Annotated in this window: 54 protein-coding genes and 2 tRNA genes (2 of these 56 only partly in view); 13 read left to right on the top strand and 43 right to left on the bottom strand. The window is 71.4% G+C overall.

The features are described from left to right. The 4 genes in view from G514_RS0107490 to G514_RS0107475 are tightly spaced (each overlapping or abutting the next) and all read right to left on the bottom strand, a layout consistent with a single transcriptional unit that may run on beyond the window. On the bottom strand, positions 1-241 hold the 5' portion of the coding sequence (locus G514_RS0107490; protein ID WP_028651247.1) for an acetyl-CoA C-acetyltransferase. Its footprint begins 986 nt before the window's first position; 241 of the gene's 1227 nt are visible here — the first part of the coding sequence; the start codon lies at positions 239-241; its stop codon lies off the left edge, out of view. Beyond that, positions 238-978 (bottom strand): 3-oxoacyl-ACP reductase FabG, encoded by a 741-nt coding sequence (gene fabG / locus G514_RS0107485; RefSeq protein ID WP_028651246.1) that lies wholly within the window; start codon positions 976-978, stop codon positions 238-240. Before fabG ends, G514_RS0107490 begins: the two co-directional genes overlap by 4 nt. Then, positions 975-2117, bottom strand: coding sequence for a CaiB/BaiF CoA transferase family protein (locus G514_RS0107480; RefSeq protein ID WP_028651245.1), 1143 nt, complete (start codon positions 2115-2117; stop codon positions 975-977). The genes fabG and G514_RS0107480 overlap by 4 nt, the downstream gene beginning before the upstream one ends. Next, positions 2114-3289: an acyl-CoA dehydrogenase family protein gene (locus G514_RS0107475; protein ID WP_028651244.1), complete on the bottom strand. Its 1176-nt coding sequence runs from the start codon at positions 3287-3289 to the stop codon at positions 2114-2116. The genes G514_RS0107480 and G514_RS0107475 overlap by 4 nt, the downstream gene beginning before the upstream one ends. Positions 3290-3374: 85 nt before the next feature. On the opposite strand from G514_RS0107475, the gene G514_RS0107470 reads away from it, so the two are divergent. Further along, positions 3375-4280 carry a LysR family transcriptional regulator gene (locus tag G514_RS0107470; RefSeq protein WP_028651243.1) on the top strand — a complete coding sequence of 302 codons (906 nt, stop codon included), beginning with the start codon at positions 3375-3377 and terminating at the stop codon, positions 4278-4280. A gap of 25 nt (positions 4281-4305) precedes the next feature. Here the strand turns inward: G514_RS0107470 and G514_RS0107465 are convergent, their stop codons facing one another. The 19 genes from G514_RS0107465 to G514_RS0107375 all read right to left on the bottom strand — a co-directional run bounded on the left by G514_RS0107465 (position 4306) and on the right by G514_RS0107375 (position 24011). Beyond that, positions 4306-5721 (bottom strand): NAD(P)/FAD-dependent oxidoreductase, encoded by a 1416-nt coding sequence (locus G514_RS0107465; RefSeq protein ID WP_028651242.1) that lies wholly within the window; start codon positions 5719-5721, stop codon positions 4306-4308. 10 nt (positions 5722-5731) lie between these two features. After that, positions 5732-6733: an ABC transporter permease gene (locus G514_RS0107460; RefSeq protein WP_028651241.1), complete on the bottom strand. Its 1002-nt coding sequence runs from the start codon at positions 6731-6733 to the stop codon at positions 5732-5734. A 4-nt stretch (positions 6734-6737) separates the two neighbouring features. Beyond that, positions 6738-7490: an ABC transporter permease gene (locus G514_RS25465; protein ID WP_157544646.1), complete on the bottom strand. Its 753-nt coding sequence runs from the start codon at positions 7488-7490 to the stop codon at positions 6738-6740. Positions 7491-7636: 146 nt separating this feature from the next. Beyond that, positions 7637-9247: an ABC transporter substrate-binding protein gene (locus tag G514_RS25460; RefSeq protein WP_051247045.1), complete on the bottom strand. Its 1611-nt coding sequence runs from the start codon at positions 9245-9247 to the stop codon at positions 7637-7639. 53 nt (positions 9248-9300) lie between these two features. Beyond that, on the bottom strand, positions 9301-11124 hold the full coding sequence (locus G514_RS25455) for an oligopeptide/dipeptide ABC transporter ATP-binding protein (protein WP_157544645.1): 1824 nt from the start codon (positions 11122-11124) through the stop codon (positions 9301-9303). A 14-nt stretch (positions 11125-11138) separates the two neighbouring features. Continuing rightward, positions 11139-12596, bottom strand: coding sequence for an aldehyde dehydrogenase family protein (locus G514_RS0107440; protein WP_211222073.1), 1458 nt, complete (start codon positions 12594-12596; stop codon positions 11139-11141). Between the two features lie 288 nt (positions 12597-12884). Next, positions 12885-12958: transfer RNA gene (locus G514_RS0107435), tRNA-Ile, on the bottom strand. A gap of 78 nt (positions 12959-13036) precedes the next feature. Then, a tRNA-Asn gene (locus G514_RS0107430) sits at positions 13037-13109 on the bottom strand. A gap of 56 nt (positions 13110-13165) precedes the next feature. Beyond that, positions 13166-14200 carry a LacI family DNA-binding transcriptional regulator gene (locus G514_RS0107425; RefSeq protein WP_028651239.1) on the bottom strand — a complete coding sequence of 345 codons (1035 nt, stop codon included), beginning with the start codon at positions 14198-14200 and terminating at the stop codon, positions 13166-13168. A 63-nt stretch (positions 14201-14263) separates the two neighbouring features. Beyond that, positions 14264-14464, bottom strand: a complete 201-nt coding sequence (locus G514_RS0107420) for a hypothetical protein (protein ID WP_028651238.1) — start codon at positions 14462-14464, stop codon at positions 14264-14266. 118 nt (positions 14465-14582) lie between these two features. Continuing rightward, positions 14583-15077: a hypothetical protein gene (locus tag G514_RS0107415; RefSeq protein WP_028651237.1), complete on the bottom strand. Its 495-nt coding sequence runs from the start codon at positions 15075-15077 to the stop codon at positions 14583-14585. Then, positions 15074-16972, bottom strand: a complete 1899-nt coding sequence (dnaG, locus tag G514_RS0107410; protein WP_028651236.1) for a DNA primase — start codon at positions 16970-16972, stop codon at positions 15074-15076. The genes G514_RS0107415 and dnaG overlap by 4 nt, the downstream gene beginning before the upstream one ends. A 21-nt stretch (positions 16973-16993) precedes the next feature. Continuing rightward, the gene (locus tag G514_RS0107405) at positions 16994-17914 is read right to left on the bottom strand and encodes a 2-hydroxyacid dehydrogenase (protein WP_028651235.1); all 921 of its coding nucleotides are present in this window, start codon (positions 17912-17914) and stop codon (positions 16994-16996) included. Continuing rightward, on the bottom strand, positions 17911-19173 hold the full coding sequence (locus G514_RS0107400; protein ID WP_028651234.1) for a deoxyguanosinetriphosphate triphosphohydrolase: 1263 nt from the start codon (positions 19171-19173) through the stop codon (positions 17911-17913). The genes G514_RS0107405 and G514_RS0107400 overlap by 4 nt, the downstream gene beginning before the upstream one ends. Before the next feature lie 36 nt (positions 19174-19209). Beyond that, on the bottom strand, positions 19210-20040 hold the full coding sequence (locus G514_RS0107395) for a VldE C-terminal domain-containing protein (protein WP_028651233.1): 831 nt from the start codon (positions 20038-20040) through the stop codon (positions 19210-19212). A gap of 228 nt (positions 20041-20268) precedes the next feature. Continuing rightward, positions 20269-21396: a tRNA dihydrouridine synthase DusB gene (gene dusB, locus G514_RS0107390; protein WP_028651232.1), complete on the bottom strand. Its 1128-nt coding sequence runs from the start codon at positions 21394-21396 to the stop codon at positions 20269-20271. 36 nt (positions 21397-21432) lie between these two features. Then, entirely contained in the window at positions 21433-22185 is a 753-nt protein-coding gene (locus G514_RS29050) for a hypothetical protein (RefSeq protein WP_157544644.1), read from the bottom strand. Between the two features lie 26 nt (positions 22186-22211). Continuing rightward, positions 22212-23624, bottom strand: a complete 1413-nt coding sequence (locus G514_RS0107380) for a glycine--tRNA ligase (RefSeq protein ID WP_028651231.1) — start codon at positions 23622-23624, stop codon at positions 22212-22214. Positions 23625-23690: 66 nt separating this feature from the next. Next, positions 23691-24011: an antibiotic biosynthesis monooxygenase family protein gene (locus tag G514_RS0107375; protein WP_028651230.1), complete on the bottom strand. Its 321-nt coding sequence runs from the start codon at positions 24009-24011 to the stop codon at positions 23691-23693. A 106-nt stretch (positions 24012-24117) separates the two neighbouring features. Here G514_RS0107375 and G514_RS25445 point away from each other — a divergent pair, with 106 nt between their 5' ends. After that, positions 24118-25596: a hypothetical protein gene (locus tag G514_RS25445; protein WP_084151851.1), complete on the top strand. Its 1479-nt coding sequence runs from the start codon at positions 24118-24120 to the stop codon at positions 25594-25596. 51 nt (positions 25597-25647) lie between these two features. Continuing rightward, positions 25648-26052 carry an NUDIX domain-containing protein gene (locus G514_RS0107365; RefSeq protein ID WP_028651229.1) on the top strand — a complete coding sequence of 135 codons (405 nt, stop codon included), beginning with the start codon at positions 25648-25650 and terminating at the stop codon, positions 26050-26052. A 315-nt stretch (positions 26053-26367) separates the two neighbouring features. On the opposite strand, the gene G514_RS30875 is transcribed toward G514_RS0107365, so the two are convergent. Continuing rightward, positions 26368-26847, bottom strand: a complete 480-nt coding sequence (locus tag G514_RS30875) for an HNH endonuclease (RefSeq protein ID WP_211222072.1) — start codon at positions 26845-26847, stop codon at positions 26368-26370. A gap of 19 nt (positions 26848-26866) precedes the next feature. On the opposite strand from G514_RS30875, the gene G514_RS30870 reads away from it, so the two are divergent. Continuing rightward, positions 26867-27178: a hypothetical protein gene (locus G514_RS30870; RefSeq protein ID WP_211222071.1), complete on the top strand. Its 312-nt coding sequence runs from the start codon at positions 26867-26869 to the stop codon at positions 27176-27178. Between the two features lie 76 nt (positions 27179-27254). On the opposite strand, the gene G514_RS0107350 is transcribed toward G514_RS30870, so the two are convergent. Beyond that, complete coding sequence (locus tag G514_RS0107350) at positions 27255-28421, bottom strand: alpha-hydroxy-acid oxidizing protein (protein ID WP_028651228.1); 1167 nt, start codon at positions 28419-28421, stop codon at positions 27255-27257. Positions 28422-28485: 64 nt separating this feature from the next. On the opposite strand from G514_RS0107350, the gene G514_RS0107345 reads away from it, so the two are divergent. The 4 genes from G514_RS0107345 to G514_RS0107330 are packed head-to-tail and all read left to right on the top strand — an operon-like array spanning position 28486 to position 31598. Next, complete coding sequence (locus tag G514_RS0107345) at positions 28486-29412, top strand: metal ABC transporter substrate-binding protein (protein ID WP_036563964.1); 927 nt, start codon at positions 28486-28488, stop codon at positions 29410-29412. Continuing rightward, on the top strand, positions 29403-30209 hold the full coding sequence (locus G514_RS0107340; protein WP_028651226.1) for a metal ABC transporter ATP-binding protein: 807 nt from the start codon (positions 29403-29405) through the stop codon (positions 30207-30209). Before G514_RS0107345 ends, G514_RS0107340 begins: the two co-directional genes overlap by 10 nt. Beyond that, positions 30206-31207 carry a metal ABC transporter permease gene (locus tag G514_RS0107335; RefSeq protein WP_028651225.1) on the top strand — a complete coding sequence of 334 codons (1002 nt, stop codon included), beginning with the start codon at positions 30206-30208 and terminating at the stop codon, positions 31205-31207. The genes G514_RS0107340 and G514_RS0107335 overlap by 4 nt, the downstream gene beginning before the upstream one ends. Further along, a complete protein-coding gene (locus G514_RS0107330; RefSeq protein ID WP_028651224.1) occupies positions 31194-31598 on the top strand; it encodes a Fur family transcriptional regulator in 405 nt (134 codons plus the stop codon). The genes G514_RS0107335 and G514_RS0107330 overlap by 14 nt, the downstream gene beginning before the upstream one ends. A gap of 4 nt (positions 31599-31602) precedes the next feature. On the opposite strand, the gene G514_RS0107325 is transcribed toward G514_RS0107330, so the two are convergent. The 6 genes from G514_RS0107325 to G514_RS25430 are packed head-to-tail and all read right to left on the bottom strand — an operon-like array spanning position 31603 to position 36531. Next, on the bottom strand, positions 31603-32073 hold the full coding sequence (locus tag G514_RS0107325; protein WP_028651223.1) for an SRPBCC family protein: 471 nt from the start codon (positions 32071-32073) through the stop codon (positions 31603-31605). Next, positions 32070-32393, bottom strand: coding sequence for an ArsR/SmtB family transcription factor (locus G514_RS0107320; protein ID WP_028651222.1), 324 nt, complete (start codon positions 32391-32393; stop codon positions 32070-32072). The genes G514_RS0107325 and G514_RS0107320 overlap by 4 nt, the downstream gene beginning before the upstream one ends. Positions 32394-32444: 51 nt before the next feature. Continuing rightward, positions 32445-34076: a sensor histidine kinase gene (locus G514_RS25435; protein WP_036563962.1), complete on the bottom strand. Its 1632-nt coding sequence runs from the start codon at positions 34074-34076 to the stop codon at positions 32445-32447. 40 nt (positions 34077-34116) lie between these two features. Next, a complete protein-coding gene (locus tag G514_RS0107310; RefSeq protein WP_028651221.1) occupies positions 34117-34881 on the bottom strand; it encodes an isoprenyl transferase in 765 nt (254 codons plus the stop codon). A gap of 18 nt (positions 34882-34899) precedes the next feature. Continuing rightward, positions 34900-35640: a DNA repair protein RecO gene (recO, locus tag G514_RS0107305; RefSeq protein WP_028651220.1), complete on the bottom strand. Its 741-nt coding sequence runs from the start codon at positions 35638-35640 to the stop codon at positions 34900-34902. Between the two features lie 18 nt (positions 35641-35658). Next, complete coding sequence (locus tag G514_RS25430) at positions 35659-36531, bottom strand: alpha/beta fold hydrolase (RefSeq protein WP_084151850.1); 873 nt, start codon at positions 36529-36531, stop codon at positions 35659-35661. Positions 36532-36621: 90 nt separating this feature from the next. On the opposite strand from G514_RS25430, the gene G514_RS25425 reads away from it, so the two are divergent. Both G514_RS25425 and G514_RS29040 read left to right on the top strand, forming a co-directional pair. After that, entirely contained in the window at positions 36622-39426 is a 2805-nt protein-coding gene (locus tag G514_RS25425; RefSeq protein ID WP_036563960.1) for a PAS domain S-box protein, read from the top strand. Between the two features lie 747 nt (positions 39427-40173). Continuing rightward, complete coding sequence (locus G514_RS29040; protein ID WP_028651219.1) at positions 40174-41415, top strand: HNH endonuclease signature motif containing protein; 1242 nt, start codon at positions 40174-40176, stop codon at positions 41413-41415. Between the two features lie 4 nt (positions 41416-41419). Here G514_RS29040 and G514_RS25415 read toward each other — a convergent pair whose 3' ends face one another. From G514_RS25415 to leuA, 3 genes are all read right to left on the bottom strand, one after another. Continuing rightward, complete coding sequence (locus G514_RS25415; RefSeq protein ID WP_051247035.1) at positions 41420-44146, bottom strand: penicillin acylase family protein; 2727 nt, start codon at positions 44144-44146, stop codon at positions 41420-41422. A gap of 79 nt (positions 44147-44225) precedes the next feature. After that, entirely contained in the window at positions 44226-45350 is a 1125-nt protein-coding gene (locus G514_RS0107280) for a hypothetical protein (RefSeq protein WP_157544642.1), read from the bottom strand. A 133-nt stretch (positions 45351-45483) separates the two neighbouring features. Then, entirely contained in the window at positions 45484-47208 is a 1725-nt protein-coding gene (gene leuA, locus G514_RS0107275) for a 2-isopropylmalate synthase (protein WP_028651217.1), read from the bottom strand. A gap of 150 nt (positions 47209-47358) precedes the next feature. Between leuA and G514_RS29750 the strand changes: the two genes are divergently transcribed. After that, on the top strand, positions 47359-47505 hold the full coding sequence (locus tag G514_RS29750; RefSeq protein WP_084151848.1) for a DUF1059 domain-containing protein: 147 nt from the start codon (positions 47359-47361) through the stop codon (positions 47503-47505). On the opposite strand, the gene G514_RS0107265 is transcribed toward G514_RS29750, so the two are convergent. Further along, entirely contained in the window at positions 47502-48524 is a 1023-nt protein-coding gene (locus G514_RS0107265; RefSeq protein WP_245582130.1) for a nitronate monooxygenase, read from the bottom strand. The two genes, G514_RS29750 and G514_RS0107265, sit on opposite strands and share 4 nt — an antisense overlap. 81 nt (positions 48525-48605) lie before the next feature. Between G514_RS0107265 and G514_RS25410 the strand changes: the two genes are divergently transcribed. Together G514_RS25410 and G514_RS25405 are read left to right on the top strand one after the other, a co-directional pair. Beyond that, positions 48606-49412: a septum formation family protein gene (locus G514_RS25410; RefSeq protein ID WP_036563958.1), complete on the top strand. Its 807-nt coding sequence runs from the start codon at positions 48606-48608 to the stop codon at positions 49410-49412. After that, the gene (locus tag G514_RS25405; protein ID WP_051247062.1) at positions 49409-50248 is read left to right on the top strand and encodes a septum formation family protein; all 840 of its coding nucleotides are present in this window, start codon (positions 49409-49411) and stop codon (positions 50246-50248) included. Before G514_RS25410 ends, G514_RS25405 begins: the two co-directional genes overlap by 4 nt. Before the next feature lie 64 nt (positions 50249-50312). Here the strand turns inward: G514_RS25405 and era are convergent, their stop codons facing one another. From era to G514_RS0107215, 8 genes are all read right to left on the bottom strand, one after another. After that, positions 50313-51248 (bottom strand): GTPase Era, encoded by a 936-nt coding sequence (gene era / locus G514_RS0107250; RefSeq protein WP_028651215.1) that lies wholly within the window; start codon positions 51246-51248, stop codon positions 50313-50315. Next, positions 51242-52003, bottom strand: coding sequence for a siderophore-interacting protein (locus G514_RS0107245; RefSeq protein WP_028651214.1), 762 nt, complete (start codon positions 52001-52003; stop codon positions 51242-51244). The genes era and G514_RS0107245 overlap by 7 nt, the downstream gene beginning before the upstream one ends. A 31-nt stretch (positions 52004-52034) precedes the next feature. Further along, the gene (locus tag G514_RS0107240) at positions 52035-53333 is read right to left on the bottom strand and encodes an SAM-dependent methyltransferase (RefSeq protein ID WP_028651213.1); all 1299 of its coding nucleotides are present in this window, start codon (positions 53331-53333) and stop codon (positions 52035-52037) included. After that, positions 53330-54757 carry an FAD-binding oxidoreductase gene (locus G514_RS0107235; protein WP_028651212.1) on the bottom strand — a complete coding sequence of 476 codons (1428 nt, stop codon included), beginning with the start codon at positions 54755-54757 and terminating at the stop codon, positions 53330-53332. The genes G514_RS0107240 and G514_RS0107235 overlap by 4 nt, the downstream gene beginning before the upstream one ends. A gap of 94 nt (positions 54758-54851) precedes the next feature. Further along, entirely contained in the window at positions 54852-55193 is a 342-nt protein-coding gene (locus G514_RS0107230; protein ID WP_028651211.1) for a cytidine/deoxycytidylate deaminase family protein, read from the bottom strand. After that, positions 55190-56500, bottom strand: coding sequence for a hemolysin family protein (locus G514_RS25400; protein WP_036563956.1), 1311 nt, complete (start codon positions 56498-56500; stop codon positions 55190-55192). Before G514_RS25400 ends, G514_RS0107230 begins: the two co-directional genes overlap by 4 nt. Positions 56501-56518: 18 nt before the next feature. Next, positions 56519-56968 carry an rRNA maturation RNase YbeY gene (ybeY, locus tag G514_RS0107220; RefSeq protein ID WP_028651210.1) on the bottom strand — a complete coding sequence of 150 codons (450 nt, stop codon included), beginning with the start codon at positions 56966-56968 and terminating at the stop codon, positions 56519-56521. A gap of 10 nt (positions 56969-56978) precedes the next feature. Next, positions 56979-57117, bottom strand: partial view of a PhoH family protein gene (locus G514_RS0107215; protein ID WP_028651209.1) — the end only. It continues 914 nt past the right edge of the window; only the last 139 of its 1053 coding nucleotides appear in the window; its start codon lies beyond the right edge, outside the window; the stop codon is at positions 56979-56981.

Raw genomic sequence — 57117 nt, 5'->3', positions numbered from 1 at the left:
CGTCGAGGGCGACCACCCGGCCGATCGCGGGAGCTTCGCTGTTCCCGTTGCACTGGCCGAGGATCACGTCGTCCACATCACCGGGGCTGACCCCAGTGCTGTCCAGCAGCGCCCGGAGCACAGTGACGCCTAGGTCGACTGCCGTGAGCCTCTTGAAGACGCCCCCGTAACGGCCGATCGGCGTGCGCAGCGGCGCACAGACCACGACGTCCGACCCCTGCGCGAGCGGCTGGCTGGTCACATGAACCTCCCACCGGTGACCTCGGTCACCGTTCCGGTCAAGTACGACGAGAGCTCGGAGGCGTAGAAGACGCACACGGAGGCCACCTCCTCCGGCCGGCCGGGCCGGCCCATCGGGATCTCGGCCATCTTCTGGTCCCACACGCGTTGCGGCATGGCGGCGGTCATCGCCGTCGCGATGAGACCGGGCTGGACACAGTTGACGCGAACTCCGTGGTGGGCCAGTTCCTTGGCCGCCGCCTTGGAGAGTCCGACGATCCCGGCCTTCGCCGCCGAGTAGTTGGTCTGCCCGGCCAGGCCCACTTTCCCGGACAGCGACGAGATGTTCACGATCGAGCCGCGGCGCTGCTCGCGCATGACCGCTGCAGCGAGCCGGGTGCCATGCCACGTTCCCTTGAGGTGGACATCGACCACCTGGTCGAAGTCCTCCTCGGTCATCGTCCGCATGGTCGCGTCGCGCGTGATCCCCGCGTTGTTGACCATGACGTCGACGCTCCCGAAGCGGTCGCCAGCCTGGTCTAGGATGTATTGCACGTCGGATGCCGAGGTCACGTCGCAGCGGAGGCCCGTCGCCCGCTCTGGACCGAGCTCGACAGCTGCCGCTCGGACGGCGTCTTCGTTGAGGTCGACGAGGACGACGCTGGCACCGTGCTCCACGAACGAGTGGGCGATGGCGAGGCCGATGCCCTGGCCGGCTCCGGTCACGACGCCGACGCGCCCTGCGAGGAGCCCGCTCACTCGAGCTCCGACAGGATCTGTTCGTTGTGCTCACCCAGAGCCGGCACTGGATCCATGCGCAGGTCGACGTCCGCGAACGTCATCGGCGGAAGCAGCGCCCGGATCGCGCCGTTCTCCGTATCGACGGTCCGCCACCGCTTCCGCTCGGAGAGCTGTGGATGGTCGACGACCGCGCCCATGTCGTTGATCTGGGCCGCCGGCACGCCGGCCTCCGCCAGCCGCTGATCGAGCTGCTCGGTCGACCACTGCGAGGTCTGGCTGGAAACGAACTCGTCGCACTCCTGGCGGTGAGCGACCCGCGCCATGTTGGTGCTGAAACGCGGGTCGTCGGCGATGTCCGGCCGGCCGAAGACGCCGTCCGCAAGGCTGCGCCAGCCGCTGTCGTTCTGCACCCCGATCAGGATGCTGCCGTCCTTGGTCGGGTAGGCGTCGTAGGGCGCGATCGACGCATGGCCGAGGCCGCGCCGCTCGATCTGCCGGCCGGCGTACAGCTGGACGTAGAGGGCGTAGCCCATCCACTCGACCGCGGCGTCGAACATGGAGACCTCGACCGTCGCGCCGGCCCCGTTCCGGGTCCGGCGGAAGAGGGCCGAGGCGGCCGCGAGCGCCGCGTACATGCCGGCCGCGATGTCGGCACTGGGGATCCCGGTCTTCGTCGCGGTGTCGGGCGTTCCGGTCACCGACACCATGCCGGTCTCGGCCTGGATCAGCATGTCGTAGGCTTTGCGGTCGCGCTTGGGGCCGTCCTCTCCGTAGCCCGAGATGTTCACCACGACCAGTCCTGGCCACAGCTTGCGGAGCGCCTCGCTGCCGAGCCCCAGGCGCTGGGCCACACCCGGGGCGCAGTTCTGCACGAAGACGTCCGCGCGCCCGATGAGCTGAAGGGCGTTGGCCCGCCCCTCATCGGTAGTGAGGTCCACCGCGAAGGACTCTTTGGAGCGGTTCAGCCAGACGAAGTGGGAGGCGAGCCCGTTGACCACCTGGTCGTAGCCGCGTGCGAAGTCGCCGATGCCCGGTCGCTCGAGCTTGATGACGCGGGCACCGAGGTCCGCCAGGTGCCGGGTGGCCATGGGGCCGGCCACGGCCTGCTCCAGAGACACCACGGTGACGCCGGCGAGGGGCAGCTCTAAATCCGTCATGCCGCACCGGCCTTGGCGTCGCGGAGCAGGGCGCCGCCGATGATCAGCCGCTGGATCTCGCTGGTGCCCTCGTAGAGCCGCAGGAGGCGTACGTCGCGGTAGATCCGCTCGACCGGGACGCCACGCATGTAGCCCGATCCGCCGTGCACCTGCACCGCTAGGTCGGCGACGCGTCCGGCCATCTCGGTGCAGAAGAGCTTGGCAGCCGAGGGGCCGATCCGGCGGTCCGCGCCGGCGACGAAGCTGCGGGCCGAGGCTCGCACGAGCGCCTGCCCGGCGGCCACGCCGGTGGCCTGGTCCGCGAGCATCGCCTGGACGAGCTGGTGCTTGCCGATCAGGGTCCCGCCCTGGGTGGCCGTGGCGGCGTAGGACACCGACTCGTCGAGGGCGCGCTGCGCGAGTCCGACCGCGAGCGCGGCGATGTGCACGCGGCCGCGGGTCAGGCACGCCAAGGCTTCGGTGTACGCCGCGCCTTCGGAGTCGCCGACGAGCGCGGCGGCCGGGAGGTGCACGGCGTCGAGGACCAGCTCCGCGGTGGTCGCGCCCTCCTGGCCCATCTTGTGGTCGCGCGGGCCGACGGTCAGCCCGCCGGTGCCGGCCGGCACCAGGAAGGCCGAGATCGCCGGGCGGCCGCCGGCCTCGGGTCCGGTGCGGGCGAAGACCACGAACAGGTCGGCGTCTGGAGCGTTGGTGATGAACCGCTTGCGGCCGTCGAGCACCCATCCATCAGCGGTGGGCCGGGCCGTCGTGTGCAGCGCCGCCGGGCTCGAGCCGGCGCCTTCCTCGGTGAGGGCGAACGAGGCCACGACCTCGCCGGCCGCCATCCCGGGCAGCCATCTGGCCTTCTGCTCCTTTGTGCCGGAGGCGACCAGGAGCTGGCCGGCGATCCCGTTGTTCGTCCCGAACATCGAGCGCAGCGCGAGCGTCGTGTAGCCCAGCTCCATCGCTAGCTCGACGTCCTGGCACAGGTCGAGCCCCAGCCCGCCCCACTCGGCGGGGATCGCGTAGCCGAACAGCCCCATCGCGGCCGCCGTCGACCGGAGGTCGTCGGGCACCCGGTCGGCGGCCATGATCTCGTTCTCACGCGGCACCACACGCTCCCGGACGAACGAGCGAACCTGGTCGTGGACCAGCGCGAAGTCCTCGGCCGACACCTCCGTTGCGAGCTCCATGGCCGTTGAATCTTTCGCGATTGCCTGTTGCATGTCCAATGCCTAATTTCTCGCTATTGATGAGTCAGAGTGAAACAATCTCGGGATGGAACTGTTCGAGCTACGTGCCTTCCTCGCGGTTGCCGAGGAGCTGCACTTCGGACGGGCCGCCGATCGGCTGCTGCTCGCGCAGCCCTACCTGAGCCGGACCATCAAGAAGCTCGAGGCGGACCTCGGCGTCCAGCTCTTCGACCGCACGACCCGCAAGGTCGAGCTGACCTCGGCCGGCAGTGCCCTGATCGAGCCCGCCACCGAGATGCTGGTGCTGAACACCGAGGCCCGCATGGAGGTGCGCCGCGCCGCCCGGGGGGAGACCGGGCGCGTCCGAATCAGCTTCGCCGGCCCCTCCTCGTACGACCTGATCGGTCGGTTGGGACGCGAGATGCGGGAGCTCCACCCGGGGATCGACCTGCTGTTCGACCCGGGCCGCTATGGCCTGCAGGTCTCCGACCGGCTGCTCAACGGGTCGATCGACCTGGCCATCGCACGGTTCCGCACGGTGCCCGCCGGGATCGAGGCGCGGCCGATCGCGGCCGAGCGCTACCTGATGGCGGTGCCCAGCACGCACCCCGCGGCCGACGGTGGACCGGTGTCGCTGTCGAGCTTCCGCGATGACGGCTTTCTGGGCCTGCCCACGGACTCCGCCGTTCAACGAGACTTCCTCGAGCTCTGCCAGATCGCAGGGTTCGTGCCGACCATCGCGCAGACCCTGCCAGACACCGGCACGATCATGGCTCTGGTCTCCGCCGGAGCCGGCGTGGCCTTCACCGTCGACACTGCCATCGAGCACGTGCCACGACAGGGCATCTCTGCGGTGGAGCTGAGCGAGAAGCTGGACCCGGTCTACGCCTACCTGGCCTGGCGTCGGGAGAGCAGCAACGCCGCGCTCCACACGGTGCTGCGTGCCCTCGAGACGCTCTTCCCGACACCACCGCAACCTCCGGACGCCTGACCCGGCGGCCCCTGGCCCGCGCATCTCAACGCCCCGTGATCAGGGCGCCGAGCCGGGTCAGCCGGCTCTCCCGCTGGAGGCCGCCAGCCTCGCGGCGGTCCGCGGCCTTGTAGAGGTGGTACATCGTGCGGACCCCGAGCCATCGAACAGGTTCCGGCTCCCACTTGCGCACGTGGTGGCCGACCAGCGGCAGCCGCGTCAGCGGCGTGTCCACGCCCGTGACCAGATCGCGCAGCACCCGGCCGGCCAGGTTGGTCGTGGAGACACCGCTCCCGACGTACCCGCCGGCCCAGCCCAGGCCGGTGCCCGGGTCGAAGACCATGCTGGGTGTCCAGTCGCGAGGCACACCCAGAACACCGCACCACCCGTGCTCGATCGGCGCGTCGCGCACCATGGGAAAGAGATCGTGCAGGGTCCGGGTCAGGATCGCGACGGCGTCCGAGGTGGTGATGCCGTCGTGGTCCGGACGTGATGCATACCGGTAGCGCGGCAGCATCCCCCGGCCGCCGAGCACGATCCGGCCGTCCTCCGTGCGCTGCGCGCACGCGTAGGCGTTGGCTCCGTCGGCGACAACCTCACGGCCCTCCCACCCGATCTCCGACCAGGTCTCCTCGGGCAGCGGTGCGGTGGCGATGAGGGAGGAGTTCATGGGTAGCCACTCGCGGCGCAGGCCGGGAAGCCCTGCCGTGAAGCCTTCGAGACAGCGCAGCACGACCGGAGCGGTCACCGTCCCGTGGGAGGTCACTGCCCTGCCCGCTTCGATCGACCGCACCTCGGTGCCCTCGTGGATGCGGACGCCGAGACCTCGCACGACGGCCGCCAGACCGCGGACCAGCTTGGCGGGGTGGATGCGGGCGCCGTACTCGTTGAAGGCTGCGCCGACGGCGCCGGACATCCGCAGCCGGGCGTCGACCTCGGCCCCGGAGAGCCACCGGTGGCCGGCGGCGACGTCCCACTCGGCGTCGGTCGCGAGCTCGTGCCGGAGCCGGGCCTCCTCGACCGGATTTCGGGCGATCCGGAGCACACCTCCCCGATGCGCGTCGGCATCGATGCCCTCGCTGGTGCACACCGTGAGGACCTCGTCCACGGTCTCGTTCATCGCCCGGACCATGGCCTGCACCGCGTCGCGGCCGCCTCGCCTGGCGAAGGTGCCGTACTTGCCCGCGAGCTCGGAGGAGAGCCAGCCGGCGTTGCGCCCCGAGGCACCGAAGCCGGCAAACTCCCGCTCGAGGACCACGACGTCCCAGTCCGGTCGGGCCAGCTTGAGGTAGTACGCGGCCCACAAACCGGTCAAGCCGCCCCCGACGATGCAGACGTCCGCGGTGCGGTCCCCCTCGAGCGCGTCACTTGGTTCGGGAACGCCCACTTGCTGCAGCCAGAACGAGACCCCACCGAGCGTTGTCGTCCCGGCGGACGCGGTGTCGTAGGTACGGGAAGCCATGGGTCTCCGTTCAGGCGTTCAAGGCGATGCGGGGGTCGGCGAGGGCCTGCCCTATGTCGACGAGGGTGTTGACGGTGATGAAGAAGGCTCCGAAGACCAGGGCCACGGCGAGGATCGCGGGGAGGTCGGTGGCGCCGATCGAGAGTGCGAGGTACTGGCCGACACCTGGCCACGCGAACATCGACTCGATGATCGTGACGGCGGCGAGCATCACGCCGAGCTGCAGTCCGCCCATCGCCAGAGCGGAGTTCAGGCAGTTCCGCAGCACGTGACGGGTGACGAACTGGCGGTTGCTCAACCCCTTCATCCGAGCCGTCTTCACGAAGTCGGCCCGCATGGTCGTAGTCAGGGCGCTGCTGAAGGCGCGCCCGATGGCGACCGCGGGCGTCGCCGCAAGGGTGAGGCCTGGGAGCACGAGGTGGTGCAGCGCGTCGAGCATCGTGCGCGGCTGCCCGTGCAGCAGCGAGTCCAGCACGAGCAGCCGGGTGGGGCCCGTGGGCGCCGTCGCGATCGAGGTCTGGCCCGTCGCGGGGAACAGGTCCGCGCGGCTGTAGAGCAGGATGATGAGCAGGAGCGCGAGCAGGAAGGGCGGCACGGACGCCGTCGCGATCATCGTCATCCGCACCCCGGAGGCGACGCGGCCGCCCCGCAGCGTCAGCAGTCCCAGCAGGAAGCCTCCGCCGAACGCGAGGAGTGCTGAGAAGGCCAGCAGCTCGACCGTCGGGCCGAGGGTGTTCAGGACATCGATCGACACCGCGTGCTTGGTGCGTAGCGAGGTCTGCAGGTCGAGGTGGGCGAGGTCGCCGAGGTAGGACCAGAACTGCACGAGGAGGGGCCGGTCGTAGCCGAGCTGGTGGCGCGCGTTCTCGATCGCTTCGGGTGAGGCCTTGTTGCCGACCAGCGCACGCACCGGATCTGCCGGACTCAGGTGCTGAAGCACGAACAGGGCCGCGATCAGGAAGAACAGGACGAGCAGCCCCGAGACGGCCCGACGGACGACATATCTCAACATCGACTCACTGGTCCTTCAGGAGGCTGCGCAGGCCGTCGCCGCTGAGGTTCGCCACGAGCGCGAGCAGCATGACGCAGGCTGCCGGAACCACCGGGATCCACCAGTTGGTGAGGAGGTAGGGCAGTCCCTGCGCGGCCATGGCGCCCAGCTCGGGCGCGGGCGCGGCGCGACCGAGCCCTAGGAAGGAGAGCCCCGCCAGTATCACGATGGTCCCGCCGAGGTCCAGGGTCAGCGTCACCAGCAGGACGGGCCAGGCGCCCGGAAGGATGTGCCGGACCATCAGCCGGAGGTGCCCGTTGCCCGAGAGTCGAGCGGCCTCGACGAAGGGCAGGGCCACCAGCGACCGGACCTCCGCCCGCACGAGCCGTGCGTAGTAGGGCCAGCTCAGCACCCCGATCGCGATCAAGGCGTGCTTGAGGGAGGGTCCCAGCACCGCAGCGATGACGATCGCCAGGATGGCGGCGGGCAGAGCCAGGAAGAAGTCGACGATCGCCATCAGGACCCGGTCGAGCAGCCCGCCGACGTAGCCAGCCACCAGGCCGACCGCGGTGCCCACGAGGCCGACCACCGCCACCAGAAGCAGGGTGGCGAGCCAGCTCACCGACATCCCTTCGAGCACGCGGCTCAGGACGTCGCGCCCCACCTGGTCGGTGCCCAACAGCGCTCCGCCGCTCAGCGGCGGCTGGTACGGCGCGCCGACGGGGACGAGCGAGTCGTGCGGCTGCACGTGCGGCGCCAGCACGGCGAGGACCGTCACCACCACCAGGGCGCCGGCGCTGACGAGCGCCGCGCGCCCTGCGCGAGGGCCGCAGGAACCCGGACTTCGCCTGGGCCCGAGAGCGGGACGGATCGCCCACGGGCCCTTGGCGAGGCGGGTGTCGACCGCCGGATCTGGACCGTCCGTCACTGACCGCCAGCGCTCCCGGTCAACGCGTAGGTCGGGCCGAACGGGTTCCCCTGGGTGTAGGAGACAGGCCCCACCTCGTCGCGGGTGTAGATCACGGCGGGCGGGTCAGCGAGAGTGATGAAGTAGCCCGAGTCGGCGTACGCCTGCGCCGCCGTCTCGTAGTCGGCCTCCGCCTGGACCGGGTCCGCCTCGTTGATGGCCTGGGTGAGGGCGGCATCTCCTTCCGGGACCGAAACGCCGTTGAGCGTCAGGCCACCACCGGTCTTGTAGTAGCCCGACATCCACGCCGCGGGTGATGCTGCGTCCGCGTTGGTCCGCAGCACCATGATCTCAGGGGCGTCAGTCGGGTCGGCGCCGAAGCCGAAGAACTCCGAGCCATAGCTGCGCACCGTGGCGTCGAGACCGGCTGCCTGCAGCTGCGTCTGCATCAGCTCGGCGGCGAGTGCGTCCTCGGCCAGCGACTCGTAGTAGCCGATCGTGATCGGCCCGACGTCACCCGCGTCCTCAACGAGACCGGCCAGCACCGACGGGTCGTACTCGGGGTCGTCGTTCGCGACGTCGCCGCCCTGCATCGACGACGGAATCATGTTCGTCGACGCCGTCGCGTCCTCCCCGTAGGCGCCCTTGGCCACCGCCTCCTTGTCGATCGCCTGCGCAAGGGCCTTGCGTGCCTCCGGGTCCGCGAAGAAACCGTCGTCCTTCACCCAGGCCAACGCCTTAAGGATGGTGTTAAACGACGTCACATTGATGCCGTCGGTCTCGCGCAACTGGCTGGCCAGGTTGGCCGGAACCTGGGCGGTGACCATGTCCACGTCACCCTTCTCGAGGCTCAGCACCTGGGTGCTGATATCCGGGATGATCTGGATCTGGATGGTCCCGATGGTCGGCGCTGCGCCCCAGTAGTCGGCGTACGCCTCGAGCGTCAGGCTCTTGTCGGTGACCACCTCGGTCAGCTCGTAGGGCCCGGAGCCGGCGTCGTGCGAGGACAGGAACTCCGCGCCGTCATCCTCGCCGGAGTTGGCCTCCATCAGGGTCGGACTCATCACCTTCGGACCGACGTACGACGCGAGGTAGTCGAGCATCGGGTTCGACGGCGCCTTCAGGTGCATCACGAAGGTCTGCGGATCCGGTGCGTCCATGGACTCCACGTCATCGAGCATGTACGACGGGCTGCCCTCGAGGTCGCTGAACCGCTGGAAGCTGAACTTCACCGCCTCCGCGTCGACCGGGGTGCCGTCATGGAACGTGGCTCCCTCGCGCAGCGTGAACGTGTAGGTCAGGCCGTCGTCCGAGATGGTCCAGTCGGTCGCCAGCTGCGGCTCGATCTCGACGCTCTCGGCTGCGTATCCCACCAAGCCCTCGTAGAGCGCCCCCATCGGGGAGAACCCGGGACCGCCGTAGAACGTGGCGGGGTCCATCGTCTGGTCCTGGTATGCCCACGCCTGACGCAACGTCGTGAGCTTGGTCGAGGGCAGCGCGGAGGTGTCGTTCTCCTTCTTGGGGCTGTCGCTGTCCGAGCTGCCGGAGCAGGCCGTCACGGTGAGCAGCGCCGCGGTGGCCAGAGCGAGGGGCAGGGTGTGTCGGACGCCGGGCTTCTTCTGCTTCATGGAGTGTTCCTGTCTGGTCGGGCCGGTGCGGTGTCGAGCTCCGAGAGGTGGGTTCAGGTGCCGCTCGTCCGGGCAAGGGCGGCGTTTGGGTCCTCGCTCGTCGTGAGGTAGCGCTGGCGCTGCTCCCGACGTCCGGGACCAGGGAGGGCGGCGAGAAGGGAGCGCGTGAGGGTGTGCGCGGGGTGCTGGGTCACCTCGTCGGCGGGTCCGTCCTCGATGATCCGACCAGACTCCATGACGACGATCCGCTCCGACACAAGCCGTGCCGCCGCCAGGTCGTGGGTGACGAAGAGCAGGGCCAGGTCGAGCTCGCGGCGCAGCCGGCCGAGCAGGTTGAGGATCGTGGCGGCCAGCGACACGTCGAGCGCCGACGTCGGCTCGTCGCAGAGCAACAGGCTGGGAGGCACGACGATGGCGCGGGCGATCGCCGCCCGCTGACGCTGTCCGCCCGAGAGCTCGGCCGCTCGCGAGGTTCGTAGCTGGGCAGGGAGCCCGACTTGGCGCATCGCCTCTTCGACGCGGGCGCGCTGGGCGTCGGGAGCGAGCCCGGTGCCCCGCAGCCGCTCCTCGATCAGGTCACCGATGCTGAGCCAGGGGGTGAGCGAGGACCCGGCGTCCTGGAACACGACCTGGGGGGCGCCAGTGTCGTGCAGGGTCAGCTCGCCCTCGTCGAGCTCGACCAGCCCAGCGATCGAGCGGAGCAGCGTCGTCTTGCCGCAGCCGGACAGGCCGACCACCGCCACGGCCTCGCCGCGCGCGACCGTGAGGTCCACCCCGTCGAGCGCCGCGATGTGCACGGCCCGCTGCCCGCGACCCAAGCGGTAGCTCTTGCGCGCGCCGCGCACGGTCAGTGCCGGGCCGGGCGTAGTGATCGGAGTCGCCGGCCACTCGGCCCCGGTGCCGACCGCGGTGAGGTCCGCCGGTAGCTCGGCCTCGCGGACGCAGGCCGTCTCGGTGTTTCCCTGTGCCGCCGCCCGCAGGGCGGGGAGGCCGTTGTCGCAGGGTGTGTCGTGGAAGGCGCAGCGGGGGCCGAAGGGGCAGGCCTCCACTGGGCGGCTCGGGTCGGGGGTCTCGCCTTCGATGCTGCTTATCTGCAGCTGTTTCGGCGTGGTCAGGGTGAGCCGTGACGAGCGCAGGGCGGCGCTGTAGGGGTGCCGCGGCCGGGTGAGCACGTCGGCGGTCGGGCCGAGCTCGGCCTGCCGCCCGCCGTACAGCACCGCGATCCGGTCGGACACCTGGCTGGCGACACCGAGGTCGTGGGTCACGAACAGAATCGCCAGGCCGAGGTCGTCGCACAGGTCGCGGAGCAGGTCCAGGATCTGCGCCTGCACGCTCACGTCCAGCGCAGTGGTGGGTTCATCGGCGACGAGCAGCTTGGGGCCACCGGCCAGGGACATCGCGATCATGGCTCGCTGGCGGAGACCACCGGAGAGCTCGTGGGGGAAGCTGCGCAGCCGGTGCCTGGCCTCCGGGATGCCCACGGACTCCATGAGCCGGACCGCTTCGTCGTCGGAGCCGGTGACCTCGTGGAGCTGCTTGCCGATCCGCTTGGTCGGGTTGAGCGAGGTCATCGGGTCCTGGAAGACCGCGCCGAGGCTGAGCCGGCGCACGGTGCGCCGGGCTCGTTCACCACCGTGGATCATGTCGACGCCGTCGACGAGGACGCGTCCGGTGACGGAGGCGCCGGCCGGCAGCAGGCCGAGGATCGCGGAGCCGAGGACGCTCTTGCCCGAACCGGACTCTCCAACCAGGCCGAGCACCTCGCCCGGTCGGATGGTGAGGTCCACCTCCCGGAGGGCGTGGATCGTCTCGCCGCGGCGCTGGAAGGTGACGGCCAGCTTCTCGACCTCGGCGATCGGTGCCGGCTCAGCGTGCAAGCCAGTCGGCTCGGTCACCTGAGGTTCCCGGTGACGGACTGGTAGCGCAGGTACGGCGTCACAGCTTCGGGTCCGAGCTCGACACCCAGCCCCGACTCCTTCCAGCCACCGAACGGCGCCACTGGGTTGAGCACGAGCGAGTTGATGCCAACGGTGCCGGCCTCGAACCGGCAGGCGACCCGTTCTGCGCGGTCCAGGTCGTCGCCGTACACCATTCCGGCGAGGCCGAACGGCGAGTCGTTGACCATGGCAATGCCCTCGTCCTCGTCGGCGTACGGCATCGCGACCAATACCGGCCCGAAGATCTCCTCACGGGCGATCCGCATCCCCGGGTTGCTGTCAGTGAACAGCGTGGGTTCGACGTAGTAGCCCACCGGGAGGTGCTGGGGGCGCGACCCCCCGGTGGCGACCGTGGCGCCCTCGCTCCTGCCCAGGGCGACGTAGTCCTCGACGCGCTGTCTCTGCCTGTCGCTCACGAGCGGTCCGACCTGGGTCTCCTCGCGCATGGGGTCACCCACCACAGCGCCCTGCACCACGTCGGCCACGGCATCGACCAGCTCGGCGTAGCGTGCACGAGGGAGCAGCAGCCGCGTCGCGGCGTAGCAGGTCTGGCCGTTGTTGCGCAGCGAGGCGCGCATCAGGTTCGCCCTCAACACATCAGCGTCGACATCGTCGAGGACCAGTGCCGCCGACTTGCCGCCGAGCTCGAGCGTGACCGGCTTCAGCTGCCGCGCGCAGGCGACGGCGATCTGGCGGCCGGCCTCCGTGGAGCCGGTGAACGCGATCTTCGCGACGCCCGGATGCTCGACGATGGCCTGCCCGGTGCTGACGCCGCCGGCGACCAGGTTGACCACGCCCGGCGGCACCTCGGCCGCAACCAAGGCCTCTGCCAGGACGGCGAGGTGGAGGGGAGTCTCCGGCGCCGGTTTGGCCACGACGGTGCAGCCGGCGAGCAGCGCCGGACCGAGCTTCATGGCCAAGATTGACAGAGGGAAGTTCCACGGGGTGATCAGACCGGCAACCCCGACCGGACGGCGCGCGACGCGGCTCACCAGTCCGGCGACGCCAGAAGGACGGAGGTCTTCGCAGTCCAGTGAGCCGGCAAGCGAGGCGTAGTAGGCGAGGATCCGCGCCGCATTCATCGCGGTGCTGGTCGTCTCCTGAACGGGCGAGCCGTTCTCGCGGGTGACGATCCGGCCGAAGTCCTCGGCCCGCGCCTCGACCTCGATGGCCAGCCGCGACAGGACGAACGCTCGGGCGGTCGGGCCTGCGGCCGACCACGCGGGTAGAGCGCGCGTGGCCGCTTGGACGGCGACGTCCACGTCTCTGTCGGACGCCATCGGCGCGTACCCGATCACCCGCTCGGTCGCAGGGTTGACGACCTCGAGCAGGTCGTCCCCATCGGCCGCGATCCACCGGCCGTCAGCAAAAATGCCCGTGAGATTCGCGGTATCGATGCTGTTCGAGCGCACGCCTGACTATGACCACGGTCACATAGCCGAGTCCAATACTAAATCCCAGACCATTCATGCACTCTCGCAAACAATAGAAGCCGAGTTCTCAGAACGCAGTCGAGTCGGCGGGCGTAGCTCACCTCCGATACTTCACGCACAGCGTAGTACAGGGTAACGTGGTGATCCGGTCGCACACGGGTTCACACGAGAGTCCGCAGCGGTCCACCAATGTCCAGCCCAGTCCGCGGAGGTCCGACGATGGCAAACCAGCCGCGCGTCCAGCCCAGGCAGGACCAAGTGATTGAGTGGGGCGGGTGGGGCTCGAACCCACGACCCAAGGATTATGAGTCCTCTGCTCTGACCGACTGAGCTACCGCCCCTCGAAAGGGGTGAGCCTAGACGGCGTCGCTCCGGTCTCGCCGACGACCCACGAACGGTGGGCCTGACGGACTTGATCGCTCCCCCGGCTGGACTCGAACCAGCAACCCTTCGATTAACAGTCGAATGCTCTGCCAGTTGAGCTACAGGGGATCGGGGTTGCAGCGCCAAACCCTAGCAAGGGCCCGACCGGTGTCGTAATCGGCGCGTCAGGCGGGCGGCGGAGCGGTGCTGTCGCGGATCACGAGGCGGGTCGGGAGCAGGACGCGCTCGGGTTCCTCGGGCGGGTTCGTGCCCATGACGCCCATCAGGAGTCGCACGGCCTCGTGGCCCTTGCTGGCCACCTCCTGGTGCACGGTGGTCAGCTGCGGCTGCGAGGCGAGCGCGAGCGGCGAGTCGTCGTACCCCACCACCGAGAGGTCCTCGGGCACCCGCAGCCCGAGGGAGTGCGCCACCTGGATCGTCGCGACCGCGAAGGCGTCGGAGAAGCACAGGATCGCGGTGGGGCGGCCGGGGCGGTCCAGCAGTGCGCGGGCCTCCTGCTCGACCGTGCCGCGCCGGCGGTACGACGCCGCGCAGACCTCGGGCTCGATGCCGGCCGCCTCGAGCGGTGCGCGCCAGCCGACCAGCCGCTCGCGCGCGGGCCGGTTGTCCTTCGGGACGCCCTCGACCCGCAGCGTCAGGATGGCGACGCGGGTGTGGCCGAGATCGACGAGGTGCTGGGCGGCCGCGGTGGCTCCGCCGCGGTCGTCGACGTTGACGCTGGGCGCGTCGGCTGCGGGGTCGCGGTCGACCGCGACCAGCGGCAGCCCGCGTCGCTCCAGCCAGGCGATGTCGGGTGAGGCGGGGTCGCAGATGTAGACGATGGCGCCGTCCATGGCGACGTCGCGGGAGGGCACGTAGCCCGACGGCGCACCGGCGACGTCGCCCGACGTGAGCAGGGTCAGCGCCAGCCCCTCGTGGGTGAGCGCCCCCGCCACCGAGCTCAGGAACTCGGTGGCGACGGCGTCCTCGAACGCCTGCGACAGCTCGTCGGTGAGCAGCAACCCGACCGAGCCGGTCCGGCCGCGGGCCAGGGCCCGGGCCGCCGGGTCCGGGCCGACGTACCCGAGCTGGTCGGCCGCAGCGAGGATCTTCGCGCGCAGGTCGGCCGAGAGCTGGTCAGGACGCGAGAACGCGTTGGAGACCGTCATCCGGCTGACGCCGACGTGGTCCGCGATCGACTGGAGCGTCACCTTGGCCATGGCAGACCCAGTATCCCGGGTCGCCCCAGCCGCGGCGGGAGGCAGGCGGCTCAACTCAGCAGCTCAGCCGGGCTGGCACACCTTGGCCGGGCGGGGCTCGACCCAGCGGGCCACCGAGTGCAGGCTGCCGGCCACCCGGAGGCGCGCGCTGGCGACACGCGCGGGGCGCGGGCGGTCCGGGACGACGGGAGCGTCCGGGCGGGCGCTCTCGACGGCCCTGCGGGTCAGCTCGACGGCGAGGTTGGCGGCGGTGGGCTCGTTCATGACTCCTCCTTCGGAGCATCTTTAGCGGTACAGATCTTTACCGATACAGTATCGCCGCGTTCTGTACCGGTCAAGAGAGTTTCCGAGAAAGTGCGCCGGCCGCGCCGACCGGGTGGGCTCAGGCGCCGATCTCGCCCCGGGCCGCGGCCAGCGCCTCCTGGGCGGCGTGTGCGACGAACGGGTCGTCGGGGTCGATGCCCTCGTCGTACTCGAAGAGCCAGGTCACCTCGCGCTGACCGTCGGGCGCGCGGCGGCCGATCACCCGCACCCCCAGCCGGCCACGGATCGGCACGTGCCGCTGCAGCAGCACCGTCGCCGTCACCCGCTCGCGCACCAGCTGCAGCAGGCGGCCGGGTTCGCTGAGCACGAGTGAGTACGTCGGGCGCGGCTCGCCCCAGGTGCCGACGCCGGTCACCTTCAGGGTCTCGGAGTCGAGGTCCCAGTCGGCCGCCTCGACCTGCTCCCACGGGAGGCGCACCCCGACCGGCAGGTAGAGCGCCGACCGGGTGCCGGCGACCGGGCCGGCGTCGGACGACGCCCAGGCCAGGACCTTCTCCCCCGCCGCCACCTCGACCGGCGGGGTGGTGCGGCGCAGCCTCGACGGGCGCGTCACTGGGTGCCGACGATCCGGTCGCGCAGCTTGCGGCGGTGCTCCTCGAGGGCAGCGAGCTCGCCGAACATCCGGCGGTAGGCCTCGTCGTGCTCGACGGGGTTGGTGCGCTGCATCTTGGACTTCACCTGCTCGATCCGGCGCAGGACCGTCAGCTCGAGCAGCCGCACGACGTGCTGCAGGACGTAGTCGGCGGTCGGCTCCTTGGCGGTGTGCACGGGCTCGACGCTCAGCTCGGTGATCGCCGAGGCGACGGCGGGATCGGTCGCGGTGTCGCGCAGGCGGCCCGACCAGGTCGCGTCGCCCGCGCCGGCGACCGGCCCGCCGCCGGCCGCGATGACCTCCCAGACGCCGCGGTAGGTGGGGTGGATGAAGTCCTCCGGACCGACGTCCGACGTGGTCCGGCCGATCACCATCGGGTGCTGGAGGACGAGCTTGAGGGTCTCGCGCTCGATCGCGAACCGCGGGTCGCGCAGGCTCGGCAGCTCCTGGCGGGCCGGCCGCTCCGCGACCAGCTCCTCCTCCGCCGGTGGGCCCGGACGCCCGGACGGCGCCGGGCGCCGCTGGGACGCGCGGCGTACCTCCACCCTGGCCTCCTCGACGTCGACGCCCACCATCGAGGCGATCTCGCGCGCGAAGGCGTCGACCTTCGACCGGTCGCGGATGCTCGACACCAGCCGGGCGCTCTCGCGAAGGGCGTCGACCCGGCCGTCGGCACGGTCGAGGTCGTACTTGCCGACCACGTTGGTGAGCACGAAGCGGTAGAGCGGCACCCGCCGCGCGACCAGCTCGCGTACGGCCGCGTCGCCCTTCTTGATCCGGACGTCGCAGGGGTCGAGTCCGTCGGGCTCGACGGCGACGTAGGTCTGCGACACGAAGTTCTGGTCGCCGGAGAACGCCTTCAGCGCGGCCGCCTGACCTGCGGCGTCGCCGTCGAAGGTGAACACCACCTCGCCGCGGAACTCCTCGTGGTCGGCCATGTAGCGCCGGAGGACCTTGGCGTGCTCGTCGCCGAACGCCGTGCCGCACGAGGCGACCGCGGTCTTCACCCCCGCCAGGTGGCAGGCCATCACGTCGGTGTAGCCCTCGACCACGACCGCCTGCGACGACCGGCCCATCTCGCGGCGCGCGAGGTCGATGCCGTAGAGCACCCGGCTCTTCTTGTAGATCGGGGTCTCGGAGGTGTTGAGGTACTTCGCCTCGACCTTGTCGTCGTCGAAGATCCGCCGGGCCCCGAAGCCGATCGTCTCGCCGCTGGCCTCGCGGATCGGCCACAGCAGCCGCCCGCGGAACCGGTCGTACGGCGACCCGCCGCGCTGGCTCGGCACGGCCAGGCCACCGACGGTGATCACCTCGGGCGAGAAGCCGCGGGCGCGCAGGTGGCGGAACAGGTCCTCTCCCCCGCGCGGGGCGAACCCCAGCCCGAAGGTCTCGGCCGCGGTGCCGTCGAAGCCCCGCTCGGTCAGGAACTGCCGCGCCTGGGAGGCCTCGGGCGTGAGCAGCTGCTCGGCGTAGAACTCCTGCGCGACCCGGTGCGCCTCGACCAGCTTGCCGCGCGGTGGCCCCTTGGGTCGCTCGTCGCGGCCCTCGCCCTCCTCGTGCTTGAGCTCGACGCCGTACTTCTCGGCCAGCCGCTCCACGGTCTCGGTGAACGTCAGCCCGTCGATCTTCATCAGGAACGAGATGACGTCGCCGCCCTCGCCGCAGCCGAAGCAGTGGTAGCCGCCGCGCGACGGGTTGACGTTGAACGACGGCGTCTTCTCGTCGTGGAACGGGCAGAGCCCCTTCATCGAGCCGCCGCCGGCGTTCTTGAGCGTGACGTACTGGCCGACGACCTCGTCGATGGCGGCCTTCTCGCGCACCTCGGCGATGCTCTCCTCGCGGATCCGGCCTGGCACGAGCGACAGCCTACGGCGGGGTCAGTAGTCGCCGGACATGACGTTCACAGGCTCCTCGCCGCGCGCGAGGCGGTGCAGCTGGTCGCGGACCAGGCGGTGCGCCCGGGGCCACATCGCGCTGCTCGAGCCGCCGACGTGCGGCGAGACCAGCAGGCCCGGGCAGCCCCAGAGGGGGCTGTCGGCCGGCAGCGGCTCGGGGTCGACCACGTCGATGGCCGCCCGGACCCGGCCGGCGTGCAGCGCCTCGACCAGCGCGGGGGTGTCGACGACCGGCCCGCGGGCGACGTTGACCAGCAGCGCGCCGTCCTTCATCGCCGCGAGGAACGCCGCGTCGACGAGCCCGCGGGACTCCTCGGTCAGCGGCAGCACGAGCACCACGACGTCGGCGCCGGGCAGCAGGTCCGGCAGCTCGGAGACCGCGTGCACACCCTCGCGCGCCGAGCGCGCGACCCGGACCACCTCGCACTCGAACGGCGCCAGGCGGGCCTCGACGGCGGCCCCGATCGCGCCGTACCCCACGAGGAGCACGGTCCGGTCCGCGAGGGCGGGGTGCCAGCCCGGCGTCCACTCGTGCCGGTCCTGGGCGCGCACGAACCCGGGCACGCCGCGCAGCGATGCCAGCACGAGCGTGAGCACCAGCTCCGCGGTGGACGTGTCGTGGATGCCGCGGCCGCTGCACAGCGTCACGCCCTCCGGGACGGCCTGCCGGATGTTGTCGACCCCCGCCGTGAGGGTCTGCACGTAGCGCAGCGAGGTCATCCGCGGGATCACGTCGGCCACGTGCGGCCCCACGGCGTACGGCGGGACGTAGATCTCGACGTCCCCGACCGAGTCGGGCACCGAGGTGGTCGGGTCGACCACCTCGTAGGTGAACGCCTCGGGAGGGTCTCCCAGCTCGGCCGGGTCGAACGGGAGCCACACCAGCGGCGCCGCCCCGGTCATGCGCGCCAGCCGCCTCGGGAGCCGCTGCCGGAGCGGACCAGCCGGTCGTGCCAGGCCACGGCACTGGCGTCGGTGAGCGAGGCGACCTGGTCGATCACGACGCGCAGCCGGGCCGCGTCGTCCGGCGCGGCGTCCCAGTCGTCGGTGAAGGCCCGCTCCAGCGCGGTCGGCGCGTGCGCCAGCAGGGCCTCGACCAGCTCGGCCACCAGCTCGCGCTGGCGGCCCATCAACGCGACCCGGTCGTCGGCCTCCATGACGTAGTGCGCCGCGATCCCCTTGAGGACCGCCATCTCGATGCGGGTCTCCTCGGGGACGACGAGATCCGCGCGGTAGCGCACGAACGGCCCGCCGGCGGCCGCGAACGTCGCCTCCTGCACCGCGCCGCAGAAGCGTCCGATCAGGTCGCTGGTGAGGTTCTTGAGCGCGGCGAGGCTGCGCCGCGACCCGTCGTAGGGCGCATCGGGCCAGCTCTCGACCTCGGTGAGGGCCGACAGCGCGGCGTCCATGGCGTCGTCGTCGGCCTCGGGGACGTACCACGCGCGCACCGCGTCCCAGACCCGCGGCCGGTCGAGCCTGGCCAGGTCGACCCGCTCCGCGACGACGCCGTCCTCCACGTCGTGCACCGAGTAGGCGACGTCGTCCGCGAGGTCCATGATCTGCGCCTCGACGCATCGCCGCGGTCCGTCCGGCGCGCCTCTGCGCAGCCAGGTGAAGACCGGCAGGTCGTCGGCGTACACCCCGAACTTGCGGGTGCCCGGCCGGCGCTGCCAAGGGTACTTCGTGCAGGCGTCGAGCGTCGCCCGCGTCAGGTTGAGACCGACCGAGGCGCCGCTCGCGTCCACGGTCTTGGCCTCGAGCCGGGTCAGCAGCCGCAGGGTCTGCGCGTTGCCCTCGAAGCCGCCGCACGGCTCGGCGAGCTCGTGCAGCGCGTGCTCGCCGTTGTGGCCGAACGGCGGGTGGCCGAGGTCGTGCGCCAGGGCGGCCGTCTCGGCGATGTCGGGTTGCGACCCGAGCGCCCGCGACAGGTCGCGCGCGACCTGGGCCACCTCGAGGCTGTGGGTGAGCCGGTTGCGGACGAAGTCGTCCATCTGCGGCCCGTGCACCTGGGTCTTGGCCGCCAGCCGCCGCGACGCCGCTGCGTGCACCACCCGCGCCCGGTCGCGCTCGAACGGCGTCCGCTCGGGCGCCTCCACGCGCTTCGGCGGCTCCTCCACGCGCCGCTCGCGGTCGTGCGCGTCGTAGAGGTCGGTGCTGTCCATCGACACCGACCCTAGGTCAGGAGCGCAGCAGGCCGATCAGTAGACCGAGACGTGCACGTGGTCGTAGTGGTTCGCGGTGGCCGAGCCACGCGACGGCATCGACCGCCAGCCCTCCGAGGCGCGGACCGGCGTCCAGATGTGCTGGCGCCAGATGACGTCGTAGAGGTGCAGCTCGGAAGCGTGCGAGCGCAGGAACTCCGCGATGGCGGTGCCGAGCTCGACGTCGCTGGTCATGATGTCGAGCGCCCGGCCGCTGGCGTGCTCGCCGTGGCCGTCCCAGCCGCCGTACGACGTGATCTGGGGGAACGCGTGGCACACCGAGCGGTAGACGTAGACCGCGTTGTCGGTCAGGCCGCTCTCGGTGCTCCCGTCGGGGCAGGGGTCCATCGACAGGCCGGCGGCGGCCGCCAGCGGCTTCTCGTCGGAGAGGTAGCCGTCGGTGACCCAGCGCGACTGGCCCTTGAGCACGATCTCGGTGCGGCCCCACATCTCACGACCGGTGACGACGACCTTCTTGCCCGAGTCGAGCTCCCCGAGCAGCTTGGCCTTGTCGCCGGGCTGGTTCCAGATGTTCAGCTCGTCGGTGGTCCACAGCCTGGTGTCCGCGGCCTTGATCGCGGCCTTGATCGCGGCCTTCGACATGAACGCCGGCGGCGGGAGGTCTCGGGACGCGGTGGCCTTGATGCGGTTCTCGGAGCGGGTGATCGCCTCGTTGGTGCGGTCGGCAGAGGGGGTCGCCGCCGGCGCGACCGCGGTGAGCGGCGCCAGGTCGGAGGCGGCCGGGTCGGCACTCAGGACGCCGATGGTCACGGCGGAGGCGGTCGCCAGGACGGCCAGCGGGCCGATGACGGCCTTCGCCTTGGGCATGCGGCGGGCTTCGGTGTCCCGCTTGTGGCGATGGTCTGCCACAGCGCTGATCCTCTGCTGTCGGGTACAAAGTCGAGCGCCGGCCGGGGCCGACGCGATTCACCAATCAACCACATGCCCCAGGGCCCCGCCAATCCCCGGACCGGGTGTCGCGTGGCCCGCGTCACGCGGTTCCGGGTGGTTGAGCGTGAAATCAGGTCGCCGGGAGGACGGGTCCTGTTACCGGGATCACCCGCCGGTGGTCTCGTTGGTGTCCTCTGTCGGGCCGTAGCCCGTGCCGTCGGTGTCGTCGAGCCAGCCCTCGGGCAGCGCGACCTTGTCGCGCGGAGACCCCTGCCGCCCCCGGGGCGCGCCCAGCTCGGAGACCGGGAACGGCTCGGACCGGTCCAGCCGCGCCAGCAGCGCGTCGAGCTCGGCCAGCGAGGAGATCATCGCGAGCGACCGGCGCAGGTCGCCGCCGGCAGCGAAGCCCTTGAGGTACCACGACACGTGCTTGCGGAACTCCACGCAGCCCCGCTCCTCCCCCAGGTGCTGCGCGAGGAGCTCGGTGTGGCGGCGCATCATCGCCGCCACCTCGCCCAGGGTGGGCAGCGTCGCCACGGTGTCGCCGGCGAACGCCGCCGCGAGGTCGCGGAACAGCCACGGCCGGCCCAGGCAGCCCCTGCCTACCACGACCCCCGCCGCGCCGGTCTCGGCCACCATGCGCAGCGCGTCGGAGGCCTCCCAGATGTCGCCGTTGCCGAGCACCGGGATGTCGACGTGCTCGACGAGCCGCGCGATAGCGTCCCAGTCGGCGGCGCCGGAATAGGCCTGAGCGACGGTCCGACCGTGCAGCGCGATCGCGGCGACGCCGGACTCCTGCGCGATGCGGCCCGCGTCGAGGTAGGTCAGGTGGTCCTCGTCGATGCCCTTGCGCGTCTTCATCGTGACCGGCACGCCGTACGCCGCCGCGGCCGCCACGGTGTGCTCGAGGATCTCGCCGAGCAGCGTCCGCTTCCACGGCAGCGCGCCACCCCCGCCCTTGCGGGTCACCTTGGGCACCGGGCAGCCGAAGTTGAGGTCGACGTGCGCGACGCCGTACTCCGCGCAGAGGATCTCGGTCGCCTTGCCGACGTAGACCGGGTCGGTGCCGTAGAGCTGCACCGAGCGCTGGGTCTCCAGCTCGTCGAAGACCAGCATGTCGAGCGTGTGCCGGTCGCGCTCCACGACGCCGCGGCTGGTGATCATCTCGCAGACGTAGAGCCCGGCTCCCTGCTCGGCGCACAGGCGGCGGTAGGCCGCGTTGGTGATGCCCGCCATCGGCGCGAGCACGACAGGCGTCGCCACCTGCAGCGGGCCGATCGTGAGCGCGGTCATGGGCCCATTGTCCCGGCCGCAGGGGTGGCGCCGAAATCAGCCGGCGGAGCCGGTCGGCTGGTCGCCGTCCTGGTCTCCCTTGCCGTCTCCCTTGCCGCCCTTGCCCGGCTTGTCGGGCTTCGGCGGCTTCGGCTTCTCGAGCTCGCCGGTCCAGGTGATGGGGTCGAAGGCCTGCGTCGGCCGGAAGCTGACCGCGGTCAGCTCGCCCTTCTTGGGCGAGAGGAAGACCAGGCACACCTTCAAGGTGCTGCCGGTCTTGAACTTCTTGGGGAACGAGCCGGGCTCGCAGGGCGGGAACGCGCTCGCGAAGGTCGTCGCCTCGACCAGCGTGTTGGTGCCGTCGACGATGTAGAGGGGCACCCTCTTGCCACCGAGGTCGGTGTCGCCGCGGTTGGTGACGGTGGCGCGCACGAAGTAGGGGTTGGAGTTCTTCTGGCCCTGGTCGAGGTCCCAGCCGACGAACGACTTCTTGAACGACGTCTTCTCCAGCCGGGTCACCTTGATGTCGAGCACGCCGACCACGCCCTGGCGCAGCTCGTAGGCGACGGTCGCGGTGTCGCCGACCCCGAGCTGGCTGCCCTCCGGGCTCAGTTCGACGCCCTCGGGCACCGGCAGCGTGGGCCCGGCCGAATCGCTCGCCGACTCTGAGGCCGAGGTCGCCCCCGACGGGCTCCCCGACGTCGAGGCCCCGACGTCGGGGCCCTTGTCGTCGTCGGAGCAGCCTGCGAGCAGCGCGGCGACCGTGACGAGCGCGGCCAGCGACCCCGAGAAACCCACCCTCCCGAACACCCGGCCATTGTGCCGGGGGAACGGCGTCAGCACCCGACGAATCGCTCGGCGAAGTACGACGTGATGCCCTCGATCGACACGCGCTCCTGCGCCATCGTGTCGCGCGAGCGGACGGTGACGGCGTTGTCGTCGAGGGTCTCGAAGTCGACCGTCACGCAGTACGGCGTACCGATCTCGTCCTGACGCCGGTAGCGACGCCCGATGGCCCCCGAGTCGTCGAAGTCGACGTGCCAGCTGCGGCGCAGCTCGGTGGCGAGGTCGCGGGCCTTGGGCGAGAGGTCGGCGTTGCGGCTCAGCGGCAGCACCGCGACCTTGACCGGCGCGAGCCGCGGATCGAGCTTGAGCACGACCCGCTTGTCGACGCCGCCCTTGGTGTTGGGGGCCTCGTCCTCGTGGTAGGCGTCGACGAGGAACGTCATCAGGCTGCGCGAGAGGCCGGCGGCCGGCTCGATGACGTAGGGGTAGTAGCGCTCGTTGTCGGCCTGGTCGAAGTAGGACAGGTCCTGCCCGGAGTGCTTGGCGTGGGTCTGCAGGTCGAAGTCGGTGCGGTTGGCGATGCCCTCGAGCTCGCCCCACTCCGAGCCCTGGAAGCGGAAGCGGTACTCGATGTCGACGGTGCGCGTCGAGTAGTGGCTCAGCTTCTCCTGCGGGTGCTCGTAGTGGCGCAGGTTGTCGGGGTCGATGCCGAGGTCGGTGTACCAGCGCGTCCGCTCGTCGATCCAGTGCTGGTGCCACTCCTTGTCCTCGCCCGGCTTGACGAAGAACTCCATCTCCATCTGCTCGAACTCGCGGGTCCGGAAGATGAAGTTGCCCGGCGTGATCTCGTTGCGGAAGCTCTTGCCGATCTGGGCGATGCCGAACGGCGGCTTCATCCGTGAGCTCGTGACGACGTTCGCGAAGTTGATGAAGATGCCCTGGGCGGTCTCCGGGCGCAGGTAGTGGAGCCCCTCCTCGTTCTCGATGACACCGAGGTAGGTCTTGAGCAGGCCGGAGAACTGGCGCGGCTCGGTCCACGCGCCGCGGGTGCCGCAGTTGGGGCACGCGACCTTGGCCAGATCGACGTCGTCGGGGTCGACGCTGTGCCCTTCGGATTTGGCCTTCTTCTCCGCGACCTCCTCCTGGAGGTGGTCGGCGCGGAACCGCTTGTGGCACGACTGGCACTCGGTCAGCGGGTCGGTGAACGTGTCGACGTGGCCGCTGGCCTCCCACACCTGCCGCGGCAGGATGATAGAGGAGTCGAGCCCGACCATGTCGTCGCGCTGCTGCACCATGGCCTTCCACCACTGGCGCTTGATGTTCTCCTTCAGCTCGACGCCGAGCGGGCCGTAGTCCCAGGCGGAGCGGGTGCCGCCGTAGATCTCACCGCAGGGGTAGACGAAGCCCCGGCGCTTGGCCAGGGAGACGACGAGATCGACGGTGGACGTGGGTGGCTTGGCCACGGGGGTGCTCCCTGCTGGTCACGGCCGGCTGGCTGCCGGTCTGGCGTTTGTCGTGCGCTGAAGGGTTCAGCCTAACGACCTGGGCGACCCGATATTGAGGACGGTCCCGGGCTCGACGACCTCGTAGGCGCTCGGCTCGTCGATCGCCCGGCTCAGCAGCGGCACGGCGATCAGCTTCACGTCGTACGACGACAGCGCGCGGCGGTAGGCGCCGACGTTCTCCCAGCGCGTGGTGAGCACCCACAGCGTCGGGTCGTCGAGGTTGCGCCCGACCTGGCCGCCGACGTACCCGGGCCGCTCCGCCAGCGCGTCGTGCGCGGCCACGAGCCCGGCGCGGAACGTCTCGCCGTCCTCGACGGGCACGCGGAACCTGTTGACGACCAGCACGGGTGAACTCTAGGTCGCCGCTGCCGCTGCTTCGGTTGCGCCGGAGCCTCGACGCGGTGTCACATGGGAGGCCCTCGTCGCACCTCGTCGATCACTGGAGACTGAAATGCCGGCCCCCTCCGTCCGCGGCCGAGCGTGGCCCGTCGCCCCGCTCGCCGTCCTGCTCGTCGCGCTGGCCCTGCCCGGCACCCCGGCCCCCGCGTCCGCTGTGGCGGTTGCGCCCGCGTCGGCGCCCTCCTCGGCGCCCCCGTCGGCCAAGGCTGAGGCCGCCAAGCGTTCCGGCATCCAGGTCCGTCGCGGCGGACGGGACGCGGAGGTCAGGTTCAGGACCACCAAGCCCGGCGAGGCGTTCCTCGGGCTGCGCGTCTCGGCCCGCAAGGTCGCCTGGGGCAAGCCGAAGCACGAGGCGGCCGTCTTGTCGGTGTTCGTGGACGACCACTACGCCACCGACCTCGTCGTCCACTCCGACCGTCCCACGCGGCGCGAGCTCGCGCTGGGCTCGCTCGCCGCCGGCGTGCACACGCTACGGCTCCACTACGCCGCGGACCGTTCCTCGCGGCGGGCCGGCGCCGTCCGGGTCAGGCACCTGCGCGTGCACACCGTCTCGAGGAAGAGCCCGGAGTACGCCGCCGCGCGCTACGCGCCGGTGCTGTACGGCCGCAACGTGTCCGGACTGGGCGGGAAGTTCCAGAGCGCCAAGACGGACTCGCCGCTGGTGGCCTGGCACGAGATCACGCCAGGCGCCAAGCCGGGACACTCGGTGATCGAGTACTCCGTGGTCTGGAGCAACGAGGACGGTGGCACCGACACGGCGGGACTCATGGCGCGGTGGGGTCGCACCACCGACATCGAGTGGGTCTACCGCGTGGAGGTCAACCGGGCCGGCCACCTGGTCCGGGGCTCCGGGGTCTACCAGGCCAGCGGGCACCGGACGCTGCGCTTCAAGGGCCGCTACGACGGCACCCACCCGCTGCTCCAGACCTGCACCTCGAACAACAACGTCTGCGACACCGTGGACGACCCGATACGCTTCGCCCTCTCGACGCGCGAGACCAGGTCGGCCGAGCAGCCCCGCGAGCACGTGATGGACGCCCATCCCTGGACCTACTCCGTCATGGCGCAGGAGATGCTGCGCGAGGGCCGGATCGAGACCCCCTCGGACCCGTCGACCCCGGCGGTCGGCGACCAGCGCAGCTACCTCTACGTGGCCTTCGACCACGACACCAGCCCGGCCGGGTCGGAGGCAGGAGTGGGGCTCGCCGTCGACGTCCGGCTCGTCGGCGACCCGGCGACGTACTCCTCGGACCACCAGATCCCGGAGCTGAGCGTCAACCGCGACGTGCCGGCCGCCACGACCGTCGAGCTGCCTGTCGGCACCACGCCCGCCGACGTGGCGTCGGTGTCGGTGCGGCGGGTCCCGCTCGGCCTGACCGACAACGGCGCCACGCTCACCGTCACCGACCTCGACCGGGCGTTCTTCCTCGGCTCCAACTACCTGCCGCAGGCGTCGTTCGTCTCCTGGCACGGCAGTCAGGTGCTGACCGCTGTCGCGCCGACCGCCGTGCTGTGGTCGGCGGGCGGCTGAACGCCGCTCTCGAGAACGGCCGGTGTCCGAGGCCCGTGCTCCAATCCGTGCATGATCGAGGTCGTCCTCGGGGCGCTGGTCCGCGGAGGCAGGGTGCTCCTCGTGCATCGGCGCCCGGACAAGCGCGCGTACCCCGGAGTGTGGGACCTGCCCGGTGGGCTCATGGAGCCCGGCGAGTCAGAGCTGGGCGCGCTGGCGCGGGAGCTGCGCGAGGAGCTCGGGGTGCGGATATCGGCAGCCTCAACCTCGTTCCTGTGTCGAGCGACCGTCGAACCGGCGGGAGAGCCGGCCGTCCTCAGCGCCTGGATCGTGCGTGACTGGCACGGCACGCCGGCAAACGTCGCTCCTGAGGAGCACGACGGCATCGGTTGGTTCGGCGTCGAGGAGCTGCCTCCCCCTGTCCACGAGGAGATGCGCGCGGCTCTGGTGGCTTTGATGAACGGCGACCCAGCCTGAACGGTGGCGCCTCGCGGGCTCGGGCAGACTGAAGCGCCTCTTCGACGCAGGGAGCAGGTCAGGGCGCTTCGGTGGTACACCCCTGGTGGTCGACTGCCACGACATCGAGGGCGCGTGGGAACGCCCGTATCGCGGCTTCGGCCACGCGCACGTATTCGGACGTAGCGAGCGACGATGCTGCGTGCCGGCCTCAGCCTGGGAGGCCAAGTCGGGCTCACGATCGCTACGTTCGGCTACGCCACCCTGCAGCCAGACGCACTCAACTCGGCTGATCCGCGCACACCTTCCGACGCGCACCACGCCGGATGGCAGGACTCAGAGCCGCTCGGCCGTCGAGGTGTAGACGTGCCCGGTCGGCGTGGTGATCTCGACCGTGTGGCGGAGGCCGGGGACGGTGCGGGCGGTCCAGCCGTCTGCTTCCTTGGCGTAGTTGCACAGCTCGCAGAGTCCCTGGCCGTTGTCGGCGGAGGTGGGTCCGTCTCGGCAGCGAGGGACGACGTGGTCGGTGTGTCGGATCGGGGCGCCGCAGCCGGGGGTGCGGCAGACGCGGTCGCGGAGACGGATGAACTCGGCGAGCCGGCCCTGGAACAGCTCGGCGGGGGAGTCCATCCCGACCAGCGCGCCGGTGGCGGGGCGCTCGTAGAGTCGGCGGACGAAGGTGTCGACGGCGGCGTCGGCGTTGTCGGCGATCCACTGGCGGAGCAGGTCGCCAGGGACGGGTCCGTGACCTTCCACCCAGCCGGAGCCCGCGCCCTCGCCCAGGAGCACGTCGTCGCGGACGATCAGGTTGATCATCACTGGGACGGCCTTCTCGGTGCCGGTGCCGGTGACGCGCTGCACAAGAACGGTCGCGCCGCGCGGCGGGGACACCGCGCCCGGACGCCGCCGCCCGCTGCGAGACGACGAAGTCGGCCACGGTCTCGGGCTGCGCCGCCTCGCCGGCCCGGCGCAGCCGCTCGAGGGCGGCGATCCGGTCGATGCGGTCGGCGTCGTCGCTCGCACCGCCGTCGAGCGCGAGCCGCTGGGTGAACAGCTCGATCTCGGCGGCCGTCGGCGCGACGAGGGCGGCCGCGCCGGCCGTCCCCCTCGCATCGGTCCCGAGATCCCGCACGTTCACCACCTCTGAGCAGTTCGTGGTCTGGTGCTGAACACTCTAGAACGAGCCGCCGACAGTCGCTCGCGTCGATCCACAGGCCCGTCGATCAGATCTCGACGCGGACCAGGACCTCCCTGTCGAGCTCGGCGATGCTCGCGTAACCGTTGAGCCCCATGGTCAGGTCCGCCTCGGCGAGCAGGCAGGAGAGCACGAACTCGACACCGGCGGTCCCGCCCAGCACCGCACCGTAGGCGTAGGGACGGCCGATGCCGACGGCCGTCGCTCCGAGGGCGAGCGCCTTGACCACGTCGACGCCGGAGCGGACGCCGGAGTCGAAGAGCACCGGCAGCCCCTCTGCGGCGTCGACCACCGCGGGGAGCAGGTCCACCGCCGGGGCGCTGGCCGCCTGCCGGCCGCCGTGATTGGAGCAGTAGATCCCGTCGACCCCGGCGTCGCGCGCCCGGCGTACGTCGGCGGGGTGGCAGATGCCCTTGAGCAGCAGGGGCAGCTCGGTGAGGCCGCGCAGCCACATCAGGTCGTCCCAGGTCAGCGCCGGGTTGCCGAAGGTCAGCGCCCACTGCACGGTGGCGGCACCGGGGTCCTCCTCCGGCGGTGCCGCGAGCCGCGAGCGGAAGACAGGGTCGGAGAAGTAGTTGGCCAGGCAGTAGCCGCGCAGCTGCGGGAAGGTCGCGTGCTGCAGGTCGCGCGGCCGGTAGCCGAGCGACCACGTGTCGAGGGTGACGACGATGCCCGCGAACCCGGCGGCCTCGGCCCTGCGGACGAAGCTCTCGGCGAGCTCGCGGTCGTTGGGCGTGTAGAGCTGGAAGAACCCGGGGGTGTCCCCCAGCGTCGCGGCCACGTCCTCCATCGGGTCCTGGACGAGGGTTGAGACGACCATCGGGACACCGGACGCCGCCGATGCGGCGGCCACCGCGAGGTCACCGCGCTCGTCGTCGGTCATGACGCCGAGCACCCCGATCGGCGCCAGGAACACCGGCGCCGGCCACGTCCGGCCGAAGAGCGACACGGTGAGGTCCCGCTCGGCCGCGCCGGAGAGCATCCGCGGAAGGATCCCCCACCGCTCGAACGCCGCGACGTTGCCGCGCTGGGTGTGCTCGTCGCCCGCTCCCCCGGCGACGTAGTCGAACAGTCGGTGCTCGAGCTTCTCGCGGGCTGCGGTCTCGAGGCCGGCGAAGGTGAGCGGGTACGCCGGAACCTCGCCGGCGAGACCGGCGAAGTAGAGGCCGGTCTGGAAGTCCGCGTAGTTGGCCACGAGCGAAGTCTGGCAACCCGCAGACGAGTTGACAATGATTCTCAACTATCTGAGAATCGTTCTCATGCGTGCGGTCTGGCTGCCGATCGCCACCCTCCTGGTGGCGACGAGCGGCTGCGCGGCGTTCACCGACGAGGCGCCGGGTGGCGGGGCGGGGATCGACGTGGTGACTGCGTTCTACCCGCTGCAGTACGTCGCCGAGCGCGTCGCCGGCGACCACGCGGACGTCGTCAACCTGACCAAGCCCGGGTCGGAGCCGCACGACCTCGAGCTCGCCGTCGCGCAGACCGCGGCGGTCACCAATGCGGACCTCCTGGTCTACGAGAAGGGGCTGCAGGCGGCGGTCGACGCGGCCGTGGACCAGGCCCACGACGTGCGCACGGTCGAGGCCGGCGAGGTGGCGGGCCTCGAGCCGCTCGCGCATGACGGCCACGACGACGCCGAGCACGACGCCGGGCACGACGACCTCGGTGACCTGGACCCGCACTTCTGGCTCGACCCGCTCAAGCTCGCGAAGGTCGCCGACGCGGTCGCCGAGGGCCTCTCGAAGGCGGACCCACTGCACGCGCCCGACTACCGGGCCAACGCCGCCGCGCTCGGCTCCGACCTCACGACGCTGGACGAGGAGTACGTCGACGGGCTGCGGGGCTGCGCTCGTGACACGGTCGTGGTCTCGCACAACGCGTTCGGCTACCTCGGCCGCTACGGCCTGTTCATCGAGCCCATCTCCGGCCTCTCCCCCGAGGCCGAGCCGACGCCCGCCGACCTGGCCCGGCTGCACGAGCTGATCGAGGACGACGGGATCACCACCGTCTTCGGCGAGCGGCTGGTCAGCCCCGAGCTGGCGCAGAGCCTGGCCGACGACCTGGGCGTCGAGTCCCGCATCCTCGACCCGATCGAGGGCCTCACGTCCGAGACGTCCGGCGACGACTACCTGTCCCTGATGAGGGCCAACCTCACCGCCCTGCGAGAGGCCAACGGATGTCCGTGACCCAGACGACGACGCCGATCCAGCTGGCCGACGGTGCCGTCGCGATCGGCGGCCGCCCGGTCCTGCGCCACATCGACCTCGAGGTGCCGGCCGGCGAGTTCCTCGCCCTCATGGGCGCCAACGGCTCCGGCAAGTCCACGCTGGTGCGGGCCCTGATCGGGCTGCGGCCGCTCACCGACGGGCGGCTGAGCCTGTTCGGCACGCCGATCGAGCGGTTCCACGCGTGGGCGCGCATCGGCTTCGTCCCCCAGCGCGGCGGCGCGACGTCCGGCGTACCGGCCTCGGTCTGGGAGGTGGTCGCCTCGGGGCGCCTCACGCACCGCCGCCTGTTCCGGCCGCTCTCGCGCACCGACCGCGCCGCGATCGACGAGGCGCTCGAGGTCGTCGGCCTGGCGTCCCGGGCGAACGACGGGGTCGGCACCCTCTCGGGTGGCCAGCAGCAGCGGGTGCTGATCGCCCGGGCGCTGGCCGCCGAGCCCGACCTGTTCTTCCTCGACGAGCCCACCGCCGGCGTCGACCTCGCGAACCAGATCTCGCTCGCCACCTCGCTGGCCCGGCTCAAGGAGCGTGGCGCCACGATCGTCCTCGTCGCCCACGAGCTCGGCCCCCTGGCCTCCCTCGTCGACCGCGCGGTCGTGATGCGCGACGGCCGGATCGCGTACGACGGCGCGCCGCTCGCCGACCACGCCGTGCACGAGCCTGCGTTCGGCGACGCGCACACCCATCACCACCACGCCTCGCACCACCTCCACGACCACGTGCCGGTGGTCCGCTCACCCCTGGAGGGTGGCCGATGACCTTCTGGGAGCTCTTCGAGTACCCGTTCATGCAGCGGGCGCTGATGGCGGCGGCGTTCACCGGCGTCGCCGCGCCCGCCGTGGGCACCTACCTCGTCCAGCGCCGCCTCTCGCTCATGGGCGACGGGATCGGGCACGTCGCCGTCACGGGCGTCGCGCTGGGCCTGCTCACCGGCACCTCCCCGACCTGGACGGCGGTGCTGGTCGCGGTGGTGGGTGCGGTCGTGATCGAGGCGATCCGCTCGCGCGGCCACACGAACGGCGACGTCGCCCTGGCCCTGCTCTTCTACGGCGGCCTGGCCGGCGGCGTGCTGCTCAGCGGCCTCGGCGGCGAGAGCTCGGCACGCCTGCAGGAGTACCTCTTCGGCTCGATCACGACGATCTCGGTCGCCGACGTCGTCGTGACCATGGCCCTGGCCACCGTGGTGCTCGTGGTCGGGATCGGCCTCTCCCCACAGCTGTTCGCGGTGGCGCAGGACCAGGAGTTCGCCCGGGTCACCGGGCTCCGCGTGGGGTTCTACAACGTGCTGGTCGCCGTGCTCGCGGCGGTGAGCGTCTCGGTGGCGATGCGCACGGTGGGACTGCTGCTGGTCTCGGCGCTCATGGTCGTGCCGGTCGCGACCTCGCAGCAGCTCACGCGGTCGTTCCGCACCACCCTGCTGACCGCCATGGTGCTCGGCGCCGCCGCGTCGATCGGCGGGCTGGTGCTGTCGGCGTACCTCTCCTTCCACGCGACCGTCGCGCCCGGCCCGACGATCGTGCTGCTGTCGCTGGCAGGGTTCGCGGTCACGTGGCCGGTGGGTGCCTGGCTGCGGCGGCGGGCCCGGCTGCGGGCGCCGTTCCCGGCGGTGCCCCCCGCCGACCACGAGCCCACGGAGCACCGCCACCAGCACGGGCCCGACTGCGGACACGTCGCCGTGCGGCACGGCGACCACGTCGACTACGTCCACGACGGCCACCGCCACGCCGAGCACGGAGCGCACTATGACGAGCACTGAGGGCCAGCCGGGCGGGCTGCGACCGACCAAGCAACGTCTCGCGGTGGTCGAGGCGATGGCGTCGTTCGACGACTTCCGCTCGGCCCAAGAGATCCACGACCTCCTGGGCCGCCGTGGCGACCCCGTGGGGCTCGCCACCGTCTACCGGACCCTCCAGCGGCTCGCCGACGCGGGCGAGGTGGACATGCTGCGCACCGAGGACGGCGAGGCGATCTACCGGCGGTGCTCCGAGCGCCACCACCACCACCTCGTGTGCCGCGGGTGCGGCCGCACCGTCGAGGTCGAGGGCCCGACCGTGGAGCGCTGGACCCGGGTGATCGCCGCCGAGCACGGCTTCTCCGAGGTCAGCCACGAGCTGGAGATCTTCGGGACCTGCCCCGACTGCGGGTGACCGGTCAGGCGGCGTCGGCCACCTCGGCGTACCGCTTCAGCATGTCGCCCCACGCGTCGGGACCCTCGAAGGTCTCGCGCATCTGCTCGGCGTCGGCGCCGAAGCCGTCGAGGTCGCGGTGCTCGAGCTCCACGAGCGTCCGGCCGTCCTCGGTCGGGGTGAACCGGACCTCCACGTGGGTGACGAGGTCGGTGTGGAAGGCCCAGTCGGCGCCGACCTGCCAGGTGACGGTGAAGCCGTGCGGCGGGTCGTACGCCGTCACGACGCCGGTCTCGGTCTCGGAGCCGTCGGTGTGGCGGGTGTACCAGCGACCACCCACGAACGGCTCCACGACCACCTTCTCGATCGGCGCCTCGCCGATGTGGTGCTCGGCCGGCCACCACGACGTCATGTCGTCGGTGAACGCCTCGAAGGCGCGCTTCTGGTCCACGCCCACGGACACGCTCACGCGGACGGGCTGGATGGTCTCGGTCATCGGTGCTGCTCCTCGGTCGGGTGATCTTCTGCGTACTGGGCGAACGCGACCATCGCCTGCTTCCAGAACCGGTCGAGGTAGGCGCGGACCGGCGCCAGCCCCGCGGGGTCGACGCGGTAGACCCGACGGGTCCCCTCCTGCCGGTCGACCACGAGGCCGACCTCCTTGAGCACCTTCAGGTGCTGGGAGACCGCTGGCCGGCTCACCGGCAGCAGCGCGGCCAGCTCGCCGACGGGCTGCGGGCCCTCCAGGAGCAGGTCGAGGATCGCCTGGCGGGTCGGGTCGCCCAGCGCGCTGAGGATGGTGTGTGCGTTCGTCATGACTTACCGTAAGTTAGAACTAACGGTAAGTGGCTGTCAACCGTTGCGGCGTCAGGTGACGGAGACAGGTTCCTGGTCCGGGACCCGGCGCTCCGCGGCGGCGTCGAGCGGCAGGCGGACGCGGAACGTCGAACCACGGCCCTCCTCGCTCTCGACCTCGATGCGGCCGCCGTGGCTGTCGACGATCGCCTTGGTGATGCTGAGCCCGAGGCCGATGCCCTGGATCGATCGCTGCGAGGCGTGCCGGCTCCGGAAGAAGCGGCTGAAGACGTGGCTGCGGTCGCGCATGCTGATGCCGATGCCGGTGTCGCGCACGACCAGCTCGACGCGCTCGTGGGCGACCGAGAGGTCGACCTCGATGCGCCCGCCGGACGGGGTGTACTTGACGGCGTTCGAGAGCAGGTTGTCGACGACCTGGGCGAAGCGCTGCGGGTCGACCATGACGACCAGGTGGTCGGGCACGCTGCTGGACAGGCTCAGCCCGGCGCGGTCGATGGCCGGGCGGGCGGCCTCGATCGACTGCCGGACGAGCGCCGCGACGTCGGTGCGCTCGCGGTCGAGGTGCACGAGGCCGCGCTCGACCTGGGCCGTCTGGAGGAGGTCGGCGACGAGCCGGTCGAGCCGGTCGACGTTCCGCTTGACGACGCCGAGCTGGTGGACGACCTCCTCGGGCAGGTCGTCGCGCTCGAGCACGATGCTCGTGAAGCCGTGGATCGAGGTGAGCGGGGTGCGCAGCTCGTGCGAGACCGACGCGACGAACTCCTCCTTGACCTCCAGCGCGCGCATGAAGTCGGTGACGTCCTTGTAGGCGAGGGCGGCGCCGGCGAAGCGCCCGCTCTCCTCGCGCACGACGCGCGAGGACACCGAGAGCGCGCGCCGGGTCAGCGGGTCGGAGCCGACCCAGATCAGCTGGTCGTCGAACTCCTCGCCCTGCGTCGCCCGGAACGTCGGCATGTCCTCGTGCTGGACCAGCGTCTCGCCGTCCTCGTGGTAGACCGCGCCGAGCTGGCCGGCCTGCCCGCTGTGCCCGTGGGGGAACGCGAGCCGCATGAAGTCGTGGTGGCGCCGGTTCATCGTGAGGTAGCGGCCCTCGCCGTCGAGCAGGATCAGCCCGACGTCCACCGTGTCGAGGATCGCCTCGCCCACCCGCCGCTGGAGCTCGATGAGCTCCTGTCCCCCGCGCACCCGCTGGATGACGTTGGCGATCGCGAGCGAGACCGTCACCGCGATGACCGTGGTGGTGACCGACCGGGAGAGGTTGATGCCGGTGGCGCCGATATAGAGCACGCCCGGCACCATCACCAGCAGCACGGTCGCGACGGCGGTGATGAGCGCCCCGCGGTTGCCGTAGGCGAAGCCGAGCCACAGCGCCGGGATGACGACCAGCAGCGCCGACCCGCCCTGCGGGTCGAGCCGGCTCAGCCCGACGATGCCGATGTCGAGCACGAGCAGCGCGAGCCGGCACCACTCCGGGGTGCGCGTCCAGGGCAGCACCAGCGCGACGACCCAGGCGGTCGGCACCAGCACCAGCCCGATGAGCGGGCCGGTCCGCAGCTCGAGGTCGCCCGCGATCCGCAGCCCCATGTCGAGCATGAACAGCACGCTGAACCCCAGCTGGAGCAGCCGAGGGTCACGCGGCTCCAGCCACAGGCGGCGGAGCTCCTCCCTCAGGCGTGCTCTCACAGATGAACAGTGGCAGAGCAACCCCGCGCGCGCGGGCGGTTCAGGCTTTCCCGTAGCGGCGGTGGCGGGCGGCGTAGGTCTCGATGGCGGCCCAGAGGTGGCGACGGTCGACGTCGGGCCACAGCACGTCGGTGAAGACCAGCTCGCTGTACGCCGCCTGCCAGAGCATGAAGTTCGACAGCCGCTGCTCGCCCGAGGTGCGCCACACCATGTCGGCCTCGGCCTGCTCGGGGACGTAGAGGTGGCGCGCGACCGTGCGCTCGTCGATCTTCTCCGGGTTGAGGCGCCCCGCAGCGACCTCGCGCGCGATCGAGCGGACGGTGTCGGCCAGCTCCGCCCGGCCGCCGTAGTTGACGCACATCGTCAGCGTCAGCACGTCGTTGTCGCGGGTCAGCTCCTCGGCGACCTTGAGCTCCTTGATCACCGACCGCCACAGCCGCGGGGCGCGGCCCGCCCAGCGCACCTTCACGCCGAGCTCGTGCATCTCGTCGCGGCGCCGGCGGATGACGTCGCGGTTGAACCCCATGAGGAAGCGCACCTCGTCGGGCGAGCGGGTCCAGTTCTCGGTCGAGAAGGCGTACGCCGAGACCGCCCGCACGCCGATCTCGATAGCGCCCTCGACGACGTCGAAGAGCGAGGACTCCCCCGCCTCGTGGCCTTTGGTCCGCGGGAGCCCCTGCTGCTTGGCCCAGCGGCCGTTACCGTCCATGACGATCGCGACGTGCCGCGGCACCTGGTCGCGGGGCAGGTCGGGCGGCCGGGCCCCCGAGGGGTGCGGGGTGGGCTGGCGGACGGGGCGGGGCACGGGGGTCAGGGTGGCAGATCAGCGCTCGACGTAGGCCAGCGAGCGCAGCCCGCGCTCGAGGTGCCAGGCCAGGAACGCCGCGACGAGGCCGCTGGCCTCCTTGAGGTGGCGGGGATCGCTGGCCTGGACGACCGGCCAGTCGCCGGCCAGGAGCGCGCCGAGCAGGGTGATCGTCTCCGCGGCCGGGCTGGCCGAGCCGGGGACCCGGCAGGTGGTGCAGAGCATCCCGCCGTACGACGGGTTGAACCAGCGGTGCGTGGCGCCCTCGTGGGGCAGCGTCCCGCAGCGGGCGCAGGCGTGGAACGACGGCGCGTAGCCGGCCACGGCCAGCGAGCGCAGCAGGTAGGAGTCGAGGACCTGGCCGGGCCGGCGCTCACCGCCGACCATCGCTCGCAGCCCGCCCACCAGCAGCAGGAACTGCTGGGTGGACGGCTCCTTCTCCTCGGTGACCAGCCGCTCGGCGGTCTCGAGCATGACGGTGCCGGCCGTGTAACGCTCGTAGTCGGCCCCGAGCTGGGCGGCGAACGCGTCGTGGGTCTCGGCCTGGGTGATCGTGTCGAGGTTGCGGCCCTCGGCGAGCTGCACGTCCACGTGGGTGAACGGCTCGAGCCGCGAGCCGAACTTCGACGTGGTCCGCCGTACGCCCTTGGCCACCGCGCGCACCCGACCGTGCTCCCGCGTCAGCAGGGTGATGATGCGGTCAGCTTCGGCCAGCTTGTGGGTGCGCAGCACGACCGCCTCGTCGCGGTAGAGAGGCACCCGCCCATTGTGCCTCGGTCAGCGAGGCGTACGACGCCCGCGGGAGCGTGTCGCCGCCGGGACGTCCTCCCAGACCTCGAGGGCGAACTTCGCGGCCTCGGCGTTGAGCCGGTCGGGCCAGAACCGCCACTCGAGGATGCTCCGGGCACGCACGAACCGGGCGTTCGGCAGCTCGTCGGCGAGCATCGCGGCGTCGGCGGCCGGGTGGATCGGGTCGGCCGGGTGTCCGACGACCAGCGCCGGTGCGGCGATCTGCTTGCGCCGCCGCGACGGTGGCGCGATCCGCCCGAAGAACAGCCCGTGCACCACTGCTGCGACCGACTCGGAGCGCTGGTCGAGCGTGTCGAGGCCGATGCCGGCCCAGAACGGCACGACGCCCCGCGGGATCGGGCGGGTGAGCGCGCGCAGCCCGTCGACGGTGAACGGCAGGAAGCGGGCGGCGAACATGAGCGGCGCGAAGGCGAGGATGCCGGCCTCCACGGCGTTGTCGAGCACCGGCATCTCGATGAGCAGCCCGCGCACCCGCTCGGGCGCCAGGTCGGCCACCTCCAGCCCCACGTTGGCGCCGAGCGACGTGCCGCCGACGACCGCCTGGTCGGCCCCGAGGTGGTCGAGCAGCGCCACGACCTGCTCGGCGAAGGCCGTCATGGAGTAGACGAGCGGGTCGGCCGGGCGGTCGGAGCGGCCGTGCCCCAGCAGGTCGAGGGTCACCACGTGCAGGCCCTCGGCCGCGAGGGCCCGGGCGAGCGGCTGGTGCATCCTGCGCGGCATCAGCTGACCGTGGAGGAGGACCACCCAGCAATCGCCGGCGCCGTACTCGGTGTACTCCAGCCGGTCGCGCCCCGAGCCGGCGTCCACGAAGAACTGGCCGATGCGCTCGGAGACCAACATGGCGACCAGCGTAGATCGGGGCGGTGACGCGCCGCCTCCAGACGTCTCGAAACCCAGCGCGGGACAGGTGGGGTGCCCGAGACTGAAGGGGTGAGCACGCTCGCCGAACGACCCCTCGGCTGGGCACCCACCTACGCCCTGCTGGCCGGGGTCGTCGCGGCGGGTGCCGTCGCGGTGCGCCTCGCACCCGACGGCCAGGCCATCGCAACGTTCTGGCCGTCGGCCGGGCTGGGCCTGATCGTGCTCTCGCTCAACCCCGTGCGCCGCTGGACGGCCCTGGGGCCGCTACTCGCGCTGGCCACCTTCTCCGGCGACGTCCTCGGGGGCCGGGGGCTGCGGCTGGCGGGCGCGCACGCCGTGGCCGAGGCGATCGCGATGGTGGTCGCCGCGCTGCTCGTCACCCACGCCGGCCGGAGGCGCCCGCGGCTGGCCGACCAGGAGGACTTCGTCCGGCTGCTGGCCGCCGCGGTCATGAGCGGCGGCCTGCTCGCGCTGGGCGGCGCGAGCGCCTCGCGCCTCGTCACGCTCGAGCCGCTCGGCGTCTCGCTCGCGACGACGTTCGCCGTGCACGTCGCCGCGGTGCTGCTGCTCTTCCCGCTCGCCGTCGTCACCGAGCACCACTGGACCGGCCGCCGGCTCGAGCTGCTCCTGCAGATGCTGCTGCTCACCGCGGCGGCCGTCCCGACGTTCGTGCCCGGCGCGAGCTCGACGCTGACCTTCGCGCCGGTCCTGTTCCTCACCTGGGCAGCGCTGCGCTTCGACCTCCGCGTCGCCTGCGCCGAGCTCGTGCTGCTCGGCATCCTGGTGACCTCGCAGACCGCCGCGGGCATCGGTCCGTTCGGCGACGCCGTCGACTCCGACCGGGTCAGCGCCCTGATCGGCGGCGCCCTGACGCAGGGCTACCTCGCGAGCGCCGCGCTGCTGGTGGTACCGCTGGGCCTCGCCGTGCAGCGCAACACGATGCTGCTCGACCGGATCACCGCCGACGGCAAGCTGTTCCGCCGCAACTTCACCGAGTCGCTGGTCGGCATGGCCTTCCTCGAGCCCGACGAGACCCGCCGCGACCTGGTGATCGTCGACCTCAACGAGACCGCCCTCGGCATCCTCGGCGGTCGCGAGGAGGCACTGCTCGGGCTGCGCCTCAGCGAGTTGATGGACGTCGGGCCGGACTACCACGAGGCGCTCCCCCAGCTCATCGACGGCTCGCTCGACGGCTGGCGCGTGGAGGGCCCGCTCACCTTCGCGCGGTCCGGTCAGGTCACGCTGCAGATCTCCTCCCTCGGCGAGAACGGCGACGAGCCCTTCTTCGCCGCGCAGCTGCTCGACGTCACCGCGGAGTACGACGCCCGGCACGGCCTCGAGGCCGCGCAGACGCTCACCAACGCGACCCTCGACACCACCAACTGCATCATCATGGTGACGAACGTCGAGGGCATCGTGGTCCGGGTCAACCAGGCCACGTCGGTGATCACCGGCTACCGCGAGGACGAGTTGCTCGGCCGCAAGGTCTGGGACACCGGCATCACCCCCTCGGACGCCGACGACGTCGAGGCGCTGATCATGTGGCCCAACCGCTCCGGCGTACCGATCGTGCGCGAGTCGGACTCGCTCACCAAGTCGGGCGAGAAGCTCCGCATCGTCTGGAACACCAACATCGTCCGCGACGAGGTCGGCAACCCGATGTACGCCGTCATGACCGGCATCGACGTCACCGCCGAGCGGACCACCGCCGGCCTCGTCAACCACCTCATGGAGGCCTCGCTCACCACCGCGATCGTCGGCATCGACACCGCCGGGCGGATCTCGGTGGCCAACTCCGGCATCCAGCACCTCCTCGGCTACGAGCGGGGCGAGCTGGTCGGCGAGCCGTTCCACCGGCTGCTCAAGTCGTCCGAGCTGCTCGAGCGCACCGGCGCCGACACGCTCGACGAGGCGTTCGACATCCTCGTGCGCGGCCTCGGTCGTGACGGCGAGACGCGGGCGCGCGACTGGACGTGGCTGACCAGGTCGGGTGGCGAGCAGATGGTGTCGATGACGCTGTCGGTCGCCCAGGACGCGTTCGCGGCGCAGAGCGGCTACCTGTGCGTGGCCCGCGACGTGACCGAGCAGCGGCACAGCCAGGAGATGCTCATCGCGGCCCTCGACAAGGAGCGCACGGCCGTCGAGCGGCTGCGCGCCCTCGACCAGGCGAAGAACGAGTTCGTCTCGACGGTCTCCCACGAGCTCCGCACGCCCGTCACGAGCATCGTGGGCTACACCGAGATGATGACCGACGGGTCCGTGGTCGAGCCGCTGCCCGAACAGGTGCCGCTGCTCGAGACCATCAACCGCAACGGCCAGCGCCTGATCTCGATGATCAACGACCTGCTCATGCTCTCCGGCCTCGACGCGGAGACCGTCCACTGGCGCCACGACGCCGTCGACCTCGCCACGACCATCGGCCCGATCGAGGAGGCCATCCGGCCGCTCCTCAACAACCGCCACCTCGCATTCTCGGTCGACCGGCCCGCCGGCGCCGTACCGGTCCTCGGCGACCGCGCCCAGCTCGAGCGGGTCATGATCAACCTGCTCTCCAACGCCGTGAAGTTCACCGAGGACGGCGGCACCATCGGCTTCGGCCTCGCCGTCGTCGACGACCACGCGGTGATCACGGTCAGCGACACCGGCATCGGCATCCCGGAGGAGGAGCAGGCCGAGCTGTTCCAGCGCTTCTTCCGCTCCTCCACCGCCCAGGTCCGCCAGATCCAGGGCACCGGCCTCGGCCTCTCCATCGTCTCCGCGATCGTCGCCGGCCACGGCGGCACGATCGAGGTCCAGTCCGCCCACCTCCAGGGCTCCACCTTCACCGTCCGCCTGCCCCTGGCCCGGTCCGAGCGCCTGACCCACGCGGGCTGACTCGGGTGCTGCGCGGCGCTGGCCGCGCGGTCGTTGCTGTACGACGCGCGGCCCACGGTGGCTGAGGTGCGAGGAGCGCTAGCGACGAGCCTCCTCGAAGCCTCCGCAAGGTAGGCACCCGCTGGACCACCGCCCCACGGTGGCTGAGGTGCGAGGAGCGCTAGCGACGAGCCTCGAAGCCACCGCAGCGAAGGCACCCGCTTGCGTGGGGGCGGCAACCCGATCGCCGAGTGTCTGCGCTCCGCCTGGTCCGTCAAGGCAGTCTGAAGCGCTCCGCGTCCTTGACGGACCAGACGGAGCGCAAAGGCTTGGCTGGCCATCGGGTCGCCGCCGGCGGGCTGGCTGCGGTCCGGCACTGGGGCGGTACGGCGACCGCGCCCACGGTGGCTGAGGTGCGAGGAGCCCTGGCGACGAGCCTCGAAGCCCCCGCAGCGAAGGCACCCGCTGGACCACCGCTGATCGAGCTCGTCGAGATCACCGCAACGAAGGCACCCGCCGCACCACCGCCCCACGGTGGCTGAGGTGCGAGGAGCGCTAGCGACGAGCCTCGAAGCCACCGCAAGCAGGGCACCCGCTGCACCACCGCTGATCGAGCTTGTCGAGATCACCGCAGCGTGCGCTCCCAGCCGCCCCCGGACGCCGGCGAACGTCCACTTCACGTCCACAACCACAGCGCCGGAACCCCTTGTCCACAACGGGATCCGAGCCACCCAGCGAGTGTCGGTGGTCAGTGCTGGAATAGGTGCCATGACAGCGCTCGCCCACCACCCCCACCCGGTCACCCGGGCCGTGGCCGACGCGCGCGAACAACTCACCGCCGTCGCAGAGACACCGGTGTGGTCGATGAACGCCGAGGACACCACGACCACCCTGCACGACCTCGCCGCACTGGCCGCCCAGGTCGCCGAGCTGCAAGCACGGACCCTGGCCCACGCCGCCCGCGTCGACCTCCCGGGCAACACGGGCGCGACCTCGACCGCGACCTGGCACGCCGCCACCACCCGCACCACGAAGACCCACGCCCACCGCACCATGCGGCTCGCCGACGGCCTCGAGCACCACCAGGCGACCCGGACCGCGCTCGCCGACGGCCGCCTCCACGTCGAGCAGGCCGAGGCCATCCTCCGCGCCCTCGCCGACCTCCCCGACGACCTCGACCCCGCCATCGCCGCCCAGGCCGAGCAACGGCTCCTGGACTACGCACGCGAGTTCGACGCCAAACACCTCAAGGTCCTCGGCCGCCGGATCCTCGAAGTCACCTCCCCCGAGACCGCCGACGCCCACGAAGCCGCACTGCTGGACAAAGAAGAACGCGACGCTGCCGCAGCCACGCGCCTGACGATCTGGGACGACGACCACGGCAAGACCCACGGCCGCTTCACCCTCGACACCCTCACCGGCGCCATGCTCAAGAAGCACCTGCTCGCCCTCGCCGCCCCCAAGCACCAAGCCAGCAACGGACCGCTCGGCGAGCGCAAGCCCACCCCGCAACGCCTCGGGCAGGCCCTCGTCGAGCTCATCCAGCGCTACCCCAAGAACCATCTCCCGAAGGCCGGCGGCCTCAACGCCACCGTCGTCGTCACGATGACCCTCGACACCCTCGAAGGCCGCCTCCAAGCAGCCCACCTCGACACCGGCCAAAGACTCTCCCCCGGCGCCGCCCGCCGGCTCGCCTGCGAAGCCGGCGTCCTCCCCGCCGTCCTCGACGGCACCTCCCACGTCCTCGACCTCGGCCGCAAGCAGCGCTTCGCCTCCGAGGCCCAGCGCATCGCGAAGACCATCGAAGCCCGCGGCTGCGAGATCGACGGCTGCGACTGGCCACCCGGCATGACCCACACCCACCACCAAACACGCTGGACCGACGGCGGCAAGACCAACCTCCGCGACCTCATCTCACTCTGCCCCAGCCACCACAGCAAAGCCCACGACCAGCGATATCACCTCGACCAGCTCCCCACCGGCAAGTACACCTTCCACCGACGCACGTGAGCGCCTACCGATGTGACAGGAAGCTGATCACCTGCTGGAACGTCGGGCGGTTCTGCCAGTCGATCGGCCGGACGCCGACCACGCCGCCGGTGCTCGAGCGGATGAAGTCCTCGGACTTGGCGTAGGTGAGCTCACCGACCGAGCTCTTGCCCTGCTTCTGGAGGATCCGCGCGACGGCGGCGGCGAGCGAGGTGCGCAGCGTTGCGCGGCAGGCCTTGAGCGAGCCCTTGCCGCAGTAGCCGGTGGAGTAGGCGCCGTCGACGTGCTTGCCGAGGACGGAGCGGAGGTCCTTGGAGAGGTAGCCGTACCACGCGACGCCGTTGAACGACGAGCCCTGCCCGGCGCGGGGGTGGTCGTCGAGGATCTGCGGCAGCTGGCGGGTCAGCGGCCCGAGCCGGCCGCTCATGGCGTCGTAGGCGACCGAGCGCGGGCCGTCCTCCCACCACGTGTCGAAGAGCGCGATCGCCGCTTGGTACTCGTAGGCGCCGTCGCGATCGCGGTCGGCGCGCGGCGTGCCGGCCTTGAGCCACTGCTGGAGGAGCGTGCGCGCCGCCTTGGTCTTCTTGTCCTTGCCGATCACCTTGAGCAGCCACGGGAGGGTGTACGCCGCCCGCGAGTCAGCGGTCGCGCCGCCGGCCATCACGCCGACCATGCCGGGGAGGTCGATCTTCTTCCTGCCCTTGATCTTGGGGAGCAGGCGCTTCTCGAGTGCCATCGAGCGGTAGACCGAGCCGTAGCTCCAGGTGTCGTCGGCCGCCGAGAAGTCGGGTGCCGGCTTGTTGTTCCAGCTGACGAGATAGCCCCGCTTGGGGTTGGTCTCCCGGGCGTGCTTGCGGAACGACAGCCAGCCCTTCCAGTCGTAGGCCTTGCCGGCCCAGTGCGGGAGGTCGGGCTCGACCTTGGCGGAGCGCTTCGGCAGCAGGCCGGAGGAGTAGTAGGAGATGTCCTTGGAGTCGGCGTAGAACCAGTTGAACGTGTAGTCGATGTCGCTCGCGGCCCTCTGGAACGACTTCGCGCTGTGCACGAAGCCGGGGTCGTTGAACTCGCCGAAGCCGAGCACGGAGTCGACCTCGTGGCCGTACGTCGACCGCTGGATCACCAGCGCGACCGGCTTGCCGCCGACGGTGGTGCGCTCCTGCACGATGCCGTGCCGGGTGCGCAGCACCTGGAACTTGTAGGTCGTCGCCGGCGCGGGCGCCTGGAGGTTGGGAGTGGTGGTCTCGGTGTGCACGTCGGACTGCATCGGGACGCACTTCTTGCCGACCAGGTAGCGCGTGGAGCTGACCGTCGCCTTGCCGCCCTTGGGGTTGCACAGCCGCTCGACGACGGTGTCGATGTTGTCGCTCCCGGCGGAGGTGGCCGACCACGCGTAGTCGAGGCCACGCCCGAGCTGGACGAACAGGTTGGTGCCGGCGAAGGCGACGCCCCGGGCCTGGATGCCCGGACCGTTGAGCACCTGCTCGACGAGCAGCTGCGGCGCGTAGTAGCCGGTCTGCGGCCCCATCACGGCCAGGGGCTTGCCGGTCCGTGACTCCTTGCCTGTCACGAGCAGCGCGTTGCTCATGCCGTGGGCGCCGAGCTCGGAGAGGTCGATCGAGACGCCGCCGGGCAGGTCGAGCCGGGGCTGCACCTCGCCGGGTGCGGGGGCGCCGCCGCGCAGCGCGTGGCCGGTGCCCGGCGCGGTGGGCCCGTTGCGGTCGGGGAGCGCGACGCCGGGCAGGTCCGGGTCGAACGCCGTGCCGTCGTACGGCGCGCGCCTGCTCGAGGTCGTCGGCGCCTCGGGGTCGTTCTTCTCGCGGAGGTCGCCGTAGATCTGGAGCGCCCGCTTCTTGCCGAACCGCGCCTTGAGCGCCTGCCACCACTCGGCGTTCTGGACCTCGTGGCCACCGCCCTTGCCGAAGATGCCGCCCACCAGGGAGGCGACGTAGACGATGTCGGCGCGGGTCCAGTCGGTCGGGATCTTCTGGAGCAGGGCGTACTCGGCGGGGCAGGTGGGCGCCGCCAGGATCGGGCACAGGTCGTGCTGGGCCTGGTTGATGCCGGCGAGGAACGCGTCGACGCCGTTGAGCAGCTTCTGCCCCCGGGCGCGGGCGTCGCGGGCCGCTCGCTCGATCTGGGCGTTGGCCTCTGCCGGCGTGTAGTAGGCGGCGCGGATCTGCGACTGGTCCATCGCCACGTTGCCCGGGGTGTTGCCGACGAACTCGGCCATCCGGCCGGCCCCCGTGTGCCGGAGCACGTCCATGAGGAACATCCGGTCCTCGACCGCGGCGTAGCCGGCGCCGAACTCGACGTCGTCGTACGTCGCGCCGTTGATGAACGGGACGCCGAACGCGTCACGCTGGATCGTGACCCCGGGCCTGGGCGCCTTGGTGCTGACGACGGTTGCCGGCGTGAGGTCCTCGCGCTTGTAGAGCTGCTCGATGTCGGCCTGGCTGATGCTGCCGGGGTCGTGCGTGGTCAGCGCGTCGTACATCTCGAGCTGGTCGGCGAAGTGCGCCGGCTTCGTCGGCGTCGCCGTGGTGCCGAGCAGCGAGGCGAGGTCGACCGTGGTGACGTTGCCGTTCGAGCCCGGCGGGAGGATGTTCCAGAGGTTGCCGTAGGGATCCCCCGCCTTGGCCGGCACGGGCGCCGGCGGCTGCCCGGACGCGGATGACGGGGGCGCTCCGGCCGTGGTGGCCAGGAGCGCCCCCGTCGTGATCACGAGGACGAGACCGCTGAGCGTGGTGCGCATGAGCGGTCAAGTTACCCGACGTGCCGGGGTTGCGCCGCTGGGTGCGGCGCTCCCCCGGGCCCGTTCGGGGTCGTGCGTGTCAGCGCCGGCTGGTGTCGACCGTCGAGGCGGCGACCCGCGGGCTCCCGCCACACGGAGCGGCTGCGGAGGTGGCCGCTGCCACCTCGGCCTTGGCCGCCTTCGCTGCCTTCTTGGCCTTCTTCAGCTTCTTCTTCGCCTTCTTGACCTTGCTGGCGTTGCCGGACTTCTTGGCCTTCTTCAGCGCCTTCTTGGCCTTCGCGAGCTTCTTGGCCGCCGCGTCCGCCTTCGCCTGCGCCGCGGTCACCGCAGCGTTCAGCGTGGTGCAGTCGTAGGCGGTGAAGGTCACCGTCGCCGGGGTGGCGTCGGTGTTCATCGCGGCGTCGGTCGCCGCGACCTTGAAGGTGTGCTGGCCCGGGGTCACGGTGAGCGACCTGGGGCTGGTGCACGGGGCCGAGGCGCCGCTGTCGAGCGTGCAGGTGAACGTCGACGGGGTCTCGGTCGAGGTGAACGAGATCGGGACCGTGAGAGACTTCGCGATGCCACCCGCAGGGCTGCTGGTGATCGTCGTGTCCGGCGGGGTGGTGTCCGGCGGCGGCCCGGCGTTGATGCTCACATCGTCGACGGACATGTTCGTGATGCCGGTCCCGCCGTTGAGGTAGTTGAACGACAGGGTGTGCGACCCACCGTCGGCGAAGGCGCTGATGTCGACGGTCTGCTGCGTGTAGCCGGGCTCAGCGGTGCTGGCCTCGGTGTGCGTCTTGACCGTGGTGGCGTCGATCTTCACGGTCAGCGTGGCGTCGAACGGCGTGTTGACCGACCCGTTCCAGTACCAGTAGGTCAGCGTCGCGGGGTCGCCGGTGGGGATGGTCACCGCCTGACTCACGCTGCCGGTGTGGCCGGTCGTGGCGGAGCCACCGAACCAGGCCCAGACCGTGCCGCCGTGCGGGCCCGCCGTGCCGCCGCCCGTGCCGCAGGCAGCGGCGGTGCAGAGCGGGGTGCCGAACTCCGTGTCGGCCTCGATCCACGCGGGGCTGTCACCCGATGCGCCGGCCTCGAAGCCGCCGTCCTGGATCAGCTCGACAGCGTTCGCGGTGGTGGCGAAGCCCAGCTGGCCGAGCACGAGCCCGGTGGTCACCAGTGCGAAGCCCGAGAGCCTCGTCACCTTCTTCCGAAGTGCATTCAAGATGAGGTCTCCTCATGGATCGCCGAGAGATGTGCTACCTAAGAACGGTCTTAAGTTCGGCGATCCTCTCCCCGCGCGGGCGCGTTTGTCACGCCTCCCTGACCGAAAGGTGCAAAATTTCTTGCAGCCGGCCTCAGGCCGCGCGGTTGACCGCGCTGATCACGGCCTTGAGCGAGGCGGTCACGATGTTGGCGTCGATGCCGACCCCCCAGTAGATCGTGTCGCGCACCAGGCACTCGACGTACGCCGCGGCGAGGGCGTCGCCGCCGGAGGAGAGCGCGTGCTCGGCGTAGTCGAGCACCCTCACGTCCCAGGCTGGATCGCCCGTGGCCTGCGGCAGCTCGTTGATCGCCGCGACGAACGCCGAGAGCGGGCCGTTGCCCTCGCCCTCGAGCGACTGGAGCTCGCCGTCGACGTAGACGTTGACGAACAGCGCGTCCTTCTCCCCCGCGGCCGAGGAGGTGTGCACGGAGTTGAGCTTGAGCGGGGTCTCGCGGTCGAGGTACTCCGCGCGGAAGACGCCCCAGATCTCCTCGGGCGTCATCTCGCCGCCCTCGGCGTCGGTGCGCTCCTGGATGACCCGGCTGAACTCGATCTGCGCCCGGCGCGGCAGGTCGAGCTTGTGCTCGGCCTTGAGGATGTAGGCCACGCCGCCCTTGCCCGACTGGCTGTTGACCCGGATGACCGCCTCGTAGGTGCGGCCGACGTCGTGGGGGTCGATGGGGAGGTACGGCGCCTCCCAGGGCAGCTGCTCGACCGGCACGCCCTGCTCGGACGCCTGGCGCTCGAGGTCCTCGAGCCCCTTCTTGATGGCGTCCTGGTGGGATCCGGAGAACGCCGTGTATACGAGGTCGCCGGCGTAGGGGTGCCGCGGGTGGACGGGCAGCTGCGTGCAGTACTCCACCGTCCGGCGGATCTCGTCGATGTCGGAGAGGTCGACCATCGGGTCGACGCCCTGGCTGAACAGGTTCATCGCCAGGGTGACCAGGTCGACGTTGCCGGTGCGCTCGCCGTGGCCGAACAGGCAGCCCTCGACGCGGTCGGCGCCCGCCATCATCGCGAGCTCCGTGGCCGCGACCGCCGTACCGCGGTCGTTGTGGGGGTGCAGGCTGATCACCGTGTTCTCGCGACGGGTCAGCTGGCGGGAGAACCACTCGATCTGGTCGGCGTAGACGTTCGGCGTGGCCATCTCGACCGTCGCCGGCAGGTTGAGGATGATCTCGCGGCCGTCGTCGGGCTGCCACACGTCGCTGACCGCCTCGCACACCTCGACCGAGAACGGCAGCTCGGTGCCGGTGAAGATCTCGGGGCTGTACTCGTAGCCGATCACCGTCGTGTCGAGGTAGCTCTCGATCCCCTTCATCACCGCCCGGGTGCCGCGGACCGCGATGTCCTTGATCTCGTCCTTGCTGGCCCGGAAGACGACGCGGCGGAACAGGGGCGCCAGCGCGTTGTAGAGGTGGATGTTGGCGCGGGGCACGCCGACCAGCGACTGCACGCTGCGCTCGATCAGGTCCTCGCGCGCCTGGGTCAGCACCGAGATCGTGACGTCGTCGGGGATCTTGTCGCTCTCGATGAGCTGGCGCACGAACGCGAAGTCGGTCTCGCTCGCGCTCGGGAAGCCGACTTCGATCTCCTTGTAGCCCATCCGGACCAGGAGCTCGAACATCATCATCTTGCGGGCCGGGCTCATCGGGTCGATGAGCGCCTGGTTGCCGTCGCGCAGGTCGGTGGAGAGCCACCGCGGCGCCTGCGTGAGCACGGCGTTCGGCCAGGTGCGGTCGGGCAGGTCGACGGGCGGGAACGCCGCGTAGCGGCCGAACGGCATCGGGCTGGGCTTCTGCGGAGGGATGGTCATGTGGTCCTCGCTGGGGTGTCGAGCTCGGGAGCCGGTCGCGCACGCTCACTCCGCAGCGAGGGGGTCCGGCTGTGGCTCAGACCTCGCTGCGGCGGCGAAGGAGAAGACGTCGCGTCATGACGTGGTCACTGTAGCGGGTTCAATGGGTCCATGAAGACCCGCATCCAGTGCCCGTGCGGCGAGACCATCGTGGGCAAGGACGAGGACGAGCTCGTCGAGCTCACCAACGCCCACCTCACCGAGCAGCACGACGGCCGCACCTACGACCGCGACATGATCCTCATGCTCGCTACCTAGACCAATGCCCTCAGGGTCTCGGCCACGGGTTGCGAGCGGACGTGGCGGTGGCCGGTGCCGGCCCAGAGGTTGACGTGCTCGGGATTGCCCGCGGCCGCCGCGGCCCGGCGGATCGGACTGGTGAGGTGGTGCACCGCCGGGTAGCCGAGCGGGGCCTTGCCGTCGTACGCCGCGAGGAAGGCGTTCATCACCCCGCCGGCGGGACGGCCGCTGAAGGCGGTGGTGGTGAGCTGCGGGCCGCGGTCGCCGCCCGCGAGGCCGGCGCGGTGCGCGGGGTTGGTGCCGGCCTCGTCGGCGAGGAGCAGCAGCGTGCCGACCGCGACGGCCTCGGCGCCGGCCTCGAGCGCCGCGCGCACGTCGGCGCCGGTCGCGATGCCGCCGGCGGCGACCACGGGCAAACCGACCGCCGTGCGCACGGCACGGACGAGGTCGGGGAGGGGCACCCGCGGCGGCGGACGCTCCGGGGTGAAGGTGCCCGAGTGGCCGCCGGCGCCGGCCGACTGAACGGCGAGCGCGTCCAGGCCCGCGTCGGCGGCGAGCCGGGCCTCCTCGGGAGAGGTGACCGTCTGCACGAGCAGGCAACCGGCCGCGCGGAGACGCTCGGCCGAGCCCTCGTCGGGCAGGCCGAACGTGAAGGACACGACCGGCGGCGCCGCCCCGACCAGGACGTCGACCTTGCCCTGCCAGTGGTCGTCGTCCTCGACCGGCACGGACGGGAGCTCGACGCCGTAGCGCTCCGCCAGAGGGAGCAGCAGCTCGCGGTAGGCGGCGTAGGCCGCCGGGTCGACCGGCACCGGGCTGGGGGCGAACAGGTTCACGCCGTAGCCGCCTGTCTGCCCGTGCACCGCGGCGATCTCGGCGGCCAGCGCGTCGGGGGTCTTGTAGCCGCCGGCGAGGAAGCCCGCCGACCCCGCCTCGGAGGCGGCAAGCACGAGTGCGGGCACGGTCGGGCCACCGGCCATCGGCGCGGTGAGCACGGGCACGCGGCACCCCAGCCGGGCGAGCAGGTCGACCACCACGCGCACAGCCTGTCACCTCACGGCCCGCCGGTAGGCTCTGGTCGGTTCCGGCCATGACGCAGGCCACAGCAGGGAGGTCACGTGCGCGCTCGCGCCGCAACGCTCGCGAGCGTGCTCGTCGCGGCCGCGCTCGTGCTCGCTGCCTGCGGCCAGGACGACAACGGCAACGTCGACAGCGACCAGGTCGACGCGGTCGAGCCCCCGCAGCAGGGTGCCTGCCGGGTGCTGACTCCCGAGGACGTCGCCCTGCCGAGCAACGCGACCAAGGTCGTCGACTGCTCGACGAGGCACACGGCGGAGACGTTCGCGGTCGGCGACCTGCCCCCGGTGGCCGCCGACGCGGCCTACGACGCAGAGGAGCTCGGCGCGTTCGCCTACCAGACCTGCTCCACGAAGTTCCGGGAGTTCCTCGGCGCCGACGAGAGCACGGTGCTGCGGACCGTCGTCAGCTGGGCGTGGTTCCGGCCGTCGGAGAAGGCATGGGAGAAGGGCGCGCGGTGGTACCGCTGCGACGTGATCGGCGGCGGCGAGGAGAGCAAGGCGTACGCCGCGCTCCCGCCCACCGCGGCGGGGCTGCTGGCCCAGCAGCCCACCAACGACGAGTGGATGGTGTGCGCCAACGGCCCCTCGGTCCAGGGCGCGCCCAAGATCCCCTGCACCGAGAAGCACAACTGGCGCGCCGTCACCACCATCAAGGTGGGCGACCCGGAGGACCCCTACCCCGGCGACCGGGTGGTCGAGGTGACCACCCGCGACTACTGCTCCCGCTCGGTCGGGGCGTGGCTGGGCTACCCGCCGGCCTACGACTTCGGCTACACGTGGTTCCACGAGGGCGAGTGGAAGGCCGGCAACCGCCGGTCGGTCTGCTGGGCGGCCACGACCGCATGAGAGCCGTGGTCGTCGCGGTGGCGCTCCTGGCGCTCGCGTCGTGCACGAGCGACGACGCGGAGCCCGACGCGAAGCCGACGCCGACACCCACCGCCACCCCGAGCGCGACGCCCGCCCCGGCGCCACCGCCCGCCCCCGCGGTCGGCGCGTGCTACCGGCTGTCCTACACCGAGGCGGTCGCGCCGACCAACGAGGACACCCCGGTCGCGTGCGCCAAGGGGCACACCACACAGACCTTCGCCGTGGGCCGTCTCGACCTGGTCACCAACGGGCACCTGCTCGCCGTCGACTCCGAGGAGGTCCGCGCGCAGGTGGCCCGTCGCTGCCCGACGAAGCTCGCGGCGTACGTCGGCGGCACCGAGGCGCAGCTGCGCCTCTCGCTGCTCCGGCCGGTGTGGTTCACGCCGACGATCGAGCAGGCCGACGCAGGTGCGGCGTGGTACCGCTGCGACGTCATCGCGGTCTCCGGCGACAAGCGCATCGCCAAGGTCGAGGGCGACCTCGCCGGCGTCCTCGAGAAGGCCGCCGGCCGCGAGGCGTACGGCATGTGCGGCACCTCCACACCCGGCGAGGCGGCCTTCGCCCGGGTGCTCTGCCGCGAGGACCACAGCTGGAAGGCGATCTCGGTGGTCGACCTGTCCGGCAAGGCGGCCAAGAAGGGTCGCTACCCGGGCGAGGGCGTCGTCAAGGACGCCGGCCAGGGGCCGTGCGCCGACGCCGCCCGCGAGATCGCCTCCGACGCGCTCGACTACCAGTGGGGCTACGAGTGGCCCACCAGGGACCAGTGGCAGGCGGGGCAGACCTACGGCCGGTGCTGGTCGCCCGACCCGGCCTGACCGACGGCGGGGTCGCGCGCCTCGGCGATCGCCTGCCACGCCGCGACGGGTGCGGGGATCGTGATCAGAAGCCCAGCTTGCGGAGCTGTCGCGGGTCGCGCTGCCAGTCCTTGGCGATCTTCACGTGCAGGTCGAGGTAGACCGGGGTGCCGAGCAGCGCCTCGATCGACCTCCGCGCGCGCATGCCGACGTCCTTGAGGCGGGCGCCCTTGTGGCCGATGACGATGCCCTTCTGGGAGTCGCGCTCGACGTAGAGGCTGGCGTGGATGTCGAGCAGCGGCTTGTCGGCCGGCCGGTCCTCCCGCGGCAGCATCTCCTCGACGACCACGGCGATCGAGTGCGGGAGCTCGTCGCGGACGCCGTCGAGCGCCGCCTCGCGGATCAGCTCGGCGACCAGGACCTCCTCGGGGGCGTCGGTCAGCTCGCCGTCGGGGTAGAGCTGCGGCCCCTCGGGCAGCAGTGCCAGCAGCAGGTCCGCGAGGAGCTGCACCTGGCTCTGTGGTTCGTCGCCCTGGACCGCCGAGACCGGCACGATCTCGGCCCACTCGATGCCGGCCTCGGCGCCGAGGCGCTGGATGTCGAGGAGGTGCTCGCCGATCCGCTCGGGCCCCGCCAGGTCGGTCTTGGTCGCGACGGCGACCTTCGTCGTGCGCTTGATCTTGGACATCTCGGTGACGATGAAGCGGTCGCCGGGGCCGATCTTCTCGTTGCTCGGGAAGCACACGGCCACCACGTCGACCTCGGCCCACGTGCTGCGGACCAGGTCGTTGAGCCGCTCGCCGAGCAGGGTGCGCGGCCGGTGCAGGCCCGGGGTGTCCACGAGGACCAGCTGCCCGTCGGGCCGGTGCACGATGCCTCGCACCACGGTGCGGGTGGTCTGCGGCTTGTCGGAGGTGATCACCACTTTCTGCCCGACCAGCGCGTTGGTGAGGGTGGACTTGCCGGCGTTGGGGCGGCCCACGAACGACGCGAACCCGCTGCGGAAGCCGGCGGTCACGATCGGGCCTCGTCGTAGCGCGCCCAGATCTGCTCGTCGCTGAGCCCCTGCGCCTTGCCCTCGCGCCAGATCGGGCCGGGATCGACCGCCCGCGGCTGCCGGCCGCTCGAGGACCGCCAGTAGCCCATCACGTCGTAGGCCGTCGCGGGCAGCTTGCGGTCGCGCATGAGGTGCTTGCGGATCGCGCGCATCTGCGCGGACTCGCCGGCCATCCAGAAGTAGCCCTCGCCCGGCGGCCACTCGATCGCCTCGACGACCTCGGCCAGCCTGCTGGTGCCCGGCGGCGACTCGAGCCAGGTGACGTCCACGGTGCCGGGGAGGTAGCCGGGCAGCGGGTCGGCGACCTCGGCCCACATCCGGGTGGGCAGCGCGGTCGTCTCGGCGATCCGGGCCATCGCGGGCAGCCCCGTCAGGTCGCCCACCAGCAGCAGCCACGCCGCGCCGGAGGGCGGGTCGAAGGAGCCCTTCGCCTCGGTGATCGTCACGGTCGAGCCGACGCAGTCGTCGCGCACCACCCACTCGGTGACCAGGCCGACGTCGTGGAGCACCACGTCGAGCACCAGGACACCCTCCACGTAGGACCGGACCGTGTAGTAGCGGCTCTGGAACTGCCCCGGCACCACCAGGCCGACCCACTCGTCGGGGATGCCCGTCGACGCGAACGCCGGGTCGACCGCCAGGGTCAGCCGCACGAGGTGCGCGGACAGCTCCTCGCGGCGCTCGACGCGCGCGGCGTACTGGCTGGCCCGGGTGCTCACCGGACCAACGGTAGTGGTGGTGCCGCGCCGGTCAGACGCCCCAGTCGTGCCGCAGCGGGTAGCCGCTCTCGCCGTGCTCGTCGGTCTTGGTCGCCAGCACGTGGTGGAGCTGGATCTCGTTGCGCTCGAAGGCGATCCGCGACCCCGCCATGTAGAGGCCCCACACGCGCGCGGTGCCCTCGCCGACCTCGGCGACGCACGCGTCCCAGTTGTCGGCGAGGTTCTTGCACCAGCCGGCCAGGGTCTTGGCGTAGTGGATCCGGAAGTTCTCCTCGTGCTGCACCTCGAGGCCGGCGTTCTGCACCTCGGTGATGATCTTGCCGCTGCCGATCAGCTCGCCGTCGGGGAAGACGTAGCGGTCGAGGAACTGCCCGGTCTCGCGCCAGCGGTTGTCGTGCCGGGTGATGCAGTGGTTGAGCAGCCGGCCCTGGGGCTTGAGGCGGTCCTTGATGAAGCCGAAGTACGCCGGGTAGTTCTTCACGCCGATGTGCTCGGTGAGACCGATCGAGGAGATCGCGTCGAAGCCGGTCTCCTCCACGTGCCGGTAGTCCATGAACCGGACCTCGGCCAGGTGGTCGAGCCCCTCCTCCTTGATCTTCTGCATCGCCCACGAGGCCTGCTCGCGCGACAGCGTCACGCCGAGCGCCTTGACGCCGTACTCCCGCGCCGCGTGCCGCACCATGCCGCCCCAGCCGCAGCCGAGGTCGAGCAGACGCTGGCCGGGCTGGAGGTCGAGCTTGCGCGCGACCAGGTCGTACTTGTGCGCCTGCGCCTCCTCGAGCGTCGCGTCCTCGGTCGGGAAGACCGCGCAGGTGTAGGTCATCGACGGGCCCAGGACGTACTCGTAGAAGGTGTTGGAGACGTCGTAGTGGTGGTGGATCGCCTCGGCGTCGCGGCCGAGCGAGTGGCGCAGCCCCTCGAGCGTGCGGCGCAGCCTCGAGGGCGCCTCCTGGGGCGGAGGGGCCGGCGGGCGGAGGTGGGAGATGCCGAGGCTGCGCAGCAGCGACAGCGCCTCGACCGGGCTCGGGCGGCGGAAGGAGAGCTTGCTGGCGATGAGCTTGAACGCCTCGTAGGGGTCGCCCTCCGGGGCGCCGCGCACCTCGAGATCGCCGCTGACGTAGGCACGGCCGAAGCCGAGGTCGCCGGGCGCGGTGAGGATGTAGTTGAGACCGCGCTCGGTCGCCAGGTGGATGCCGTACGGCGAGTCCTCCGGCCCGGCTGCGCTGCCGTCGTAGGCCGTGAAGCGCAGCGGGAGCGGCTCCTTCAGCATCGAGTTGAGCGCCTCGGCGATAGAGAGCTTGGTCTTGCCGGGGGTCAGGGTCGTGGTCATCGGTCGCGTACCGCCTTGTCGTAGAGGCTCAGGAGCCGGTCATCAGGGTCGTAGCGCTGCTTCACGGCGGCCAGGTGCGGGCCGTCGTACAGCTTGTCGAAGGTCTCGCGGTCGTAGAAGGCCTCGGAGTAGAGCGACTTGTGGCCGCCCAGCTCGGCGACCTTGGCCTCGATGGCCCGGTTGAGGGGCGCGTCGGGCGCCTCGGGGCCGACGTGCACCGTGCCCCAGAAGCCGACGTTGACGTAGGTGGTGCCGGGGTGGAGCGGGTAGGTCGGCCACTGGTGGCCGGCGCTGGTGCCGGGGCTGACCAGCGGGCACAGCCAGACCGGTCGCATCCCGACCTCGGCGTCGAACCACGCCAGGAACTCCTCGAGCCGCTCCACCGGGATCTCGACGTCCTGCACCACCTGCTCGCGCTGGGGCCGCCCCTTGCGGCGGTCGACCCAGTCCATGAACCCGGTGCGGTGGTTGAGGCCGATCAGGTGGTGGTAGACGTCGCTGCGCCGCCAGCGCCGGGGCCACAGCCGCCGCACGGTGGGGTTCTGGACCCCGAACGCGCCCGAGCACCAGAACCAGTCGGTGTCCCACCGCCACAGGTAGTCGTGGGTCGTCAGCAGGTCGGTCTGCCGCTGCTGGATCGACCGGTAGTAGATCTGCTGGCCGGTGTAGTCGCTGGTCCGCTCCAGCGCCTTCGGCGCCCCGTCGATCGGGTTCTCCTCGCCAGCCTCCGCGCTGAGCCAGCGCGCGAGGGTGAGGTAGTACTCCCCCGGCTGGAACGCCACGCCGTCGAGGCCGTCGACCTGGAGCCCGTCGTGGAGCCGGGTGTCGACGATCTCGGCGACGGTCTTCGCCAGGAGGCCCGCGTCGTCGAAGCGCACGTGGCGCAGCTCGACTCGGTCGGGCACCTTCTCCAGCTTGATCCGGATCCGCGTGGCGTAGCCGAGCGACCCGTAGGAGTTGGGGAAGGTGTCGAACAGGTCACTGTGCTCATGGGGGGCGGGGCGCGTCGTCACGATCTTGCCCGCGCCGGTGAAGACGTCCATCTCCTCCACCGACTCGTGCGGCAGGCCGCTGCGGAAGCTGGTCGACTCGATGCCGAGCCCGGTCACCGCGCCGCCCAGCGTGATCGTCTTGAGCTGCGGGACGACGTACGGGATCAGGCCGTGCGGCAGGGTCGCGTCGACGAGGTGCTCATAGGTGCACATGCCCTGCACCTCGGCGACCTGGCGCTCGGCGTCGACCTCGATCACCCCGTCGAGCCCGCTCACGTCGAGGCCGGGGGTGCGGTGGCGGGCCCGGGGCCGGAACAGGTTCGAGGTCTTCTTGGCCAGTCGTACCGGTGCGCCCGCCGGGATCGCGGCGTACGACGCCCGCAACCGAGCCACCGCCTCCTCGTGGCGCGCCCAAGCGCTCCCCTCAGTCACCCGGGGCACGTTACTCCGGACGTGTTGCGCGTGGATGACGAGATCCTGTGGAGCTCTGTGTCACCCGCTCGTGGAGCGGCCGGGACAGAGGCGCTCAGGTCGTCGTCGAGCTGGAGACGGTCCCCCGCGGGTCACCGACGTGCACGACGACGCCCGGGCCGGCGAAGTCGCGCAGCACGTCGAGGTCGAGGGGCGACACCTGCCCGGAGTCGCCGAGCACGACGGCGGCCTCGAGGCCACGCGAGCCGGATGAGACTGCCATAGCGACGCAGACACCGAGCGCCGAGACCTGCAGCGAGGGCAGGGCGACGGTTGCCGCGGCGTAGGTGCGGCCGTCGGAGTCGCGGACGGCGGCCCCCTCGCGCGCGGCGGTGCGGGAGCGGGTGGCGCGAGCGAGGGTGACGAGCTTGTCGTCCTCGGGCGAGAGGTCAGTCACGGACGGCCTCCTTCGACGCCCTGCTTCGTCGCCACCTCGAGCTCGGCGTCGGGCGCGGGCTCGACGCGCGCGATGCGGACCGTGCCGATCTTGTTGCGGCGGCCCGCGGTGTCCTCGGCGGTGAACCGGAGCCCGTGCGCGACCACCTGCGAGCCGGGGATGGGCACCAGGCCGAGGTGCTTGGCCATCAGTCCGCCGACCGAGTCGACGTCGTCCTCCTCGACCTGGAAGCCGAACAGCTCGTCGAGGTCGTCGGTGGGATAGCGGGAGGAGACCCGCACCGACCCGTCCTCGAGGGTCTCCGGGGTGATCTCGTCGGCGTCGTACTCGTCGGTGATCTCACCGACGATCTCCTCGAGGAGGTCCTCGATCGTGACGAGGCCGGCGGTGCCGCCGTACTCGTCGACCACGATCGCGAGGTGCTGGCTGCGTGCCTGCATCTCGCGCAGCAGGTCGTCGACGGGCTTGGACTCGGGCACCCAGTAGACCTCGCGCATCACCTCGTCGATGTGCTGGGTGAGCTCGACGTCGGGCGCCTCGAAGTCGCGGCGCACGATGTCCTTGAGGTAGGCCACGCCGACGATGTGGTCGAGGTTGTCCTCGATCACCGGCACCCGCGAGAAGCCCGAGCGCAGGAAGAGCGACATGGTCTGGCGGAGGTTCTTGTGCCGCTCGACGAACACGACGTCGTTGCGCGGGACCATCACCTCGCGGACCGTGGTGTCGCCGAGCTCGAAGACGGAGTGGATCATCCGCCGCTCACCGGCCTCGATCAGCGCCGAGGCCTCGGCGATGTCGACGAGCTCGCGCAGCTCGGTCTCGGTCGAGAACGGTCCCTCGCGGAAGCCCTTGCCGGGCGTGAGCATGTTGCCGATGAGGATCAGCAGCCTCGGGATCGGGCCGAGCACCGTGGTCACCCAGCTCAGGGGCGCCGCGGACCAGAGCGCGACCCGCTCGTTGTGCTGGCGGCCCAGGGTGCGGGGCGCCACGCCGATCGCGACGAACGAGACCACCAGCATCACGCCGATCGTCGTGAACGCGCCCGGCAGCCAGCGGCCGTCGTAGGCGCTGGTGACCTCGCGGGTCACGATCACGATCGCCGAGATCTCGCAGAGCAGGCGGAGCAGGATCGCGGTGTTGAGGTAGGGCGCCGGGTCGGCCAGCATCGTGACGAGACGCCGCGAGCCCGCCTGCCCCTCGGCCTGGAGCTCCTCGGCGCGCGCCCGGCTGAACGACGTGAGCGCTGCGTCGGCAGCCGAGAAGAGACCGGCCAGCAGCACCAGCGCGGCGGCCAGGACGATGATCATGAGCGGGTCAGGGTCCCGTCAGCGACTTCGCCACGCGGCGAGGAGCTCGTCCTGGAGGCCGAACATCTCGGCGTGCTCCTCGGGCTCGGCGTGGTCGTAGCCGAGCAGGTGCAGGATCCCGTGCACGGTGAGCAGCTCGAGCTCGGCGTCGGTCGAGTGGCCGGCCGTCACGGCCTGCTTCTCGGCGATCGACGGGCACAGCATCAGGTCACCGAGGATGCCCTCCTCGGGGTCCTCGTTGACCAGGCCGGGACGCAGCTCGTCCATCGGGAAGGCCAGCACGTCGGTCGGGCCTTCGCCCTCCATCCACTTCTCGTTGAGCTCGGTCATCGTCTCGGTGTCGACAGCCTTGATGCACAGCTCGGCGAGCGGGTGCACCCGCATCCGGTCGAGCACGAAGCGGCTCAGCCCGACGAGGTGGTCGACGTCCAGCGCCTCACCGGACTCGTTGAGCACCTCGATGCTCACCGTTGCCCACTCACGGGCGACCCGTCGTGCGCGGACCTCGCTGCTCGCGCCGCTGGGCCTCGACGTCGAACTCCTCGTAGGCCGCGACGATCTTGCCGACCAGCCGGTGCCGCACGACGTCGTGGGCGGTGAGCCGGCAGAAGCTGATG

This window comes from Nocardioides halotolerans DSM 19273 (genome assembly GCF_000422805.1).
GTDB classification, from domain to species: domain Bacteria; phylum Actinomycetota; class Actinomycetes; order Propionibacteriales; family Nocardioidaceae; genus Nocardioides; species Nocardioides halotolerans.
Note: the sequence above shows the minus strand (reverse complement) of the source record. Positions and strands in the feature narration are given on the sequence as shown.

Excerpts from the sequence above, each read along its gene's own strand:
- G514_RS25400 (WP_036563956.1), bottom strand. The coding sequence starts at position 56,500 with ATGATCATCGTCCTGGCCGCCGCGCTGGTGCTGCTGGCCGGTCTCTTC.
- G514_RS0107465 (WP_028651242.1), bottom strand. The coding sequence starts at position 5,721 with ATGGCTTCCCGTACCTACGACACCGCGTCCGCCGGGACGACAACGCTC.
- G514_RS0107340 (WP_028651226.1), top strand. The coding sequence starts at position 29,403 with ATGTCCGTGACCCAGACGACGACGCCGATCCAGCTGGCCGACGGTGCC.
- G514_RS0107470 (WP_028651243.1), top strand. The coding sequence starts at position 3,375 with ATGGAACTGTTCGAGCTACGTGCCTTCCTCGCGGTTGCCGAGGAGCTG.
- leuA (WP_028651217.1), bottom strand. The coding sequence starts at position 47,208 with ATGACCATCCCTCCGCAGAAGCCCAGCCCGATGCCGTTCGGCCGCTAC.
- G514_RS25415 (WP_051247035.1), bottom strand. The coding sequence starts at position 44,146 with ATGCGCACCACGCTCAGCGGTCTCGTCCTCGTGATCACGACGGGGGCG.
- G514_RS0107400 (WP_028651234.1), bottom strand. The coding sequence starts at position 19,173 with ATGGACAGCACCGACCTCTACGACGCGCACGACCGCGAGCGGCGCGTG.
- G514_RS0107240 (WP_028651213.1), bottom strand. The coding sequence starts at position 53,333 with ATGACCACGACCCTGACCCCCGGCAAGACCAAGCTCTCTATCGCCGAG.
- G514_RS0107320 (WP_028651222.1), bottom strand. The coding sequence starts at position 32,393 with ATGACGAACGCACACACCATCCTCAGCGCGCTGGGCGACCCGACCCGC.
- G514_RS25430 (WP_084151850.1), bottom strand. The coding sequence starts at position 36,531 with ATGTTGGTCTCCGAGCGCATCGGCCAGTTCTTCGTGGACGCCGGCTCG.
- G514_RS0107475 (WP_028651244.1), bottom strand. The coding sequence starts at position 3,289 with ATGGAGCTCGCAACGGAGGTGTCGGCCGAGGACTTCGCGCTGGTCCAC.
- G514_RS0107395 (WP_028651233.1), bottom strand. The coding sequence starts at position 20,040 with ATGCCCAAGGCGAAGGCCGTCATCGGCCCGCTGGCCGTCCTGGCGACC.
- G514_RS0107325 (WP_028651223.1), bottom strand. The coding sequence starts at position 32,073 with ATGACCGAGACCATCCAGCCCGTCCGCGTGAGCGTGTCCGTGGGCGTG.
- G514_RS0107460 (WP_028651241.1), bottom strand. The coding sequence starts at position 6,733 with ATGTTGAGATATGTCGTCCGTCGGGCCGTCTCGGGGCTGCTCGTCCTG.
- dusB (WP_028651232.1), bottom strand. The coding sequence starts at position 21,396 with ATGACCGCGCTCACGATCGGCCCGCTGCAGGTGGCGACGCCTGTCGTG.
- G514_RS25405 (WP_051247062.1), top strand. The coding sequence starts at position 49,409 with ATGAGAGCCGTGGTCGTCGCGGTGGCGCTCCTGGCGCTCGCGTCGTGC.
- G514_RS0107480 (WP_028651245.1), bottom strand. The coding sequence starts at position 2,117 with ATGACGGATTTAGAGCTGCCCCTCGCCGGCGTCACCGTGGTGTCTCTG.
- G514_RS0107420 (WP_028651238.1), bottom strand. The coding sequence starts at position 14,464 with ATGAACGAGCCCACCGCCGCCAACCTCGCCGTCGAGCTGACCCGCAGG.
- G514_RS29750 (WP_084151848.1), top strand. The coding sequence starts at position 47,359 with ATGAAGACCCGCATCCAGTGCCCGTGCGGCGAGACCATCGTGGGCAAG.
- G514_RS0107425 (WP_028651239.1), bottom strand. The coding sequence starts at position 14,200 with ATGGCCAAGGTGACGCTCCAGTCGATCGCGGACCACGTCGGCGTCAGC.
- G514_RS0107365 (WP_028651229.1), top strand. The coding sequence starts at position 25,648 with ATGATCGAGGTCGTCCTCGGGGCGCTGGTCCGCGGAGGCAGGGTGCTC.
- G514_RS29040 (WP_028651219.1), top strand. The coding sequence starts at position 40,174 with ATGACAGCGCTCGCCCACCACCCCCACCCGGTCACCCGGGCCGTGGCC.
- G514_RS0107405 (WP_028651235.1), bottom strand. The coding sequence starts at position 17,914 with ATGACCGGGGCGGCGCCGCTGGTGTGGCTCCCGTTCGACCCGGCCGAG.
- G514_RS0107335 (WP_028651225.1), top strand. The coding sequence starts at position 30,206 with ATGACCTTCTGGGAGCTCTTCGAGTACCCGTTCATGCAGCGGGCGCTG.
- G514_RS25445 (WP_084151851.1), top strand. The coding sequence starts at position 24,118 with ATGCCGGCCCCCTCCGTCCGCGGCCGAGCGTGGCCCGTCGCCCCGCTC.
- G514_RS0107330 (WP_028651224.1), top strand. The coding sequence starts at position 31,194 with ATGACGAGCACTGAGGGCCAGCCGGGCGGGCTGCGACCGACCAAGCAA.
- G514_RS0107345 (WP_036563964.1), top strand. The coding sequence starts at position 28,486 with ATGCGTGCGGTCTGGCTGCCGATCGCCACCCTCCTGGTGGCGACGAGC.
- G514_RS25460 (WP_051247045.1), bottom strand. The coding sequence starts at position 9,247 with ATGAAGCAGAAGAAGCCCGGCGTCCGACACACCCTGCCCCTCGCTCTG.
- G514_RS30875 (WP_211222072.1), bottom strand. The coding sequence starts at position 26,847 with ATGATCAACCTGATCGTCCGCGACGACGTGCTCCTGGGCGAGGGCGCG.